Raw genomic sequence first — 57,336 nt, 5'->3', positions numbered from 1 at the left:
GATCCCTTGACCGCCACATCATCCCGATGTGGCGGTTTTTTTCGCGAGGATGCTCGGCGGGTCAGTGGCCGCGCATCTGCAGAATGGCGCTGACCACATCGCGCCGGGTCACGATCCCGACCAGCCGTTCGCCCTCGACGACCGGGTAGACCTTGGGCTTGGTGCCCAGCATCTCCTGGGCCAGGTCGGCGATGCTCTTGTTGGGCGTCACCGTCAGCACCTCGTGGCGCATGAGATCGCGTACCGGCGCGGGTTCATCGTCGAAGTAGGCACTGTCGAGCAGCTTGCCCATGACGTCCATTTCCGAGATGAAGCCGATCAGGTGGTCGCGCTCGTCGACCACGGGGGCGCCGGGGAGCCGGTGCAGGGCCAGGCCGGCGACCAGGGTGGCCACGGATGTGTTGCCGGTGACCCGGTAGCAGTCGCGGGACATGATGTCGCGCACGACGGTGGGTGCCTTGTTGCTCATGGCAAAGCCTCCTGCCGAGGGGGCCGTGGGCCCCATGGCTGTATCCGGCCGGCAGTGGCGCCGGCCGGTGGAACCCGTGGGCCGGACTCAGTCGCCCGGGCCGCATTCCATGCAGTGCTCGAGGATCGCCGGACCCAGCTGCAGGTCGGCGTTGAGGTTGCGCAGGCCCGTGCGCAGACCCTCCTCGACCACCGGGTGATAGAACGGCATGTCGAGCATCTGCGAGACCGTGAGCCGCTGCTGCAGCGACCAGGCCAGCAGGTGGGCGAGGTGTTCGGCACGCGGGCCGAAGATCTCGGCACCCAGGAACAGCCCGGAGCCATGCTCGGCATAGAGCCGCATCAGCCCCCGGTTGGCGCGCATGACCCGCGAGCGCCCCTGATTCTCGAAGGAAACCTCGCCGGTGGCCAGGCAGTCGCAGCCGCCGTGGCGCGTCTCGAGCTCGGCGTAGCTGGGGCCGACCGTGGCCATCTGCGGATCGCTGAACACGATGCTCAAGGGGGCTCGGCGGTGGCCGACGCGCACTTCGGGAAAGCGCCCGGCATTGTCGCCGGCGATGCGCCCCTCGTCCGAGGCTTCGTGGAGCAGGGGCAGTTCCTGGTCGGCGTCGCCGGCGATGAACACGGGCGCGGGCTCGCCGTCGCTGGTGCGGCACTGCATGGTGTAGTGGTTGAAGCGCGGGATGCCGCGCGAATCGAGCAGCAGGCCGGCATGCTCGAGCGCCAGGCGATCGGTGTTGGGGCGGCGTCCGGTGGCGGCCAGCAGGTAGTCGAAGCGTTCGATCAGGCGCTGACCGGTGTTGCGTTCGATGAAGGTCACCACGACCTGGTCACCGTCCCGGTCGACCCCCTCCACGGTGGCATCGGTGTCCACGTAGAGCGACTCGTTGAGGGTGCGCTCGGCATAGTCGCGAACCGCGGCATCCTGTAGGGGGCCGAGGGCGCCGCCGACCCCGAACAGGCGCATGCGCACGCCGAGCCGGTGCAGGGCCTGGCCGAGCTCCAGGCCGATCACTCCGGGGCCGAAGACCGCCACCGACTCGGGCAGCGTCTCCCACTCGAAGAGGTCGTCGCTGGTCACCAGCCGGTCGCCGGCGGCCTCGAAGAGGCCGGGATACTTCGGCCGGGAGCCGCTGGCGATGATGACTCGCCGCGCGATGACCCGGGTATGGTCGTCGACCTGCAGGGTGTCGGGAGCGACGAAGCGGGCATGGCCCCGCAGCCGGTCGGTGTCGGGAATGCCGTCGATCGATTCGATGACGAGGCCCACGAAGCGGTCGCGCTCGCGGCGGACCCGGTCCATCACCGCCCGGCCGTCGACCTGCACCTCGCCGGTCACGTTGATGCCGAAGGGGGCGGTGTGACGGGCCTGATGGGCCGCCTCGGCGGCGGCGATCAGCAGCTTGGAGGGCATGCAGCCGACCCGCGCACAGGTGGTCCCGTAGGGGCCGCCCTCGATCAGCAGCACGGAATCGGTGTGGGCTCGGGCGGCGCGATAGGCGCCGAGGCCGGCACTGCCGGCCCCGATGATGGCTACGTCGACGTGGCGTGTCTCCATGACGCGTTATTCCTCCCGTGTTCGATGACAAGATAGCGTGTCGTGGCCAGTGGTGCCGGTGTGCCGGGCAGACGAAGACGCCCCCTTGTCTGCGCGGTGTGCCGCCACCACTGTATATCCTGGGTGAAGTCAGTATGTCGGGAGAGCTGTCGCCAAGGAATTTGATTGGTTGAAAAGTTTTAATAGCTATTTTTGATGGTCGGGGCGGTGGCGTGCAAGGCCGCCCCGAACGAGGAGGTCACCATGGATGCTCGAGAGTATCTCGCCAGACAGGGCGTGAGCCTGGATCGCGAGGAGGATCGCCCCAACACCCTGGAGGAGCTGGCCTGGGAGCGGGCGCGTCAGGCCGGGGCCCAACGGCCGCGTACCGGTACGCCCCACGACTGGGAAGACTGGGAGCGTTACCATGATCAGCTGGCCGGCGGCGCTGACCAGCTGGCGCGCAAGATTGACCCGACGGCGCATGGGCATGGCGCTCGCGACGCCGCAACGCCCCGGGACGACGACGAGGGCACCGGCAACGGGGCCTGATCACCAAGGAAAGGAGAGAGGTAAACGCATGGACGTGATTCGCATCATTCTGGCCATCATTCTGCCGCCCGTCGGGGTATTCCTGCAGGTCGGCTTCGGTCTGCACTTCTGGCTGAACATTCTGCTGACGCTGCTGGGCTACATTCCCGGCATCGTGCATGCGGTCTGGATCATCGCCCGGCGCTGACGGCCGGACAATGCAAGACCCCCGGCGCCTTGCGGCGCCGGGGGCTGAATGGCTGATTCCGTCGATTCGCCCTCGCTCGCGTCAGTAGGGGGCAACACTCATGCTGGAACCACTACCGACCAGCTTGACCCGCTGGCCGACCTGCCAGTTGCGATCGGCCTTCTGCACCACCACCACCGTGTCGCCGCTGTCGCGCCGCACTTCCAGCTCGTAGGCGTTGACCTGATTGGCGCGATCCTCGATCTTCTTGCCGGCTACACTGCCGCCGATGGCCCCGGCCGCGGTGGCGATGTCACGTCCCGAGCCGCCGCCGATCTGGTGGCCGAGCAGGCCGCCGATCACCGCGCCACCGACCCCGCCGATGAGGCCGCTGCCCTGATCGTCCGCCTGGATACGCACGGGACGTACCGAGACGATGGTGCCGTAGGTGACGGTCTGGCCGGTCTTGGCCTGACTGCCTCGGTAGACATCGCCCGAATAGAGATCACTGTTGGCGCAGCCGCCCAGGGTCAGAAGGCCCAGCGCCAGTACAGGCAGGTAACGCGTCAGCTTCATTGCCAGTTCTCCCTCTCGCTTTGAAAACACTGTTTGATAACCCAGTCTAACCGGCATCCGCGGGTTTGACCATGGTGCCGGGTAAAGGTGCCGTGTTGCGATTAGTGTAGTGGAGCCCTCGGGCGAAAACGCAAGCGCGGGGAGGCCTGGGCCTCCCCGCGGGGCATTGCGGTGCGCGGCGGTGCGATCAGCCGAACTGGTTCATGGTATTGGCCTGGCCGCCGGCCTTCAGGGCCCCCTCGCCGGAGAAGTACTCCTTGTGATCGTCGCCGAGGTTGGAGCCGGCCATGTCCTGATGCTTGACGCAGGCCAGGCCCTGGCGGATCTCCTGGCGCTGCACGCCGGTCACGTAGGCCAGCATGCCCTCTTCGCCGAAATAGCCCCGCGCCAGGTTGTCGGTGGACAGTGCCGCGGTGTGGTAGGTGGGCAGGGTGATCAAGTGATGGAAGATGCCGGCTTCCCGTGACCCCTTGCGCTGGAAGTCGCGGGTCCACTCGTCGGCCAGCTCAGCCAGCGCCGTGGCGTCGTACTCGGCACTCATCAGCTGGCTGCGATCGTAGGCCGAGAGGTCCTTGCCTTCCTGCTCCCAGGCGTCGAACACCTGCTGGCGGAAGTTGAGCGTCCAGTTGAACGACGGCGAGTTGTTGTAGACCAGCTTGGCGTCCGGCACCACCTCGCGGATACGCTCGACCATGCCCGCGATCTGGCCCACATGGGGTTTTTCGGTCTCGATCCACAGCAGGTCGGCGCCGTTCTGCAGGGCGGTGATGCAGTCAAGAACCACCCGGTCCTCGCCGGTGTCGGGGCGGAAACGATACAGGCCGTTGGCCAGTCGCAGCGGCTTGCGCAGTTCACCGTCGATCTTGATCACGGTGTCGCCCTCGTCGATATCCTCGGCGCTGGCCACCGGTACGGTGTTGAGGAAGCTGTTGTACTGCCAGGCCAGATCGCCGGGTTCCTGGCTGACCGGTATCTTCTGGGTCAGGCCGGCGCCTAGGGAGTCGGTACGGGCGACGATCACGCCGTCCTCCACGCCCAGTTCGAGGAAGGCATAGCGCACCGCATTGAGCTTGGCGATGAAGTCCTCGTGGGGCACCGTGACCTTGCCGTCCTGGTGGCCGCACTGCTTGGCGTCGGAGACCTGGTTCTCGATCTGGATGCAGCAGGCGCCGGCCTCGATCATGCGCCTGGCCAACAGGTAGGTGGCCTCCTCGTTGCCGAACCCGGCGTCGATGTCGGCGATGATCGGCACCACGTGGGTCTCGAAGCTGTCGATGCGCTCCTGTGCGGCCTTGGCGGCGACCTCGTCGCCCTTGGCGCGGGCGGCATCGAGCTCGCGGAACAGGTGACCGAGTTCGCGGGCGTCCGCCTGGCGCAGGAAGGTATAGAGCTCCTCGATCAGTGCCGGGACGGCGGTCTTCTCGTGCATCGACTGGTCGGGCAGGGGGCCGAACTGGCTGCGCATGGCGGCGACCATCCAGCCGGAAAGGTAGAGATAGCGCTTGGCGGTGGTGCCGTGATGGCGCTTGACGGCGAGCATCTTCTGCTGGCCGATGAAGCCGTGCCAGCACCCCAGCGACTGGGTGTAGCGGCTGGGGTCGGCATCGTACTCGGCCATGTCGCGGCGCATGACGCCCGCCGTGTAGCGGGCAATGTCCAGCCCCGTGCGAAAGCGGTTCTGCAGCCGCATGCGGGTGGCGTACTCGGGGTTGATGTTGTCCCACTTGCCGCCCTGCTGGTCGCGCAGCTGGCTGAACGTGGTGAGCGTGTCCTGATAGCGGGTCATGGCGCATCCTCGTCGGTGGCGGCCTTGCGGCCTGTCGTCGTGAGCTGGAGTGGCGTCGGTGCCGGCATGCTGCAGCCGCGAAATTCGCGGTGGTTTTTCGGCGGTGACGCCTTGCCGTCTTCGGGTCTCTGGCGGCGACCCGTGACAAGATATCGGTGGCGATCGGTCACTACATGATGGTCGTAAAACGATCGTTTTAATCTTGTCTTGCAATGCAATATGGCCCACAACCACGGGGCTCAACAATCATCACTTGGGGGGAAGGCGGGTTGTAGTATGACTACAGAAGCCGGCAAATTACGTGATTTCTGTAGTCGATTTTCGCGGGTGGGGAAAACCGTCGGAAAATCAGTCGCTCAGCACCAGGCGCATATTGCGGTGCAAAATGCCGGCGTCGAGGAAAGTGCCGCCGTAGGCCTCGAAACCCAGGCGGCGATAGAAATCCAGCGCCTGAATCTGCGCGGCCAGTTCGACGTGGGTGTGGCCCTGGTCGCGGGCGGCGCGGATGGTCTCGCGCATCAGCGCCAGCCCGATGCCCTGCCCGCGGCCGGCGGGGAGCACGGCGACCCGCCCGACATGGCCGTCGGGCAGCAGACGGGCGGTGCCTACGGGCGTGGCGTCAAGCCAGGCGAGGAAGTGCAGGCAGTCCGGATCACGCCCGTCCCATTCCTCGTCCTCGGGGACCGCCTGCTCGTCGATAAACACCCGTCGACGAATGTCGCCGGCCAGCGGCCCCAGGCGTTGCCAGTCGCCGCGTTCGATATGCAGGCTCGCCTCGCTCATGTGTCCTCCACGTCGTCTTCCGGCTCGTCCGGCCAGCCCAGGCTGCCGCGGTCGAGCAGGCCGGTCACGATCCCGGTCGCCTCGGGGAAGGCCAGCAGCTCGGCATCGAGCGGAGCGTCGCCGGCGAGGTGGCGGGCCAGGCGAGCGTCGCAGCTGACGGCATCGCCGTCGACGAACAGGGTGGCGCGCCCCTCGCCGAGATCCCGGCAGGCGAAGCGCGAGCCCGGGGTGCGCTCGAGCGTGATCCCGGCGTGTAGTGCCGCGACAAGGGTGTCGCCGTCCGTCGGAGCCTCGGCGGCGAGCGGGTGGTCCGGGTACTTGGGCTGGGTCATCGCCCGGCCGAACCACTGAAGCAGCTGCGCCGGATCATCCAGGGTCTCGAGGATCAGGGTGCGCATGCGGGCCAGTGCCGCATCGTCGATCTCGCCGGGATGGGCCGCCGGCGTCAGGTCCGGGTCCGCGTAGCGCAGCGAGTCGGGCAGCTGCTCGCCGAGATAGTCGGCGAACGAGGTGATCGACTCGTCGGCCGACAGCGCCCGGAAGCCCACCGAGTAGGTCATGCAGTCCGCGGATTCGCTGACGCCGTGGTGGGCGATGCCGGGGGGCAGGTAGAGCATGTCGCCGGGTTCCAGGCGCCAGTCCTGCCCGGGTTCGACCGTGAAGCGCTCGAGGATCTTCAGGTCGATGCCCTCGAGGATCGGCGCGTCGTCGCCCGCCACGCCGCCGAGCTGCCAGCGGCGGATCCCGCTGCCCTGGAGCAGGAAGACGTCGTACTGATCGACATGCGGGCCCACGCTGCCGCCCGGCGGCGCGTAGCTGACCATGACGTCGTCGAGCCGCCAGCGCGGCAGGAAGTGGAACCGGGCGAGCAGGGCGTCGACCTCGGGCACGTAGTGATCCACCGCCTGGACCAGCAGCGTCCAGTCCCGCTCGGGCAGGCGGGCGAAGGTGGCGTCGTCGAAGGGGCCGTGGCTGACTTTCCAGGGGCGTGGCGAACCGTCGTCGGCCCGGCCGTGTTCCTCGACCAGGCGAGCCTCGACGCCCTCCTCGCAGGCCAGGCCGGCGAGTTCCTCGGGGGCGAGCGGCGAGATGAAGTCGGGCAGGGCGCCGCGGATCAGCAGGGGTTTCTTCTGCCAGTACTCGCGCAGGAAATCGCGGGCCGAGCGGCCGCCGAGCAGGGTAAGCGGGGTATCGGGGGACATGGGTACCACCTCTTGACGAAATGCTGAAGTCGCGGGACGGGTAGCGGTGGCTTCGAGTCGCGGCTTTTCCGGCAACCGGCCTGTACGAGGGCGCTGTGAACCCTTCCCTGGGCGCTACTTTTTCCATCCCTGGAAAAAGACCCTCTTCAGGCCTGTTCCCGGCGCCGCTTACCATACTGGCGCTCGGCGCTCGGCGCTCGGCGCTCGGCGCTCGGCGCTTACAGCTGGCGCGCCTGCTCCGCGGCGTTGCCCACATAGGTGGCCGGCGAGAGCGCCTTGAGCTCGGCCTTGACCGCCTCGGGCAGTTCCAGTGTGTCGATGAAGGCGGCGAAGCCGGCCTGGTCGATGCGCTTGCCGCGGGTCAGCTCCTTGAGCTTCTCGTAGGGCTTCTCGATGCCGTAGCGGCGCATCACCGTCTGGATCGGCTCGGCCAGCACTTCCCAGCTGTTGTCGAGGTCCTCGGCCAGGCGCGCCGGGTTGGCCTCGAGCTTGCCGACGCCCTTGAGCGTCGCCTGGTAGGCGATCAGCCCGTAGGCCAGGCCCACGCCCAGGTTGCGCAGCACCGTGGAATCGGTGAGGTCACGCTGCCAGCGCGAGATCGGCAGCTTCTGCGCCAGATGGGTGAGCAGGGCGTTGGCCAGCCCCAGGTTGCCCTCGGAGTTCTCGAAGTCGATCGGGTTGACCTTGTGCGGCATGGTCGAGGAGCCGATCTCGCCGGCGACGGTGCGCTGCTTGAAGTAGCCCAGCGAGATGTAGCCCCAGACGTCGCGGTCGAAGTCGATGAGGATGGTGTTGAAGCGGCAGACGGCGTCGAACAGCTCGGCGATGTAGTCGTGGGGTTCGATCTGGGTGGTATAGGGGTTGAAGGTCAGCCCCAGGCCCTCGACGAAGAGGCGCGCGTTTTCCGCCCAGTCGATCTCCGGGTAGGTGGCCAGATGGGCGTTGTAGTTGCCCACCGCGCCGTTGATCTTGCCGAGGATCTCGGCGGCCTCGATCTGGCGGAGCTGGCGCTTCAGGCGATAGGCGACGTTGGCCATCTCCTTGCCCAGGGTGGTGGGGCTGGCGGTCTGGCCATGGGTGCGCGAGAGCATCGGCTGGTCGGCGTGCTCGTGAGCCAGGCGCTCGACGGCGGCGGCCACCTCGCGCAGGGTCGGCAGCAGGGCGTCGAGCCCGTCGCGCAGCATCACCCCGTAGGAGAGGTTGTTGATGTCCTCGCTGGTGCAGGCGAAGTGGATGAACTCGGTGACCGCGTGCAGCTCGGGAACCCCGGCGACCTGCTCCTTGAGGAAGTATTCCACCGCCTTGACGTCATGGTTGGTGGTGCGCTCGATCTCCTTGATGCGCTCGGCATCGGCGACCGAGAACTCATCGACGAGCCGGCCGAGAAAGGCCGTGGCCTCGGCCGACAGGGGCGGGACCTCGGTGATCTGCGGGTGCGCGGCGAGGCGCTCCAGCCAGCGGACCTCGACGGTGACGCGGGCGCGGATCAGGCCGAATTCACTGAAGTGCTCGCGCAGCGGCTCGGCCTTGGAGGCGTAGCGGCCGTCGACGGGGGAAAGGGCGGTGAGCGGAGAGAGCTGCATGGTATCGTCCGGTATCTCGGGGCGCCGTGACGGCGGCGCCAAACGGTTGGCGAAAAGGCGTGTTCAGCGCCACTGCTCCAGGGCCTTGCGCATGGCGCCGCGCTGGAACAGCAGCTTCCAGCGGCGGCCGCCCTGCTGGTGCCAGAGCAGGGCGAAGCGGATGCCGGAGAGCAGGGCGGTGCGGACGCGCTCGGGCATCATGCGCTGCTGCAGCAGGCTGGGCTCGCCCTGGACCACGATGCGCTGGCGGAAGGTCGAGATGGTGTCCTGATAGAGCTCGCCGAGGCTGGCCACCACGTTCTCGTGGGTCTCGCCGAAGTGCTCGGCCTGCCCCTGGATGCGGCTCAGCCGCTCGCCCAGGGTGTCCATCATGGCGTCCTGCTGGCGCAGCTTCTGCATCAGCATCAGCAGCGTGAAGCCGTAGCGCAGCACGTTGGGGTCGGTGCGCTGGCGAGCGACGATGGCCTCGAGCACGTCCAGCCCCAGGCGCAGGTTGTTGGGGTGGCCGCCGTAGATGGCCTCGAAGGAGGCGGGGTTGGTATCCAGCGTGGCCCGCAGCTGGGTGTCCCAGGCCCGCGCGTCGCACTGCCCCTGACGGGCCAGCTGGTCGACCAGGGCGGCGGCCTGGAAGACCCCGGCCAGGGCCAGGGTCTGTCGTGACACGGGGTCGTCGGGGGCCGTGTGGATCGGGGTGGCGTTCATGCGGCCAGCGTCTCCCGTTGCCAGGTGTCGCGAATCACGCCGCCGCCGAGGCAGACGTCGTCGTCGTAGAGCACCAGCGACTGGCCCGGCGTCACCGCGCGCTGCGGCTCGTCGAAGTGAACCTCCACGCCGCCATCGTCGCGGGTGCGCATGCGGCAGGGCACGTCGGTCTGGCGGTAGCGGGTCTTGGCGGTGAGACGTGCCTCGGCGGCCGGTGGCTGCCCGGCGATCCAGTCCATCGCCTCGGTGACCAGCGCATCGCTGTACAGCAGCGGATGGTGCTTGCCCTGGACCACGATCAGCACGTTGCGCTCGAGGTCCTTGTCGGCGACGTACCAGGGCGCGTCCGGATAGTCGGCCAGCCCGCCGATGCCCAGCCCCTGGCGCTGGCCGAGGGTGTAGTACATCAGCCCCATGTGCTCGCCGATGTCGTCGCCCTCGGGGGTCTCGATGCGTCCCGGCTGGGCCGGCAGGTACTGCTGCAGGAAGTCGCGGAAGCGGCGCTCGCCGATGAAGCAGATGCCGGTGGAATCCTTCTTGCGCGCGGTGACCAGGTCATGGCGCTCGGCGAGCTCGCGCACCCGGGGCTTTTCCAGCTCGCCGACCGGGAACAGGGTGCGGGCGATCGCGGCCTCGGGCACGGCGTGCAGGAAATAGCTCTGGTCCTTGTTGGCATCGAGTCCCTTGAGCAGGCGCGCCCGACCGTCGCGCTCGCCGCGGCGCACGTAGTGGCCGGTGGCGATTGCCTCGGCACCCAGCATCTCGGCGTATTCGAGAAACACCTTGAACTTGATCTCGCGGTTGCACAGCACATCCGGGTTGGGGGTGCGCCCGGCGCGATACTCGGCGAGGAAGTGCTCGAAGACGTTGTCCCAGTACTCGGCGGCGAAATTGGCGGTGTGCAGGGGGATGCCCAGCTTGTCGCACACCGCCTGGGCGTCCGCCAGGTCTTCCTTCGCGGTGCAGTATTCGGTGCCGTCGTCCTCGTCCCAGTTCTTCATGAACAGGCCCTCGACCCGATAGCCCTGTTCGAGCAGCAACAGGGCCGAGACGGAGGAGTCGACACCGCCGGACATGCCGACGATGACCTTGCCGGTGGCTGAAGGCGCCGTAGCTTGGGGCATAACGTCCCTCGAGTGGAACAGGGGTGAATCGCAGTGGCGCGGATTATACCCGAAACCGGACGCGGGCTTCGAGCGTCAGCCTTCGTGGATGACCGACAGCGGGAAGCGCCGCCCCGCGCGATAGTCGCGGATCCGGGTGAGCACCAGCGGGCTGCGCAGGCGCCCCTCCTGCGCCAGGGACTCGATCTCCTCGGGACGCAGCCAGTGCGCGCCGAGGATGCCATCATCGAGCGGTGTCTCGTGCGCGGCCCGGGGCCGGGCGATGAAGCCGTGGCTGTGAAAGACCAGGCCGTCGGCGGCGGTGAAGATGTACAGCCCCAGATAAGCGGTGATGGCCACGTCCCAGGCGGTTTCCTCGCGGGTCTCGCGACGTGCGGCCTCGATCAGGCGCTCGCCCGGCTCCAGGTGGCCGGCGGGCTGGTTGAACTGGCTGGCCGGGCCGCCGCGGTCCTCCTCCACCAGCAGGAAGCGGTCGTCACGGGGGATCACCGTGGCGACGGTGACGCGCGGGGACCAGCGGCTCATGAGCGCGACCTCCGCCGGCGGGTGTCCGGGGCTCGCTTGCCCGGGGGGCGCGACCGTGGCGTCGCCGGGGCATGCAGGGTTTCCTTGCGCCACTGCCCCGGTGCCAGGCCGTCGAGCCGCCAGGGGCCGATCGCCACGCGGATCAGGCGCAGGGTGGGGTGGCCGACATGGGCCGTCATGCGCCGGACCTGGCGATTGCGGCCCTCGTCGATGGTCAGTTCGAGCCAGCGGGTGGGGATGCCGGCACGCTGGCGGATCGGCGGGTCGCGCGGCGCCACCTCCGGCGCGGCCAGCCGCTTCACCCGGGCGGGGCGGGTGGGTCCGTCATTGAGGGTCACGCCGCGGCGCAGGGCCTCGAGAGCGTCGTCGTCCGGCGTGCCCTCGACCTGGACCCAGTAGGTCTTGGGCTGCTTGTGGCGCGGGTGGCTGATGCGCTGGATCAGGGCACCGTCGTCGGTGAGCAGCAGCAGGCCCTCGGAATCGTAGTCGAGTCGGCCGGCGGCATAGATGCCGGGCACGTCGATGGCCTCGGCCAGGGTTGCTCGTCCGCGTTCGTCGGTGAACTGCGAGAGCATGCGGTAGGGCTTGTGCAGCAGATAGAGGGCGCTCATGGCGGGGGCGGCTCGTTGCTCGGAGAATTGTCGACATTGTTCATGCGGACCCGGGCCGGCACTGTTATACTGCGGCCCGACCGCAGGGATACCAGCGCCGAACCGCGAACCGGGGCATCTCCGGACGCCCGCTCGACGGGGTGGCCCGGGCGCCCACCCAGTCTACCGCAATCGGGCCGGCCGCTCGCCGGTGATGTCGGGGGCCGCGGGCCCGGTTGGCAGCGACGCCGCTTTCTTGCAATCGCAGCGACACAGAGAGGTTAACGCAACGATGTCCAAATCGCCGAAGATCATCTACACGCTCACCGACGAGGCCCCGGCACTGGCGACCCATTCCCTGTTGCCGATCATCGACGCCTTCACCGACCCGGCCGGCATCGACGTCGAGACGCGCGACATCTCTCTGGCGGGTCGCATCATTTCCCTGTTTCCCGACTACCTCAGCGAGGAACAGCGCATCGCCGATGACCTGGCCGAGCTGGGCGAGCTGACCAAGGCGCCGGAAGCCAACATCATCAAGCTGCCCAACATCAGCGCTTCCGTGCCCCAGCTCAAGGCGGCCATCAAGGAACTGCAGTCCCAGGGCTACAAGCTGCCCGACTACCCGGAAGACCCCCGTGACGATACCGAGCGCGACATCAAGGCGCGCTACGACCGCGTCAAGGGCAGTGCGGTCAATCCGGTGCTGCGCGAGGGCAACTCCGATCGTCGCGCGCCGCAGTCGGTCAAGAATTTCGCCCGCAAGTACCCGCATCGCCTGGGCGAGTGGAGCGCCGACTCCCGCTCCCACGTCTCCCACATGAGCGACGGTGATTTCTACGCCAGCGAGACGTCCGCGGTCATGGCGGCCGAGGGCAGCGTCAAGGTCACGCTTCACGGCGCCGACGGCAACGTCACGGTGCTCAAGGAGGCCGTGCCGGTACTGGCCGGCGAGGTGATCGATGCCGCGGTGATGAGCTCGCAGGCGCTGCGTCGCTTCGTCGCCGAGGCCATCGAGGATGCCAAGTCGCAGGACGTGCTGTTCTCGCTGCACCTCAAGGCGACCATGATGAAGGTTTCCGATCCGATCATGTTCGGCATCGTGGTCTCCGAGTTCTACAAGGAGGTGCTGGCCAAGTACGCCGACGATCTCAAGCAGGTCGGCTTCGACCCCAACAACGGCATCGGCGACCTCTACGCCACCATCCAGTCGCTGGCCGAGGACAAGCGCCAGGCCATCGAGTCCGACATCCAGGCGTTGTACGCCGAGCGCCCGTCACTGGCGATGGTCAACTCGCACAAGGGCATCACCAACCTGCACGTGCCCTCTGATGTGATCATCGATGCCTCGATGCCGGCGATGATCCGCGACTCGGGCAAGATGTGGGGCGCCGACGACGCCCTGCACGACACCAAGGCGGTGATTCCCGACCGCTGCTATGCCGGCATCTATCAGGTGGCGATCGAGGACTGCAAGGAGAATGGCGCCTTGGATCCGACCACCATGGGCAGCGTGCCCAACGTCGGCCTGATGGCCCAGAAGGCCGAGGAGTACGGTTCCCACGACAAGACCTTCCAGATTCCGGCCGCCGGCACCGTGCGCGTCACCGACGCCCAGGACAATGTGGTCTTCGAGCACAGGGTCGAGGAGGGCGACATCTGGCGCATGTGCCAGACCAAGGACGCCCCCATTCAGGACTGGGTCAAGCTGGCCGTGGCGCGTGCCCGCGACAGCCAGACGCCGGCGGTGTTCTGGCTCGATGCCAACCGGGGTCACGATGCCCAGCTGATCGAGAAGGTCGAGCGTTATCTGAAGGATCACGACACCGACGGCCTGGATATCCGCATCATGACCCCGGAAGACGCCATGCGCTTCTCGCTGGAGCGGATCCGTGCCGGCAAGGACACCATCTCCGTGACCGGCAACGTGCTGCGTGACTACCTGACCGACCTGTTCCCGATCATGGAGCTGGGTACCAGCGCCAAGATGCTCTCCATCGTGCCGCTGATGAACGGCGGTGGCCTGTTCGAGACCGGGGCGGGCGGCAGCGCGCCCAAGCACGTCCAGCAGTTCCTGGAAGAGAACCACCTGCGCTGGGATTCGCTGGGCGAGTTCCTGGCCCTGGCCGCCTCGCTCGAGCATCTGGGCAAGACCTTCGACAATGCCCGGGCGCGGGTGCTGGCCAAGGCGCTGGACCAGGCCAACGGCGAGTTCCTCGACAGCAACAAGTCGCCCTCGCGCAAGGTCGGCGAGATCGACAATCGCGGCAGCCACTTCTACCTGGCGCTCTACTGGGCCAAGGCCGTGGCCGCCCAGGATGACGACGCCGAGCTCAAGGCTCAGTTCGCCGAGCTGGCCCGTAAGCTCGAGGAAAACGAGGACGCCATCCTGGCCGAGCTCAACGGCGTGCAGGGTCAGCCGGTGGATATCCGCGGCTACTATCATCCCGACTACGCACTGACCAGCCAGGCCATGCGTCCCAGCAAGACGCTCAACGACGCCCTGGGTGTCGTCAAGGACTGAGTCTTCGCTGGCTGAGCATCCCGAATCCCCGCTCGCTCGGCGAGCGGGGTTTTTTTGTTGCCCCCCTTGCAAGGTGACGGTTGCGGACGCATCTTGCAGGGAACCCCGAAGCCGTGGCCGCGTCTCATGTTCATGGAGCACGCGCCCTGCTTTCGGCTTGTACAGATGGATTCTGGCTCTTATGTTCAATAGAGACGAGACAATGTCGATGACCGCGGTGGCGTCATGGCTCGCGACAGGAAAGGAGGGGCTTGTGCCGATCCCGGGAGCGGCGATTACCGCCGGGATGACGCGACCGCCGGGCCCCGAGGAGGAGGGCGAAGGCGAGCTCGCCACCCGCCCGGCGGAGCCGAAACTCGAGGAGCCGCCGCGCTACAAGGTGGTGCTCCACAACGACGATTACACGCCCATGGAATTCGTCGTCGAGGTGCTGCAGACCTTCTTCTACATGGACCACGAGAAAGCCGTGCAGATCATGATGGCGGTCCATACCCAGGGCAAGGCGACCTGCGGCATCTATACCCGCGACATCGCGGAGACCAAGAGCCACCAGGTCAACGAATACGCGCGAGAATGCCAGCATCCACTGCTGTGCGACATCGACAGGGCCGACTGACGCCTGGCAACGTGACAGTCAGGGGTTGCGAAAGACTCCAAAGTGCCCGATTGTGAAAGTGCCGACGATGCCCGAGGCGGCGAGAAGGGGACTGCCATGCTGAGCAAAGAACTTGAACTCACCCTGAACACGGCCTTCACGGTGGCGCGCTCCAAGCGGCATGAATTCATGACCGTCGAGCATCTGCTGCTGGCCCTGCTGGACAATGCGTCGGCCGCCGATGTGCTGCGTGCCTGCGGCGCCAGCCTCGACAAGCTGCGTTCCGACCTGCAGGACTTCATCAACTCCACGACGCCGCTGATTCCCGAGGATCAGGAGGATCGCGAGACCCAGCCGACCCTGGGGTTCCAGCGTGTGCTGCAGCGCGCCGTCTTCCACGTGCAGTCCTCCGGCAAGTCCGAGGTCACCGGCGCCAACGTGCTGGTGGCGATCTTCTCCGAGCAGGAAAGCCAGGCCGTCTATTTCCTGAAGCAGCAGAACGTGGCCCGCGTCGATGCGGTCAACTACATAGCCCATGGCATCTCCAAGGTGGCCGGCCACGGACAGAACCCGTCGCCGTCCCAGGAAGCCGAAGAGGGGGAAGAGGGTATGAGCGAAGGCAATGCCCACCCGTTGACCGGCTACGCGACCAACCTCAACGAGCAGGCGCGTCTCGGCAAGATCGACCCCCTGATCGGTCGCGATCACGAACTCGAGCGTACCGTGCAGATCCTGGCGCGGCGGCGCAAGAACAACCCGCTGCTGGTCGGAGAGGCCGGGGTCGGCAAGACGGCGATCGCCGAGGGGCTGGCCAAGCGCATCGTCGAGGAGGACGTGCCCGACGTCATCAGCGATGCCGTGGTCTATGCGCTGGACATGGGCGCGTTGCTGGCCGGCACCAAGTACCGTGGCGACTTCGAGAAGCGCCTCAAGGCGCTGCTCGCCGAGCTCAAGAAGCAGCCCAATGCCATCCTGTTCATCGACGAGATTCATACGGTGATCGGCGCCGGCGCGGCCTCCGGCGGCGTGATGGATGCCTCCAACCTGCTCAAGCCGCTGCTCTCCTCCGGCGAGCTGCGCTGCATCGGGTCGACCACCTTCCAGGAATTCCGCGGCATCTTCGAGAAGGATCGCGCCCTGGCGCGGCGGTTCCAGAAGGTCGATGTGCTCGAGCCCACGGTCGAGGACACCATCCGTATCCTCAAGGGGCTGCGCGGGCGCTTCGAGGAGCACCATCAGCTCAAGTACACCGACGGGGCGCTGGACAGCGCCGTGCGCCTGGCGGACCGCTACATCAACGACCGCCACCTGCCCGACAAGGCGATCGACGTGATCGACGAGGCCGGCGCACATCAGCGCCTGCTGCCGCCCGAGATGCGGGTCGCGACCATCGACACCGAGCAGGTCGAGGCGGTGGTGGCGTCGATCGCGCGGATTCCGCCGAAGAGCGTTTCCTCGTCGGATCGCAAGCTGCTCTCCAACCTGGACCGTGACCTGAAGATGCTGGTCTTCGGTCAGGACGAGGCCATCGACAGCCTGGCGGCGGCGATCAAGCTCTCGCGGGCGGGGCTCAAGTCTCCCGACAAGCCGGTGGGCAGCTTCCTGTTCGCCGGGCCGACCGGGGTCGGCAAGACCGAGGTGGCCCGCCAGCTTGCCCAGCTGATGGGTATCTCGCTGGTGCGCTTCGACATGTCGGAGTACATGGAACGGCACACCGTGTCGCGGCTGATCGGTGCCCCTCCCGGCTACGTCGGCTACGATCAGGGCGGCCTGCTGACCGAGGCGGTCACCAAGCAGCCGCACTGCGTGCTGCTGCTCGACGAGATCGAGAAGGCGCATCCCGAGGTCTTCAACCTGCTGCTGCAGGTGATGGACCATGGCCGCCTGACCGACAACAATGGCCGCGAGGCGGACTTCCGCCACGTGATCCTGATCATGACCTCGAATGCCGGTGCCGAGCAGATTGCCCGTCGCTCGATCGGCTTCCAGACCCAGGATCACTCCACGGACGGCATGGAGATGATTCGCAAGACCTTCACGCCGGAGTTCCGCAACCGCCTGGACGGCATCATCCAGTTCCACGGCCTGGCCCCGGATATCGTGCGCAACGTGGTCGACAAGTTCCTGGTCGAACTGCAGGCCCAGCTCGACGAGAAGCGTGTCCAGCTGGACGTGGACGATGCCGCCAAGGCCTGGCTGGCCGACAAGGGCTACGATCCCGAGATGGGGGCACGGCCGATGGCGCGCGTGATTCAGGAGAAGCTCAAGAAGCCGCTGGCGGAACTCATCCTGTTCGGCGAGCTGGCCGAGCACGGCGGTCTGGTGCACGTCACCGTGGAAGGCGACGAGCTGCATCTGGCCACGGAAGCCGAGGTCGCCTGACGGCGTCGGCTTCCGGCATCCGGACTAGGGGCCGGCCCTCGGCCCCGGGCCCGCCTTCACGATCCGCGCCTCGTCTTCGGACGGGGCGTTTTTCATGGCGAGTCAGGCGGGGTCATGCATCGGTGCCGGAGAGAATGGCGTACACCGGGTCGCCAGTGCCGGCTGGCCGCGGTCGAGTGGAGTCAGACCACAGAGGCCTGTGGCGCCACGCTGCCGCGGCGACAAGGGGGCGGTGGAGGCGCGTTCAGCGAGAACGGTAGACGATGCGGCCCTTGGAGAGGTCGTAGGGCGTCAGTTCGACCTTGACCTTGTCACCGGTCAGGATACGGATGTAGTTCTTGCGCATCTTGCCGGAAATGTGTGCGGTGACGACATGGCCGTTTTCCAGCTCGACGCGAAACATGGTGTTGGGCAGCGTGTCGACGACGACACCTTCCATTTCGATATGATCTTCTCGTGCCATATAGGCGAACCCTCGATGGTGGACTAGGTCATCACGATGACGTCGTTGGCATGCTGCGACGCCGTCATCGATCAAGATAGCCCGATATTTTGCCGCATGCCGCGCGTCAAGGCAAAGAATCAGCGCTGTCGCCGCGGAATCGCCCGGCGCCAGTGACGGCCATCAAGAAACTCGAGCGGCTGGAAGGCCTGCTTGTAGTTCATCTTCGATGACTCGCGGATCCAGTACCCCAGGTAGACGTGCGCCAGGCCCAGGCGGCGGGCCAGCTCGATCTGGTAAAGGACGGCATGAGTGCCCAGCGAGCGCCGGGCGTATTCGGCATCGGGGTCGAAGAAGGTGTAGATCGCCGACAGGCCGTGACCGAGGGTGTCGATGGCGGCGACACCGAGCAGCTGCCCGTTCAGGCGGAACTCCAGCAGCCGCGCATAGGGATGATCCAGGGTCAGGAAGGTCCGATACTGCTCGTGGCTCGGCGGATACATGTCGCCGTCAGCATGGCGGGTGCGAATGTAGCGCGCATACAGGGCATAGTGTTCGGGGTCGAAGACGGCGGGCCGGTCGTGCCACTCCAGATCGGCATTGCGCTGCTGGATCTTGCGCTGCGTGCGGCTGGGGGCGAAGTCGGCCACCGGGATGCGCACCGAAATGCAGGCACTGCAGCCTTCGCAGTGCGGGCGATAGAGGTGGCGCCCGCTGCGCCGGAAGCCGAGCAGCGCCAGCGAGTCGTAGACGCCCTGCCCGGGTGATTCCTGCGGGTCGAGAAACAGCGTCGTCGCCTCGCGACCGGGCAGGTAACTGCAGGCGTGGGGGACGGTCAGGAAGAAGCGCAGATCCCTGGCCGGCTGCCGCGGCGTACTACTGCTCACGATCTCGGCCTCCCGAATGGCAACAAGGTGGCGGGGCCAGTGCCCAGGATTCCGCCGGCAGGGCGGCGTATTGCTCAAGATAGTCGATGAATGCCTCGCGGGCGATTTCCCGGGCGCCCAGGCTGGCCAGGTGAGGGGTGGGCATCTGACAGTCGATCAGGCCGCCGCCCTGGGCCTGCAGCCGACGTGCCAGATGCACCAGGGCGACCTTGGAGGCATCGCTCTCGCGACTGAACATCGACTCGCCGAAGAACATGCGTCCCAGCGCCACGCCGTAGAGGCCGCCGACCAGCTGCCCGTCACGCCAGACTTCCACCGAGTGCGCGTGGCCCATCGCGTGCAGGCGTCGGTAGGCGGTCTGCATGGCGGCGGTGATCCAGGTGCCGTCGGCATCATCTCGTGGCGCGGCGCAGGCGGCGATGACGTCGGCGAAGCACTGGTCGCGGCTGACCGTGAAACCGCCGTTGCGCAGCCGCTTGGCGAGGCTGCGCCGCACCCGGATCTCCTCGGGAAACAGTACCAGACGGGGTGTCGGGCACCACCAGAGGATCGGCTGATCGTCGCTGAACCAGGGAAAGATGCCGCGCCGGTAGGCGGCCAGCAGCCACTCGGGGGTGAGGGCGCCGCCGGCGGCCAGCAGGCCCGGCGGCTCGTCGAGGGCGTCGGCGATGTCGGGAAACTGCACGGGGGATTCGGCTAGCCAGGGCAACATGGGATGGCAGGTCTCGTGATCCAGGGGGGTTGGCGACAAGTGTGCCGCCGCTAACCGCTGCGCTCAATGGCCGGCCGGCCCCCTGTGCCCGCCGGGCCTGGCTCGGTATGATGACGGGCATGGAACGGGGCGGCGCCCGCGGGGCTCGCCGTTGCCGAGGACGGAAAGGGAGAAGGCCTTTTGCGCAAGACATCGTCTGAAGGGCGTCGCCAGAGCGCCGCCCAGGCCCGGGAACGGGCGCGTCGGTTCGGCCTGCGGTTGCAGGGTGCGACGCGGGAGGGCGCGGTGATCGTGCTGCTCGCGACGTGCATCTTTCTGCTGCTGGCCCTGTTCAGCTATTCCCCCGTGGATCCCGGCTGGTCGCACAGCGGGCCGGAGCAGGCGGTGAGCAACTGGATGGGGGCCTTCGGTGCCTGGCTGTCCGACGTGCTCTATTCGCTGTTCGGGGCCAGCGCCCTGTGGTGGCCCGGGATGCTGGGCTTCGCCGCCTGGCGCCTGATGCGCCGTCGCGAGGTGCGCCTGGAGTGGGATGCCACGGCGCTGGCGGTGCGGGCCGGCGGGCTGGTGCTGCTGGTCATGGCCACCACCAGCCTCGGGGCGCTGCATTTCTACAACCCGCACAGCGACCTGCCCTATCAGGCCGGCGGCATCCTCGGCGAAGGGCTCTCCGGTGCCCTGACGCCCACGGTGGGGCGGCGCGGGGCCACGCTGGTCGCGCTGGTCGCCTTCCTGGCCGGCTTCCCGCTGTTCTCCGGGCTGTCGTGGCTGACGGTCATGGACGAACTGGGGCTGCGCTTTCATCGCGGCCTGCAGTGGCTGAGTGGCCAGTTCGGCCTGGCGCGCGAGGCGCTGCCCCGTCGCCGCGAGAGCGATGCGGCCGGCGAGGCAGAGGATGCCTCGATGTCCGGGCCGGAGGAGGACGCGGCGGCCGACGCCGAGCCCACTCGCCGGTGGTGGCAGCGGCGGCGCGAGGAGCCGGCGCTGGCCGGCGGACCGCGCCAGGAGCCCAACCTGGGCGACATCGGCGGAGCCCCGGCCGAGCCCGACGGGCCCCCGCAGACGGCCTCCCGCGAACGCGCCCGCGAAGACACCAGCACCGAGATTCCCTGGGATGTCCCCGAGCGCACGCCCTCGGCCAAACACGCGGGCGCGGCCTCTACGACCGACGCGCCGGCCTCATCGAGCGCCCTCGAGTCTTCCCGCGACGCCGGGGCGGCCTCCTCACCACGGCAAACGGCCGATGCGCAGGAGTCGAGGCCCGAGTCGTCGGCACGGCAGGCGGCTGATCTGCAAGAGTCGAGGCCCGAGCCCCCCGCACGCCAGATAGACGACGAGCCGGCGGCCCGCCCCGAGCCGTCGCTGGAGACGCGGCGCCGCGAGCCGTCGATCAACCTGGAGGCGGCGGCTGCCACCCCGGCGCGCCAGGACAATGCCCCGCCGGAACCGGTGCTGCCCGACGACGAGCCGATCATCCCCGCCAGCCTGTCGCGGCCGCTCCGGGATGAGCCACCGGCAACGTCGGCTCGCGACCGTACCGAAGCGGCGCCGAAGAACGAATCGACCGCCAGCGCGCACTCGCCGGTGCCGCCAGCCGAGACGCCGACGCGCGATGAACGCCCGGCGCCGGCCGAGCCCGAGCCTGCCACGCCGCCTGAGGCGCCGGCTGCTCGTGAGCCCGCCGTCCGCGCCGATCACAGGCCCGCCGCACACGCGGAGGCACATGACGACACCCCACCCGACCGACAGGCCGAGGCGTCGGTGCCGCCTCCCACGGCACGCGAACCCGAGAGGGAGGTGTCCGATGTCGGCGAGCCGCGCATCGCCGGCGCGGAGCAGGCCCGGGAAGCGGCCCGCGACCCGGGTGGCCCGGCGCTGTGGACGGTCGAGCATCTGCAGAACCAGCGCCCGGTGCTGGATGACCTGCCCGAGCCGGACGGCGACTTCCCGTCGCTGCGCCTGCTTACGCCGCCCGATCCGCACCAGCCCAACTACACCCCGGAGCAGCTGGCCGACATGGCCGAGCTGCTCGAGACGCGCCTGCGCGAGTACGGCGTCAAGGCCGAGGTGGTCGAGACCTGGCCGGGGCCGGTGATCACGCGCTTCGAGATCAAGCCGGCGGCCGGGGTGAAGGTCTCCAAGATCAGCAACCTGGCCAAGGACCTGGCGCGCTCGCTGATGGTCAAGAGCGTGCGCGTGGTCGAGGTGATCCCGGGGCGGCCCACCGTGGGCATCGAGATTCCCAACCCCAACCGGGCGATGATCCGGCTGCGCGAGGTGATCGACTCCGACGCCTACCAGCAGGCCGCCTCGCCGCTGACCCTGGCGCTGGGGCACGACATCGGCGGCGCCCCGGTGGTCGCCAACCTCGGCAAGATGCCGCACCTGCTGGTCGCCGGTACCACCGGCTCGGGCAAGTCCGTCGGCGTCAACGGCATGCTGATCTCGATGCTGCTCAAGGCGACCCCCGAGGACGTGCGGATGATCATGGTCGACCCCAAGATGCTGGAGCTGTCGGTCTACGACGGCATCCCGCACCTGCTGGCGCCGGTGGTCACCGATATGAAGGAGGCCGCCAACGGTCTGCGCTGGTGCGTGGCGGAGATGGAACGCCGCTACAAGCTGATGGCGGCGATGGGGGTGCGCAACATCGCCGGTTTCAACGCCAAGCTCGACGAGGCCGAGCGCGCCGGCGCCCAGGTCGCCGACCCGCTGTGGGAGCCGCAGCCCTGGCAGATGCACGAACAGCCGCCGGTACTCGAGAAGCTGCCCTACATCGTGGTGGTGATCGACGAGTTCGCCGACATGTTCATGATCGTCGGCAAGAAGGTCGAGGAGCTGATCGCGCGGCTGGCCCAGAAGGCGCGTGCGGCGGGCATCCACCTGATTCTCGCCACCCAGCGGCCGTCGGTGGATGTGGTCACCGGCCTGATCAAGGCCAACATACCCACGCGGATGGCCTTCCAGGTCTCGTCCAAGGTCGATTCGCGGACCATCCTCGATCAGGGCGGCGCGGAGGCCCTGCTCGGCCACGGCGACATGCTCTACCTGCCGGCCGGCGCCGGCATGCCGACCCGCGTCCATGGTGCCTTCGTCGACGACGACGAGGTGCACCGGGTGGTCGAGGACTGGAAGCGTCGCGGCGAGCCGGAGTACATCGAGGAGATCCTGTCCGGCGGCGTCTCCGCCGATGCCCTGACCGGCCTGGAGGCCGAGGGTGGCGGCGACGGCGACGATGCCGAGCAGGACGCGCTCTACGACGAGGCGGTGATGTTCGTCACCGAGTCGCGCCGGGCCTCGATCTCCGCCGTGCAGCGGCGTTTCAAGATCGGCTACAACCGCGCCGCGCGACTGGTCGAGGCCATGGAGGCCGCCGGCGTGGTGTCGTCGATGGGCACCAATGGCAGCCGCGAGGTACTGGCGCCGCCGCCGGTGGGGGATTGAACCCCGGCGGCCGCGCTGCGGTCCATGAGACACACGGGTGCGAGCCACCCGGGTCCATCATTACCAAGGAGATGGCATGAAAGGGTTCAAGACACTGATGACGGTCGGCCTGCTGCTGTTGCTGGCGCCGCTGGCGGCCAGCGCCGATTCGCGGGCGGCGGACCGGCTGGCGACGCTGCTCGAGCCGCTGGACAGCTACGTCGCCGACTTCGACCAGCAGATCCTCGACAGCAGCGGCAACCGCCTGCAGGAAGCCAAGGGGCGGATGTGGCTGTCGCGTCCCGGCAAGTTCCGCTGGGAGGTGGATGCCCCCTACGAGCAGCTGGTGATCTCCGCGGGCGAGGAGGTCACCCTCTATGACCCGGACCTGGAACAGGCCACGGTGCAGGCGCTGGACCAGCGGGTGACCCATACCCCGGCCCTGCTGCTCTCCGGCAGCGCCGACGAGCTGACCGGCAGCTACGACGTCACCCGTCGCCAGCAGGGCAGCAGCGAGACCTTCACCCTGGTACCCAAGGCCCCCGATACCCTCTTCGAGGAGCTGCAGATGACCTTCCGTGGCGAGGCGCTGGACCTGCTGCAGATGACCGACAGCACCGGGCAGCGTACCGCCATCGAGTTCGACAACGTGCGCATGAACGAGCCGCTGGACGACAGCCGCTTTACCTTCGCGATCCCCGCGGGCACCGACGTGATCCGCGATACGCAGTAATCCCGGGCTACGCCCGGAGCTGTAAGCTATAAGCTTTCCTGATTACGTACGACGCTCAGCTGTGCTACGAAAGCCATCGAAAAATCCTTAATTTTCAAAAATATATGATCATCACTGCATTGGAGGTGCCGGTCTGGGTCAAAATTCACGATGTGGGTTTTTCTCCGCATGAGCTTGAATCGTAGGCGTTTAGGTGGCAAATCCTCCAGCGTGGTTGAGTTTAATGCGTAATCAGGAAAATGTTGGCACGTCTATCGCGTTCCGGTGAGCTGACGCCGGTATGGGTCCCCACGCCGGAGCAGGAGGCGGTGCGCGACCTGACGCGGGCTCGCTGTGGAACTGCTCGTGAGTGGCATGCGCCTGGTAGCGCTGGATCACCGCCTGCGGTGCCTCGTCCAGGCTGGTCCACCAGCCTTCCAGTTCATAGTCCGGTTCGATCAGCAGCTGGCCATCGCGATCGGCGGTGCGCTCGACCAGGCGCATCACACGCTTGACGACGTATTCGACCTTGTCGTCATCGCGGATTGAGACGGTCTGCGTCCACAGCGCCTGGCGCTTACCCGGGCGCAGCTCCTCCCAGTAGTCCCCGGCCACGGCCAGCCAGGTGGCCAGGTCTTCCTTGGCCGAGCGGCGCGGGTTCCACTTGACGAGATAGTCCAGCACGCGCCCGTCCTCGGCGCAGGCCCGGCGTTGCTGTTCAAGCAGCGCCAGATGCGCCTGGCTGTCGAAGCCGCTGTCCTCACGCAGCAGGAGGGGCTGTTCGGTCAGGCCCTGGGCGCGGGGCAGCACCCGCTCCAGGAAGGCGTTGCTCTCCTTCATGGTGTGCTGCTTGCCGGGACGCAGTTCCAGGCCCAGACACCAGCCTTCATTGCCCAGATAAGCGGCGATCGGGGTGTAGCCATCGACCTTCTGGTAGGTCCGCGAGACGCCTTCCTTCTTGGAGTTGCTGTTGTCCATGACGAAGGTGTCGATGTCCAGGCAGACGTGTGTCGTCTCGGCGGTGATCGGTGCCTTGGCCAGCGACAGCAGCGTCGTGGACCAGGACGCGGTACTCTCCTGAAGCCCTTGGGTGGCGAGCTTCTCCAGGCGTTGGCGCAGCGTCGCCGTGCTGGGCACCTTGTGCAGGTTGAGCAAGTGCTTGAACGATTTGTCCTGACGGAAGTTCTCGATGGCATCGAAGTCACTCATGCCCAGACACAGCAGCCCCAGATAGGCCTTGACGATGTCACTGTTACGCACTCCTTGCGAGATGGGGAAGCGACTGTCGAGGCTGTCGATACCGGCCATCTCGACGCACTGGCCGATGATCGAGAGGCCGGCATGGCTGGTGAGGGTACGACCACTGGCGCGGAACTGGATGTTGGGCATGGTACGCTACGGGTGAAGGGCTGATTTGACGATATTACCATGCAGGTCAGCAGGTTAGGAGCGTTTTTTGGTGCCGGGTTCACGGATTCAGGATTATCTCCAACTATCGTAGTAAAGACAAACGCACAAAACAGTCTATATTGTTTGTTTAGATATTCGGACATGCAGGTCAGCGGGTTAGGAGCGTTTTTTGGTGCCGGGTTCACGGATTCAGGTAGGGTAGATGCTTTCGTTGGAGCATCTTGAGAGAAGACAAAGCATAGGAGCTCAATAATGAACAACAGTGAAGTAACCGAAACGCCCATAAAATGGGTGAAAAAATGGTCTAATGAAGAAATCAAAAATCTAGTGGATCAGGAGATAGGGCTGATTGATCCCCGTATTTATTCAGATCAGGACCTGTATGAAATTGAGCTTGAGAGAGTCTTTGCTCGTTCCTGGCTGCTTCTTGGGCACGAGGGGCATATTCCCAAGGCGGGCGACTATATCACAACCTATATGGCTGAAGATCCTGTCATCGTCGTTCGGCAGAAAGATGGGAGCATCAAGGTCTTCCTGAACCAGTGTCGGCATCGTGGTATGCGAATTGAGCGTTCGGATTTCGGAAACGCAAAATCATTCACCTGTACATATCACGGCTGGGCCTACGATACCGCCGGAAATCTAGTCAACGTCCCCTTCGAGAAAGAAGCCTTTTGTGACAAGAAAGAGGGTGACTGTGGGTTCGACAAGGCCGATTGGGGTCCGCTGCAAGCGCGTGTGGATACCTATAAAGGTTTGATTTTCGCCAACTGGGATGAAGAGGCCCCGGATCTGCTCACCTATTTGAGTGACGCAACGCCGTATATGGATGTGATGCTCGATCGGACCGAGGCGGGTACCGAGGTTATTAGTGGCATGCAAAAAACGGTAATTCCATGCAACTGGAAATTTGCCGCCGAGCAGTTCTGCAGTGATATGTACCACGCAGGCACGATGTCGCATCTGGCGGGCGTGCTGTCCAGCCTCCCGCCCGACGTGGATCTGTCTCAGGTGAAACTGCCGTCAACCGGGAATCAGTTTCGAGCCAAATGGGGCGGGCACGGAACCGGTTGGTTCAATGATGATTTCGCGCTCCTTCAAGCCATTATGGGGCCTAAGGTGGTTGATTACTGGACCAAAGGGCCTGCCGCTGAGCGCGCTCAGAGCCGTTTGGGGCAAAAGCTCCCCGCTGACCGAATGGTCGCACAGCACATGACAATTTTCCCGACGTGTTCGTTTCTCCCGGGAATCAATACAGTCCGTACCTGGCATCCGCGCGGACCCCATGAGGTCGAGGTATGGTCCTTCATTGTAGTGGATGCCGATGCACCGGAGGAAATTAAGGAAGAGTATCGCAGGAAGAACATTTTCACCTTCAACCAGGGTGGAACCTATGAGCAGGACGACGGCGAAAACTGGGTAGAGGTTCAACGAGGGTTGCGGGGTCATAAGGCGAGAAGTCAACCCCTCTGTGCTCAGATGGGTGCCGGTGTCCCGAATAAAAACAATCCAGAATTTCCTGGAAAGACCAGCTACGTCTATAGCGAGGAAGCCGCGCGCGGAATGTACCATCACTGGGCTCGCATGATGTCCGAGCCAAGCTGGGAAACGCTGCGGCCATGAGCGATTGAGAACATCGAAGAAAGTAATCGCATTCCCTGTGTCTACTGCGGCTGGGGAATGCGAAAGGTGGCTGAGCCGGCGAAACAAGATCAACTCAGTCTTGGTGGCTATTAATCTGGCCGAATTCCAAAGGCATTGGTCCTAGGTCTGGAGTTGGCTTTGCTTAAACGCTCAATCTTATGTCAGCACCTAATGTAGATAGAAGGAATAAAAAATGACATCTAGTGATCTTACTAAACCGATCGAATGGCCACTGAAGCCCATTGATCATGAGCTTCAACACGCCGTGGAACAATTCTATTACCGCGAGGCCCAGTTGCTTGATTATCAGAAATACGAGGACTGGCTGGCTTTGATGACCGAAGACGTTCGGTACTGGATGCCGATTCGAACCAGCCATATCTCCCGGGATAAGGCCCTGGAGTACATTCCCCCGGGAGGTAACGCCCACTTTGACGAAGACTATGAGAGCTTACGGGCAAGAATTCGTGGGAGACTGTCAGGCCTAAACTGGACCGAGGATCCGCCTTCCCGCAGCCGACACATTGTCAATAACGTGATCGTCCGTCAAACAGAGGATTCTGCCGTGTTGGAGGTTAGTTCCGCGTTCCTTTGTTACAGAAACCGGCTGGAGCGTATGACGGACATATATGTTGGTGAGCGCAGAGATATTTTGCACCGTGTGACCAATGGACTCGGGTTCAAGATTTCCCAGCGAACCATATTACTCGATCAGAGCACGATTACTGCTAATAATCTCAGCCAGTTTTTCTGATTGGTACAAAGCTCTTGTCGTTCACTTATAAAGCTCTCATATATGGAGAAAGCTTTATAAGTGAACCTGATCAATTCCTGCCTAAAAGTTGAGTAGCGAACCAAATCAAGTGTTAGGAGACAACGAAATAATGACATTCTCCGTAGTATGTAACGTATCTGACATTCCGGTTGGTGAGGCCCTGAAGGTTGAAGGTAGCGAGGGAGCTATCGCAATTTTCAACGTCGATGGTGAGCTGTTCGCGACACAGGATAGATGTACTCACGGAGATTGGTCCTTATCTGAAGGGGGTTACCTCGAAGGAGACATCGTCGAATGCTCTCTGCATATGGGTAAGTTCTGTGTACGCACGGGCAAGGTAAAAGCGGCACCTCCATGTGATCCGCTCAAAATGTTTCCGTTAAAAATCGAGGGCGATGATGTCCTCGTTGATTTTGACACCGGGTATTATGCGCCATGAGTAAATCAATTGTTATTATTGGCGCCGGGCTTGCCGGGGTAACTGCGGCTCGCTGTCTGCGAACTGAAGGGTATCAGGGGACGATTCACCTAATAGGAGAAGAACCCTGTGTTGCCTATGATCGACCGTGTTTGTCCAAGGAGCTTCTTGCGGGAAAGGTGGATGAGCCCGCGGCGATCCTGGAGCCTGACTGGTGTAAGTCAGCTAACATAACGCTTCATCTTGCAGAGCGGGTGACTGAAATTGATGTCACAAACCGGCAGGTTCGTTTGCAGTCCGGTGGCCACATTCCCTACGACTATGTGCTTCTGGCGACAGGGTCACGTGCAAGGCGCATCCAGGCAGAGGGCGGCAATCTGCCAGGTGTTCATACATTGCGAACACTTGAAGATACAAACCTGTTGAAGGATTCACTGGCATCGGCCAAGTCCCTGGTGATCGTTGGTGGCGGTCTGATCGGGTGTGAAGTGGCAACCACCGCTATTGGTCTTGATACCAGCGTCACCATTCTGGAATGTGGGGACGAACTCCTGTTACGTGTTCTGGGCCGTGATACCGGCGAGTGGTGTCGTAACGAATTGGAACGTATTGGCGTTCAGGTCGAACGAAGTGCGCATGCCTTGCGTTTCGAAGGCGACGAGCACGTGCGTGCGGTTGTGTGCACTGATGGTCGACGAATAGAAGCTGACACCGTCCTGGTAAGCATTGGGGCGGAGCCGGCCGATGATCTCGCTCGCGCAGCCGGTATTGAGTGCCAACCGGGTGGTGGTGTACTGGTCGATGCCACTGGAAAAAGTTCAGATCCCAGAGTATTCGCGGCAGGGGATGTGGCTGCCTGGCCACTGAGGTCGGGTGAGCGGCGCTCACTTGAGACATACCTGAACAGCCAAGCAGAGGCAGAAGCGGCCGCCGTTGCTATGTTGGGCAAGCCACAGCCTTCGCCGCAGACCCCAACCTCCTGGACTGAAATTGCAGGGCACAGAATCCAGATGGCAGGTGATATTAACGGCCCAGGCGAAATTGTTGAGCGCGATAACGGAGGGCAGCATGATTCCCGAGTACTGTTCAGGCTTCTGGATGGCCGCGTGGAAGCGGTCATAGCCATTGATGCACCACGCGATTTTTCAGTGGCAACCCGTCTGGTGACGCGAGGTGTTCCTGTTTCCATGCCAGAGTTGGCTGATCCTCAATTCAGTCTGAGGGACTTTTTGAAGGCTAAGGCATAGGGACATCTAGCGACATTAATTTTGAAGGTCTACACGATTTCCATTTGGGCAACTTATTTATGAAATTACAAGATGAAGTAGTCTTTATCACCGGGGGTGCATCTGGATTGGGCCGTGCCTTGGTAAATAGATTTGTCAAGGAAGGTGCCAAGGTCGCTGTTTTCGATAAGTCTCCGGATCGAGTTCGCCAGCTGGAGCAAGAACACGGTAAAGCAGTGGTATCGATTGCCGGTGACGTGCGCTCATTGGAAGATCTGAAGCGAGCGGTCACGCAATGTGTCGACACGTTTGGAAAAATCGATGTGTTGATACCCAATGCGGGAATATGGGATTACAACATGCCCCTTGTCGATTTGCCGGATGATAATGTCGACAAAGCGTTTGATGAGGTGTTTCAGATAAATGTAAAGGGCTATATTCTCGCTGCAAAGGCTTGCTTGCCGGCTCTCGTTGCCAGCCGTGGCAGCATTATATGTACGATTTCAAATGCCGGCTTTTATCCCAACGGCGGTGGACCTCTCTATACGGCAACAAAACATGCAGTCGTTGGCTTGGTGCGTGAACTTGCATACGAACTGGCTCCTTATGTACGTGTTAATGGTATTGGCGTTGGCGGAATGAATACAAGCCTGTCAGGGCCAGGTTCATTGGGAATGAGCGAGAAGTCCATATCTGAAATCTCGTTGGGCGAGATGCTGAAAAGCGTACTGCCAATCGGTCGTATGCCCGATGTTGACGAGTACACAGGGGCCTATGTGTTTTTCGCCACAAGAGGAGATTCCGCCCCGGCTACGGGTGCACTGTTAAACTACGACGGTGGCATGGGTGTCCGCGGACTCTTTTCTGTGGCCGGGGGTGAAGACCTCTTGGATAAGCTAAATATCGAATAAGGAGATATAAAATGGGTATTAAAAGCCTGGGCTACATGGGGTTCTCTGTAAGTGATGTACCGGCGTGGCGTTCCTATCTTACCAAGAAGGTGGGATTGATGGAGGTGGATGGCTCCGATGAGAAGGCTTTATATCGCATGGATTCAAGGAGCTGGCGATTCGCGGTTGAAAAAGGCGAGGCTGACGATCTTGAATTGGCGGGCTATGAAGTGGCCAATCAAAAGGCGTTGAAGTTAATGACGGAACGGCTACGTGAAGCCGGGGTCCAGGTCAAGACGGGCGACACTGAACTGGCAGAAAAACGTGGCGTGATGGAATTGATCTCATTTAAAGATCCATTTGGCCTGTCTCTGGAGCTTTACTATGGGGCCACAGAGTTATTTGAACAGCCTTTTATCTCTCCTACAGGTGTCAGTGGATTCGTTACCGGAGAGCAGGGGTTGGGACATTATTTCTATGCGGTTCCAGATATCGAGAAAGGCCTGTCGTTTTACACGGAACTGTTAGGCTTTCAGTTATCCGACGTAATCGACATCGCGATAGGCCCGGATATTACTGTGCGAGGTTATTTCCTTCATTGCAATGGTCGCCACCACACCCTGGCTATCGCCGAGGCTCCGTTACCCAAGAGGGTTCACCATTTCTTGCTGCAAGCCTTGACGCTTGATGATGTAGGTTATGCCTACGACCGACTCGATGGTTCGTCAGACAAATTAACCGACTCTAACCTTCAGGCAGAGGAAAGTGACAACAATACATCTAGCATGATCACTGCGACGATCGGACGTCACGTTAACGACCACATGGTCTCATTTTATGCTGAAACACCATCCGGGTTTGAACTTGAATTTGGCTGGGGTGCTCGTGACGTCGATGATTGTTCCTGGGTGGTGACAAGACACAACCGAACTGCCATGTGGGGGCATAAATCGGTACGAAGAAAATAACAGCTTCTACTAACGGGAATCAACAGAGGTGAAATAAAAATGAAGGAAAAAATAAAAATAACATCTGTTATAGCTGGCTTGATGATTCCCGCCGGAAATGCCTTGGCGGTCAGCGACGTATTCAGATTTGTTGGGCATGGTCCAATTTCCACGGCGATGGGCGGAGCTGCAACTGCTTATGATGTGGGCGCAGCAGGCATGATGACAAACCCCGCGACTCTCTCTTTGATGGAGCAGGGTTCTGAGATTCATGTGGGTTTCGATGTTGTAATTGCTGACATCTCGGTTAAAGACCTAGCCACTGGGGAGGTCTCCTCCTCCAGAGATCACTCAAAAAACCGAGGCCCATATGCTGCGCCGCAGCTGGCCTATACCTATCGCAATGGCTCCCTGGCGCTTGGTCTTGGTGCCTTTCCTCAAGGTGGGGTAGGGACAGAGTACGGTAATGACGGTTTTCTCTCCCGCGCCACCGGGGGGCTTGATACGGGGCTCGAGTCTTCCAGTCGGCTGCTTACCATGAATATCCCGTTTGCTGCCAGCTATGAGGTTAATGACCAGCTTATAGTAGGGGCCAGCGTGGATGCCCTGTGGCAAGGCCTGAACCTTGAAACGTTGTTGGGGGCGGACCAGGTAGGCTCGCTTATGGGGTCTGGTCGTGTGAGTGGGACTCTTGTACCTGTGCTCGGAGGTTTGCCTGACTTTCGTGGCGCGCATCTCAGCTTTTCAAGAAACCATCCGGTTGCAAGCGGTGTAGATGCCTGGGGGTTTGGGGGGCGAGTGGGTATGATCTACAAGTACAGCCCGGACACCCGAATAGGGGTTGCTTATTCCATGAAGAGCCATATCGAGGACATGAAAGGGGATGGCGTTCTGACTGCGGTCGATGCTGTTGCCGGACAAATCGCGCTACCTGGAACGGTTAAAATCCGCGATTTTCAAACACCCGCGCAATTGAATCTGGGGATAAGCCACCAGGTTGGTAGCCAGTGGTTGCTGGCGGCTGACCTCTCCCGGATCTTCTGGGAGGATGCAATGGAAGATATCGATGTTGCTTTTGAGGCGGATACTGGCCAAAATATCGATATTCTCCTGCCGCAGAATTATAAAGATCAAACAGCGCTTTCGCTAGGTGCTGCCTATATGACGGGAAAGTGGACGCTGCGAGGCGGTGCCAGATTTGCGACTCAGGCGCTACGCTCAGATACATTACTTGCGGTTATTCCTGCTATTCCTAATACTTTCGGGTCTCTGGGGTTTTCTTATCAATGGTCAAAGGCAAGTAAAGTGGACTTTGCCTGGACCCACTCCTTTGAAGAGACGATGGAGAACTCTAGGCTGCCTAACACTTCTGACCCAATAAAGGTTAAGCATTCCCAAGATAGTTTTGGTTTGGCTTACACTTATAGATTTTAAATTTCCCTCGGCTTGGATAAGAACAAGGAGGTTCTATCGATAGTGTATGTAATTTACTCGAGATACTCCCGATCGAGTTGCATATATCTTCTTTGGGATAGCGGTTGTAAGAATCTATGTGCGCCTTCTGAAACCTAGTGACCCAATATTTCGAAAAATGAGGAATGAGAGATGACGAACCCTGAAATCGGTAAGAGCGTTGTAGCGGCAGGTATCCAAACCAATTACCACGACGTTGGAGAAGGATACCCGGTAATACTGGTTCACGGCTCTGGACCGGGTGTGACTGCCTACGCTAATTGGCGCCCTAATATTCCATATCTAAGCCAGTTCTATCGTGTTATTGCGCCCGATATGGTTGGATTTGGCTATACCGAACAACCTGAGGGCTATGAGTTTTCCCTGGATAATTGGGTCCAGCACATCATCGGTGTTATGGACGCTTTGGATATTCAAAAGGCTCACATCGTAGGTAATTCTTTTGGGGGGGGGCTCGCGATTGCTACCGCTCTGAGGTATCCGGAGCGAGTGGGTCGTTTGGTCCTGATGGGCGCAGCTGGCACTAACTTCAAGCTCACAGAGGGCCTGGATGCAGTCTGGGGTTACCAACCGTCTATAGAGAATATGCGTAAGCTTCTCGATCTCTTCGCTTATGACCGTTCCCTGGTGAGCGATGAATTAGCAGAGGTGCGATATAAAGCAAGTATTCGCCCTGGAGTTCAGGAATCATTCGCAAGCATGTTCCCTGCCCCGCGCCAGCAGTGGGTAGACTCGTTAGCCAGCTCTGATGAAGAGCTTAAAAGTCTCTCCAATGAGACATTGATTATTCATGGAAGAGAGGATCGGGTTGTCCCGTTATCCAGCAGCTTGCACTTGGCTGAAGTTATAGATCGTGCGCAGTTACATGTTTTCGGTCGCTGTGGGCATTGGACACAAATTGAACATACAGATCGATTCAACCGTCTCGTAGTTGACTTCTTTAATGAGATCAACGAGTAGTGTGCTGAATTTTGTGGGTAGATAGAATCGGGTGCCTTTAATGCAAGCGTTAATAATAATTCGGATTCGTATTGATGCAGTTATTGAAGGCGCCGATTTAAAATCGAATTTCTTCAGGCGAGGAAATGGGGGGTGAGAAATAAATATGTGTTCTAGTGAGAGTGACGGTGACAGAATTGCAAAGGAACTTTTTTCTGCGTACCAGAGCTCTACGCCGATACAGAGTATTACGGATCGATATCCTGAGCTAACCGTCCAAGATGCATATCAAATACAGAAACTATTTCTTGCTAAGAGGTTGGCGCTAGGTGAGCAAGTTATTGGAAAAAAAATAGGCGTTACCAGTCAGGCTGTCATGGACATGCTGGGTGTGAACCAACCCGATTTTGGCCAGCTGACGGACCGCATGGTGATCAACCAGGGCGAGTCGATTGCCATGAAATCCCTGATCCAACCGAAAGCGGAAGGTGAAATCGCCTTTGTCCTGAAGCGGGATCTGAACGGCCCCGGTGTCACCGTCGCTGATGTGCTTAGGGCCACCGAAGGTGTGATGGCGTGTTTTGAGATTGTCGATTCACGAATTCGCGACTGGAAGATCCGGATTCAGGACACGGTCGCGGATAACGCGTCGTGTGGCGTGTTTGTACTCGGGGATCGCCTGGTGGACCCCCGTAATCTGGACCTGTTCACAACCGGTATGGTGCTGGAAAAAAACGGCCGGATCGTGGGTACGGGGGCAGGTGCAGCCTCCATGGGGTCCCCGGCGATTGCGGTTGCCTGGTTGGCCAACACCCTTGGCCAGCTGGGAATGTCGCTGAAGGCCGGTGAAGTCATTTTGTCCGGCGCATTGTCCGCCATGGTGCCGGTCAATGCGGGTGACAATTTGCGGATGACGCTGGCGGGTATTGGAAGCTGCTCCGTGCGGTTCGACTGATATAAGCAACAGGAAAGAGTCATGAGTAAGAAAATCAAAGCAGCCATCATCGGCTCGGGCAACATCGGCACCGACCTGATGATCAAGATCTTGCGCAATGGCAAGAATATTGAAATGGGCGTGATGGTCGGCATTGATCCGGAATCGGACGGGCTGGCCCGTGCGGCTCGCATGGGCGTCGCCACCACCGCCGAAGGCGTGGAAGGGCTGGTAAAGATGCCGGAGTTTGCCGACGTCGGCATCGTGTTCGATGCCACCTCTGCCGGCGCCCACCGGCACAACGAAGTGTTCCTGCGGGGCCACAAGGAAAACATCAAGATTGTCGACCTGACCCCGGCGGCCATCGGCCCCTACTGTGTGCCGGTGGTGAACCTGGAGCAGAACCTCCAGGAAGGCAACGTCAACATGGTCACCTGCGGTGGTCAGGCCACCATCCCGATGGTTGCTGCCGTGTCCCGGGTCGCCAAGGTGCACTACGCCGAGATCGTGGCGTCCATTTCATCGAAGTCCGCCGGCCCCGGCACCCGCGCCAACATCGACGAGTTCACCGAAACCACCTCGAAGGCCATCGAAGTGGTCGGCGGTGCCCAGAAGGGCAAGGCCATCATCATCCTGAACCCGGCCGAGCCGCCCCTGCTGATGCGCGACACCGTCTACGTGCTTTCCGACACCGCCGACCAGGCGGAAGTGGAAGCCTCGGTGGAAGAAATGGTCAAGGCCGTCAACAGCTACGTGCCCGGTTATCGCCTCAAGCAGAAAGTGCAGTTCGACGACATCCCCGAAGACCAGCCCATGAACGTCCCGGGCCTGGGCCGCTTCAGCGGTCTAAAGACCTCGATCTTCCTGGAAGTAGAGGGCGCCGCCCATTACCTGCCGGCCTATGCCGGCAATCTGGACATCATGACCTCCGCGGCTCTCGCCACCGCCGAGCGCATCGCCGAATCGCTGGTCAACTGAGGAGGAACGAACAATGACATTCAATCCCGGCAAGAAACTCTACATCTCCGACGTGACCCTGCGGGACGGCAGCCACGCCATCCGTCACCAGTACTCCATCAAGAACGTGCAGGACATTGCACGGGCCCTGGACAAGGCCAAGGTGGATTCCATCGAAGTGGCCCACGGTGACGGCCTGCAGGGCTCCAGCTTCAACTACGGCTTCGGCGCCCACACCGACCTGGAGTGGATCGAAGCGGTATCTGAAGTGATTGAACACGCCAAGATCGCCACCCTGCTGCTGCCCGGCATCGGCACCGTCCACGACCTGGACAACGCCTATAACGCGGGCGCCAGAATCGTACGGGTTGCCACCCATTGCACCGAAGCGGATGTCTCGAAGCAGCACATCGAACACGCAAGAAAGCTGGGCATGGACACCGTGGGCTTTCTGATGATGAGCCACATGCAGACCCCGCAGGGCCTGGCGGAGCAGGCCAAGCTGATGGAAGATTACGGTGCTACCTGCCTCTATGTCGTCGACTCCGGCGGCGCCATGAACATGAACGACATCCGTGACCGCTTCCGGGCGCTAAAAGACGTGCTCAAGCCGGAAACCGAAACCGGCATTCACGCCCACCACAACCTGGCGTTGGGTGTGGCCAACTCCATCGTGGCGGTGGAAGAGGGCTGTGACCGCGTTGACGCCTCCCTGGCCGGCATGGGCGCAGGCGCCGGCAACGCGCCGCTGGAAGTCTGTGTGGCTGCCTTCGACAAGATGGGCTGGGAGCACGGTACCGACCTGTACGCCCTGATGGATGCTGCTGACGACATCGTGCGCCCACTGCAGGACCGCCCGGTGCGCGTTGACCGCGAAACCCTGGCCCTGGGCTACGCCGGTGTGTACTCCAGCTTCCTGCGCCACTCCGAAGTGGCGGCGCAGAAGTACGGCCTGAAGCCCGTGGACATTCTGGTGGAGCTGGGCAAACGCCGCATGGTGGGGGGGCAGGAAGACATGATCGTGGATGTGGCGCTGGATCTGCTGGCCGCCCAAAAGAAGCAGAATGCATGAGCAAGACATTACCTGATTACGCATAAAGCTCAGCCATCCTCAGGAACCGGTACGGCATCGGCGGCGTTCGGGCGGTGGCCGTGAGAAAGCGCGGGATCATGGCCTTGAGGTCATAGCGCCGATTGAAGCGATACTCGAGCTCGGCGGCCAGGTAGCGCGGGGCGTGCTGCCCGCATATGGCATGATAGGTACCGGTGATCGCGTTCTTGAGGTTACCGAGCAGCGTGTTGACCCAGTTGAACTCCGGGTTCGCCACGCTGGCACGCCCACCGCCGGTGATATGGCGCACATGAGGGTAGGGAGGCGCATCGAAGGCCCGGAAGCTCCCGAGTCCGTCGCTGCTCACCTGACTGCCAGGCACAACGGCATGTCGGGCATGCGACGGATCCCGGTCAGGGTAAAACCACTCGCTCGGCGCAGCTGAACCCGCTGTGGGTGGCCCTCCTCATTGGTTTGCAAGGCGGCGATGAAGGGGAACTTGTGATCAGCGCCGCGCCCGCGCTTTTCCGGCCGCTCACCGCCCAGGTAGGCGTCATCGATCTCAATCCGCCCTGAGAGCCGCTCACCCTGGTTGCGCTCGTACATGACCTGCAGCAGCTTGTGCTTGAGCTTCCAGGCCGTGTTGTAGCTGACACCGAGCTCCCGGGACAGCTGCAGCGCCGAGATGCCGCTCTTGCGCTGGGTGAGCAGGTAGATCGCCAGGAACCAGGTGGTCAGCGGCAGATGCGTGCCATGGAAGATGGTACCGGCGGTCAGCGAGGTTTGATGATGGCAGCGATGGCATTGGTAGAGCCCACGCGAGAGTTGGCAGAAGGTCGTGTTGCCGCAGTCAGGACAGACGAAGCCCCTCGGCCAGCGATGCCGAAAGAGCGCCTCCCGGCATTGCCCTTCCGTGCCGTACTGACCCAGGAAGGCCGGCAGTGACAGGCCGGGCTGGAACTGGATGGGATTGCGAGCCATGGCATTATCTCCTTGACTGTCCGTATGATTCCAGGATAGACCTAAGCCGGGACAATGGCTGAATAACGTGTGTAATCAGGTAAGCTTTAAGCTGTAAGAGGATCGCCTCCGTGATCTTGCCACGGGGGCGATTCGTTTCAGGCTGTTGACGGCTTACGGCTTACGGCTTACGGCTTACGGCTTACGGCTTACGGCTTTGCGCCGTCGTCCGCCTCGGCATCGAGCTGCTCCCGCCAGGCCATCAGCTGGCCGTAGCGCTTCTCCTGGCCATATTCCGTGGGCGCATAGAAGCGCCGGTGAGGGACGGCAGCCGGCCAGCAGTCATGGCTGCTGCCGGCGGGGTAGCCGTGGGGCTCGTGGTGCGCGTAGCGGTAGCCCTGGCCGTGGCCCAGGGACTCCATCAGCTTCGTCGGAGCGTTGCGCAGGTAGGTCGGCACCTCCAGCTGTGGCTGCTGTGCCACGAAGGCCTTGGCGGCCTTCCAGGCCCGGTCGATGGCGTTGCTCTTGGGGGCCACCGCCAGGTGGATGGCGGCATGGGCGATGGCGCGCTGGCCCTCGTGGTCGCCCAGGCGCAGATAGGCGTCCCAGGCGGCCATCACCAAGGGCAGGGCGCGCGGGTCGGCGTTGCCCACGTCTTCCGAAGCGATGGCCGCGAGGCGGCGGATCACGTCCAGCGGGTCGCCGCCGCCCTGCACGAAGCGGGCGATATAGAGGAGGGCGGCGTCCGGTCGCGAGGAGCGCACCGACTTGTGGATCGCCGAGAGCAGGTCGTAGTAGTGGTCGCCCTGCTTGTCGAAGGCGCTGGCCTGATGGCCGATCACCGCTTCGAGGGCGTCGTGCTCCAGGCGTTCGTGCCCCGCCTCGTCGGTACGCGTGAAATCGCAGGCCGTCTCGAGCAGGCCCAGGGCGCGGCGGGCATCGCCGCCACTGGCCCGGGCGAGGGTTGCCAGCGTGGTCTCCTCGACCTGGATGCGGCGTGCGCCCAGGCCGCGGTGCTCGTCGTCGAGGGCGCGGCGCAGCACCGCGATCAGCTCGGCCTCGTCGAGTGCCTTGAGGACGTAGACCCGGGCTCGCGAGAGCAGGGCCGAGTTGACCTCGAACGAGGGGTTCTCGGTGGTGGCGCCGATCAGCGTCAGCAGGCCCGATTCGACATGGGGCAGCAGGGCGTCCTGCTGGCTCTTGTTGAGGCGGTGGATCTCGTCGAGAAACAGCACCGTGGGCCGTTGGCGGGCCCGGGCGTCGCGAGCGCGCTCGACGGCGGCGCGAATCTCCTTGACGCCGGCCATCACCGCCGAGAGGTGCTCGAGGCTGGCCCCCGAGGCCGCGGCGAGAATCTCGGCCAGGGTGGTCTTGCCGACGCCCGGCGGCCCCCACAGGATCATCGAGCGTAGCCGGCCGGTCTCGGCCATGCGGCGCAGGGGCTGGTCGGGGCCGACCAGCGCGGCCTGGCCGAGGTAGTCGTCGAGATCCCGCGGACGCATGCGAAAGGCGAGCGGGGCGTTGTCGTCGGCCGCAGCCGAGTCGGAAAACAGGTCCATGGCGGTATGTCGTTTCGTGATGTCGCTGCCGTTGGCGGGATTCAACGGGCGCCGGAGCGCCTGTGCCCCTAGTGTGATACACGTCGCAGGGCGAAAACAGTCGCACCCGCTGTCGAATGACTGATGCTCAAAAAAAGTGCCGGAGGCACGAGTCACCTACACTGGGTGAATGATTCAGGGCTCCCGATCCGGGGTTTCCCGTGTCGCTCAATGTCTAGCAGAGGAGGCTCTCGCCATGCCCATGCTCAATCAACTGCGCCAGGACCATGCCAACATGGCGCGCCTGTTGCACGTACTCTCGCTCAAGCACAAGACGCTGGATGCGGGCGAGCGGCCCAATTTCCAACTGGTCCGCGAGGTGGTCGATTTCATTCTCGACTACATGAGCGGCTTCACGGTGCCGCTGGAGCGGATCTGTGGCGAGCGTCTGATGACGCGCGTGCCGGAGGTCGATGACCTGATCACGCGCCTGACCACGGACTACGAGGCGCTGCATCGACGCCTGATGCGCCTGTCGGAGGACCTGGACATGATCCTGATGGATGCCGTCGTGCCGATGGATCGCTTCGCCGACGACCTCGGCGCCTATCTGGAGGCGCATCGCGCCTACCTGCGTGCCGAGCGCGAGGAGCTGTTTCCGTTGATTCGCGAGCATTTCGACGAGAAGGACCTCGAGGAGCTCGCCCGGGCGCTCCCGGAGGGGGCCGAGCGCGAGCTGGCGCGACTCCAGGACGCCTACCCGGAACTGTATGCCGAATTCAGCGAGGCACCGTCGCCGCTGAGCTGAGTTCGTGTCGCCGGACGGCGGCGCCCGTTGGGTGGGCCTCGCGGTTGGGGTAGACTGAGCGCCCCTTGGCGTGGTGTTGCGAGGCCTTGATGAACTCCCTTCCGGCGAACTGGACCCTGCGTGTGGCGATCGATCGCGTGCAGCGAGACCGGCCGCACTCCCTCGGGGCCGGCGATGAGGCCGGCCGAGGCGTTCGACAGGCAAGCGGGAAGAGGCGTGTGCCGCCGGGTCGCGAGGAGGGGGCGTGCCGGGTCCCATCCTGATCTTCGACTCCGGCGTCGGCGGGCTCTCGGTGGCGGCGGCGATTCGCGAGCGCCTGCCCGACGCCGCCCTCGCCTATGTCTGCGACAACGCCATGCTGCCCTATGGCACCAAGCCCGATGACTGGCTGGTGACCCGCATCGCCGCCGTGTGCGAGCAGGCGGTGCGCCTCAGTTCGGCAAGCGCCCTGGTGGTGGCCTGCAACACGGCCAGCACCCTGGCGCTCGAGGTGCTGCGCTCACGCCTGACGATCCCGGTGGTCGGCACCGTGCCGGCCATCAAGCCCGCCGCGGCGGCCAGTCGTTCCGGAGTCATCGCCCTGCTGGCGACCTCGGCGACCGTCAATCGTCCCTATACCCGGCGCCTGATCGACACCTTCGCCGCGCATTGCCGCGTGCTGCGCCTCGCGGCCGACCCGCTGGTCGGCGAGGCCGAGCGCTGCCTGGCCGGCGGGGTGGCGAACGATGCCGTCATCGAGGCCTGCCTGGCCCCGTTGTGGCAGGAGACGGCGCTGGACAGCGTGGTGCTCGGCTGCACGCACTTTCCGCTGCTGCGCTCGCGCCTTCTGGCCGCGTCCCCGCGGCCGGTCGCCTGGATCGATTCGGGCGCGGCGATCGCCCGGCGCGTGGCGGATGTGGTCACCGCCATAGCGCCGCGCCGGGCGCCCCAGCGTGCCTGGGCCACGGCGCCGCAGGCCGCGCTGGCGGCGACCCTGAATGCCCGCGGCTTTCCGTGCCTCGCGGCGCTGTCGCTGCCCTCCGGGGCCGCCGCGCCGGCGCATCCCGTGCGCTAGCTGCTTCCACCCCTTCATTGTCCTGATTTTGTCCCGCAAGGAGATTCCGTGGCCGTACCCGTCGTCGCCCCCGAGCGTTATCCCGAACAGCTCGACGCCAAGCGTCAGCGCATCGAGTCGCTGTTCGCCGCCTTCTCGCCGCCGCCGCTGGAGGTCTTCGCCTCGCCGGCCAGTCACTATCGCATGCGCTGCGAATTCCGCCTCTGGCACGAGGGCGACGACCTGTTCTATGCCATGTTCGAGGTGGACCCGGAGGATCCGGGGAAAAAGCAGGTGATCCGTCTCGACCAGTACCCGGTGGCGAGCCATCTGATCAATGATCTGATGGTGCGGCTGCGCGAGGCGGTGATCGACGATCCGGTGCTGCGTCACCGGCTCTTTCAGGTCGAGTTCCTGACCACGCTGAGCGGCGAGGCGCTGGTGACGCTGATCTATCACCGCCAGCTCGATGCCGCCTGGGAAGCCCGCGCGCGCGAGCTGCAGGCCGAGCTGGGCGTGTCGATCATCGGACGGGCGCGCAAGCAGCGCCTGGTGCTCGACCGCGATCACGTCTGGGAGCGCCTGACGGTGGACGGGCGCGAGCGGGTCTATCAGCAGGTGGAAAACAGCTTCACCCAGCCCAATGCCGAGATCAATCGGGCCATGCTGGGCTGGGCCCGCGACGTGACCCGAAACAGCCACGACGCGGACCTGGTGGAACTCTACTGCGGCAACGGCAACTTCACGGTGGCCCTGGCCGAGAACTTCCGCCGCGTGCTGGCCACCGAGATCTCGCGGACCTCGGTGGCCTCGGCCAACGTCAACCTGGCCGCCAACGGCATCGACAACGCGGTGGTGGCACGCATGTCCGCCGAGGAGTTCGCCCAGGCGCTGGCCGGCGAGAAGCAGGGACGGCGGGTCAGCGAGATGGCGCTCGACGGCTACGACTTCTCGACGGTGCTCGTCGACCCGCCACGGGCCGGGCTGGACGCTGCCAGCTGCGAGCGGCTGCGGGCCTATCCGCGCATCGTGTACATCTCCTGCAACCCGACGACGCTGGCCGAGAACCTGGCCCAGCTCGAGGATACGCACCGCATCCGGCGCTTCGCGCTGTTCGATCAGTTTCCCTGGACCGACCACTGCGAATGCGGCGTGCTGCTCGAACGGCGGCACTGAACGACCGACTCGGCGACAAGTCAAGCGCCGGCCGATGCCTAACCGACATGCTCCATGAGTAACCCGGCATGACGATGGGGAACGCCCAGTGAGCTAGAGTATTCTCACGGGCAGCGTGAATTCCACGCGATGAACATCCCCCCGGCCGCCAGGGCGGCCGGACGCAGCCGAGGTGATTGATGCAACACGTCGCTATCGATGGCAAACAGGAGTTTCTGGCGGCGCTTCGCGAACAGCTCGCCAAGCGCCTGCCGCAGGAAAAGGTCAAGGCGGTGGCCGCCTTCGCCGAGGATTTCTACGCCAGCGCCCCGCTGGAGGACCTGGTCGAGCGGCACCTCGACGATACCTATGGCGCCACGCTGACCACCTGGCACTTCATCCAGCACTTCGATCCGCGCTCCCCCAAGGTGCATGTCTACAACCCCGATTTCGAGGAGCACGGCTGGCAGTCGTCGCACACCCTGATCGAGGTGCTGCATCAGGACATGCCGTTTCTGGTCGACTCGGTGCGCATCGAGCTCAACCGGCGCGGCATCACCGTGCATGCCATCCACAACGCCGTGCTGGCCGTGGAGCGCGATTCCCACCACGACCTCAAGCGCATCACCGGCACGCGCGCCAAGGATGCGCCGGAATCCCGCGAGTCGATCATGGTCATCGAGATCGATCGCCATTCCGATCCCGAGGTGCTCGCCAGCCTGGAAGACAGCCTGCATGACGTGCTGGGCGACGTGCGCACCGCCGTGGAGGACTTCGAGCCGATGTGCGAGAAGGTCCACGCGGCGCTCGAGGAACTCAAGGCGGCGCGGCCGAGCCAGGTCGATGCGGCCGATCATCGCGAGGCGATCGCCTTCCTGGAGTGGCTGCTCGAGGACAACTTCACCTTCCTGGGCTACGACGAATACGAGATCGTCGAGACCAAGAAGGGGCAGGACGAGCTGCGCCAGGTCAAGAACAGCGAACTGGGGGTCTTCAAGCTCGACAATCCGCGCTATCGCGAGCGAATCCGCAGCGATCAGGGCGTCGAGGGCGATCACTACGTGCTGATTCCCGAACTGCTGTCGTTCGCCAAGAGCGCCTACCATTCGCGGATCCACCGGCCGGCGTATCCCGACTACATCTCCATCGATCGCTACGACGAGTCGGGCAACGTCATCGGCGAGCGGCGCTTCATCGGGCTGTATGCCGCCGTGGTCTACAACGATTCACCGCGACACATCCCCGTGCTGCGCCGCAAGATCGATGCGGTGATGGACGCCTCCGGGGTCAACCCCAAGGGGCACAACGGCAAGCACCTGCTGCAGATTCTCGAGGTCTATCCGCGCGACGACCTCTTCCAGATCAGCACCGACGAGCTGACCCGCACGGCACTGGGGATCCTCAATATCCGCGAGCGCCGCCGTGTCCGCCTGTTCATCCGCGAGGACCGCTTCGGGCGCTTCTACTCGTGCCTGGTATTCGTGCCCCGCGATGTCTTCTCCACCGATCTTCGCGTGCGCATCCAGGAGCTGCTGTGCGAGGAGCTCGACGCCAGCTTCGGCGACTTCAACACCTACCTGTCGGAGTCGGTGCTGGCACGCATCCAGTTCATCCTGCGCTTCAATGGCGAGTCCGCGGTGGACTACGATCTGCGCAAGCTCGAGCACAAGATCGCGCAGCTGGCGCGCAGCTGGAGCGACGATCTCCACAACGCCCTGATCGAGGGGGTGGGCGAGGAACGTGCCAATCACCTGATGAATCGCTATCGCGATGCCTTCCCCACCAGTTATCGCGATGACTTCACGGCACGCACGGCGGTCTACGATATCCAGCATCTCGACGAGGTCGAGGAGGGCGAGCCGATCTCGGTGAGCCTCTACCGGCTGGTCGAGGAGGACGAGGAGGGCGTCAATCTCAAGCTCTTCCACGGCGACGCGCCGATTCCGCTCTCGGATGTCCTGCCGGTCATGGAGAACCTGGGGCTGCGGGTGCTGGGCGAGCGCCCCTACGGGGTGCACTGCGAGGATCGCGCCTTCTGGATCCACGACTTCACCCTGGAGCACCACGGCCGTGAAGTGGTCAACCTGCAGGACATGCGGGAGACCTTCATCGACGCGCTGCGACGGATCTGGACCGGCGAGGCGGAAAACGACCCGTTCAACCGCCTGGTGATCGGTGCCGGGCTGAACTGGCGCGAGGTGGCGCTGCTGCGGGCCTACGCGCGCTATCTCAAGCAGATTCGTTTCGGCCTGTCGCAGCTCTACATTGCCACCACCCTGGCCAGCTACCCGGCCATCACCCGGGAGCTGGTGCAGCTGTTCGCGCTGCGCTTCGCCCCGCGCCGGCAGGGCAAGGACCTCGACGCCACCATCGACAAGAGCATCGAGCGCCTTAACGGCCTGCTCGACCAGGTGGGCAGCCTCAACGATGACTTGCTGCTGCGCCGCTACATCGAGCTGATCCAGGCGACCCTGCGCACCAACTACTATCAGCGCGACGCCGAGGACGGCTTCAAGGACTACATCTCCTTCAAGCTCGATCCCACGCGGGTGCCGCTGATGCCCAAGCCGCGCCCCCGCTACGAGATCTTCGTCTACTCGCCGCGGGTCGAGGGGGTGCACCTGCGCGGCGGCAAGGTGGCGCGCGGCGGCCTGCGCTGGTCGGATCGCCACGAGGACTTCCGTACCGAGATTCTCGGCCTGGTCAAGGCCCAGCAGGTCAAGAACGCGGTCATCGTGCCGGTGGGCGCCAAGGGGGGCTTCGTCTGCAAGCGCATGCCCGAGAACGCCGACCGGGACGCCGTGCAGAAGGAAGGCATCGCCTGCTACCAGATCTTCATCCGCGCCCTGCTGGATCTGACCGACAACCTCGAGGGCGGCGAGGTGGTACCGCCGAAGGACGTGGTGCGCCACGACGAGGACGATCCCTACCTGGTGGTGGCGGCCGACAAGGGCACGGCGACCTTTTCCGATATCGCCAACGAGATCTCGCTGGAGTACGGCCACTGGCTGGGCGATGCCTTCGCCTCGGGCGGGGCCCACGGCTACGACCACAAGAAGATGGCGATCACCGCCCGCGGGGCCTGGGAGTCGGTCAAGCGCCACTTCCGCGAAATGGGCCTGGATACCCAGAAGGACCCGTTCTCGGTGGTCGGTGTCGGTGACATGGCCGGCGACGTGTTCGGCAACGGGATGCTGCTGTCCGACAGGATTCGCCTGTTGGGCGCCTTCAACCACCTGCATATCTTCGTCGATCCCGATCCCGATCCGACGGCCTCGTTCGCCGAGCGCAAGCGGCTCTTCGAGCAGCCGCGCTCGAGCTGGGAGGACTACGACAGTTCGGTGATCTCCGAGGGGGGCGGTGTCTTCAAGCGCAGCGCCAAGTCGATTCCCATCAGCGATGCGATGAAGCAGGCCTTCGGCATCGAGGCGGACAAGCTCTCGCCCAACGAACTGATCCAGGCGATGCTGCGTGCCCGCGTGGATCTGATCTGGAACGGCGGGATCGGCACCTACGTCAAGTCCAGTGCGGAAACCCACGCCGATGTGGGCGACAAGGCCAACGACGCCCTGCGCATCGACGGCAACGAACTGCACTGCCGGGTCGTCGGCGAGGGCGGCAACCTGGGGCTGACCCAGCGCGGGCGCATGGAGGCGGCGCGGCGCGGGGTCAGGGTCAACACCGACTTCATCGACAACGCCGGCGGGGTCAACTGCTCCGACCACGAGGTCAACATCAAGATCCTGCTCGATGACATCGTGTCCAGCGGCGACATGACCGACAAGCAGCGCAATCAGCTGCTGGCCGACATGACCGAGGAGGTCGCCGGCCTGGTGCTGCGCGACAACTATCGTCAGACCCAGGCGCTGTCGCTCAGCGAGCAGCTGTCCCACGAGGGCCTGGGGCCGTACCGGCGCTTCATCAACGAGCTCGAGGCCGGCGGCCAGCTGGATCGCGAGCTGGAGTTCCTGCCCGACGACGAGTCCCTGCTCGAGCGTTCCAACAACAACGAGGGGCTGACCCTGCCCGAGCTGTCGGTGCTGATCTCCTATGCCAAGAGCACGCTCAAGGGGGACCTGATCGCCTCCGAGGTGCCGGACGATCCCTATATCCAGGCCCACCTGGAGCGTGCCTTCCCGCGGGTGCTGGTCGAGCGCTTCGGTACCGAGATGTATCGCCACCGCCTCAAGCGGGAGATCGTCGCCACCCAGATCGCCAACGACCTGGTCGATCACATGGGCATCGTCTTCGTGCGCCGGCTGATCGACACCACCGGCGCCAGCCGCGCCGAGATCGCCCGGGCCTACGTGATCGCTCGTGACAGCTTCAACCTGGAGGGCCTGTGGCAGCAGATCGAGGCGCTCGACAACCGCGTCGACAGCCGCGTGCAGTACCAGATGATGCTCGACCTGATGCGGCTGATGCGGCGTGCCACCCGCTGGTTCCTGCGCCAGCGCAACTCGCTGTCGGTCAGCGAGAGCATCGAGCACTTCGCGCCGCGCCTGACCCAGCTGCAGGAGAGCATCGGCAAGCGCCTGCGGGGTCAGGAGCGCGAGACCTGGGAGGCCCGTCGCGACGAACTGACGGAGGCGAAGGTGCCCAAGTCGCTGGCCAGCATCGTGGCGGCGACCGGCAACCTCTACGCCGGCCTGGGGATCATCGAGGCGGCCAAGCAGACCGGCGAGAAGATCCAGCGGGTCGCCGAGCTCTACTACGAGATCGGGCATCGCCTGGAGTTGCCGTGGATGAGCGAACAGATCGACAACCTGCAGGTCCGTGACAGCTGGCAGGCGCAGGCCCGCGAGACGTTCCGCGATGACCTCGATCGCCAGCAGCTTGCTCTCACGGTGAGTGTGGTCAAGATGGAGGATGGGCCGCGGGACGTCGAGCCGCGGGTCGAGCAGTGGCTGACGCGGCACAGCGATCTACACCATCGCTGGCAAGGGCTGATTCACGAGGTCAGTGGCGGCACGCAGGGTGGCTATCCGCTGTTTGCCGTGGCGATTCGTGAGTTGGTCGATCTCGCCGAAAGCAACGGTGACTGAGCACCCCTGTTGACACGTCTTGTCCCTTGACGAAACCCCGCCTGGCGGGGTTTCGTCGTTGACGCGGCTGGCCAACAGACGTGGCGAGGGTCTTCGCTCGCGGTGAGGCGAAGATCATAAACCTCAACAACGGATCTGGTATGCTGTGCCCACCGGATCCATTGCCAATCAGAGAGACCCCATGAAGCATCGCGTTTTAACCGTCGCCATCACCTTGGGACTCGCCGCCGGGGCTTCCGAGGCGCTGGCACAGAGCGCCGCCTTGCAGAAGGCCCAGGAAGCTGCCGATCAGTTCGACATCAGTCAGTACCTGACGGCGCGTACCGACGCGCGTAGCCAGAGCTTCGGTTTTGGGGGCACGCACACCCATGAATTCACGGTCGAGAAGTCGGGGCGCTACGTCTTTACCAGCAGCACCCTAGCCGGTGAGTCGGATGACTATCGCATCAAGGCGGCGCTACTCGACAACAAGAATCGTGTCATCGCGCGTGGCGAGGGGCTGGGCCAGAACGGAGGACTCCGTCTGGAGCAGCAACTCGAGCCGGGCGACTACGTTCTCCGCGTCTCCGCGGACAAGTTCGGCTCCGAGGCCTCTGGCGGGAACAGCTTTATCGTCTCGGTGGCGGGACTGAACGCCCAAGGCAAGCGCCTTAGCAGCGACGAGAGCGGTATCGATACCGGGTCGGGCATTCATTTCGGCAGCGCCGAAGGCGAGCAGAAGACGGCCTTCGTCGACAACAAGGACGCGGTGGCGACCATTGCGGTGCCTGCGGCGGCCGCCTCCGCATCGGGCCAGTCGACGACCGATGCTAAGACTTCCTCTGCTCGCACGAGCGACGAAACGTCGTCAGCGGGATCCAAGACGCGTCCCAAGGCGTTTGAAGAGATCGTGGCAGACATCCGCATTCGCCAGGAAGGCGAGGTCCTGACCTTCGATGTGGCGCAGGCGGGGACCATCTCGGTGACCAGTTCGACCTTCCCCGGCACAGGTGGCAGCTACACGCTTCAGGCCAGGATCCTCGACGAGGATGGCCGTGTCGTGGCCAGCGACAAGGGGGCAGGCGAGCAGGGGGACTTTTCCATCGAGACGCCGCTACAGCCGGGGCGCTATCGGGTCTGGGTCAGCGGCCGCAAGTTCGGCACGGCGATGGAGGGGGCGAACCGCTACACCCTGCGTGTGCGCCAGCTCGATACACGACCCTGACGCCATGACACGGGGCCGCTTGCCTGCGCGGCGCGAGGGTCCGCTCCTCCCGCGCGGCAGGCGGCATCAGGCGATTTACGGTATACTCCCGGCGCTTTTCATCACCACCGTTCGCCGAGGAGTCCGATGTACGCGCTTGCCCGCTCGATCCTGTTCCGTCTCGACCCGGAAACCGCGCACAGTGTCTCGCTCGGGGCGCTGGATGTCGCGCATCGCTGCCGGTTGACGGGGCTGTTGCGTGGTGAGCCCCGGGTCGACGAGCCGGTCGAGGTGATGGGGCTGCGTTTCGCCAACCGCGTGGGGCTTGCCGCCGGGCTCGACAAGAACGCCGACCACCTCGATGCGCTGGGCGCGCTGGGCTTCGGTTTCGTCGAGGTCGGCACCGTGACGCCGCGACCGCAGCCGGGGAACCCGCGGCCGCGTCTGTTCCGTCTGCCGAAGGCGGGCGCGATCATCAATCGCATGGGCTTCAACAATGCCGGTGTCGACCACCTGATCGCCAATGTCCGCAGGAGCCGTTACGACGGCGTGATCGGTATCAATATCGGCAAGAACCTCTCCACGCCGGTGGAACAGGCCGTCGATGATTACCTGACCTGCCTCGAGCGGGTACACCCCTTCGCGGACTACGTGACCGTCAACATTTCCTCGCCCAACACGCCGGGGCTGCGCGACCTGCAGTTCGGTGAGCATCTCGATGCCCTGCTGGGCAGGCTGCGCGAGGCCGCCACGCGCCGGGACCAGACGGCGGGGCGGCGGGTGCCGCTGGCCGTGAAGATCGCGCCGGACATGGACGACACCGCCATCGGCCTGGTGGCCGAGGCGCTGGGACGCAACGGCATCGATGCCGTGGTGGCCACCAACACCACCCTGGCGAGAGAGGCCGTGCAGGGGCTGGCCCATGCCGACGAGGCCGGCGGGCTCTCCGGCGCGCCGGTGCGCGAGATGTCGGATCATGTGGTGCGGGCCCTGCGCCAGCATCTGCCGGCCATGCCGATCATCGGGGTCGGCGGCATCGACAGCGGGGCGGCCGCCCGAGACAAGTGCAAGGCCGGGGCGGATCTGGTTCAGCTCTATTCGGGCTTCATCTACCGGGGGCCGGCGCTGATCGGCGAGTGCGCCCGGGCGTTGCGCGACGTTCCGTCGCGGGCGACCGGGGCTGTCGAAATGCCGGCGGGCTCGTGACATACAGGTTCGTCACACACAAAAAGGCCCGCATGTCTTGCGGGCCTCGGCAGGTAACCGACTGTCTCGGGTGCGCTACTGCATGACCATGGGGTTCTTGTGGATGCCGGCGACACCCGTCATGCCGTCCCATTGATCACCGCGACCCTCACGCCAACCGCTCATCCAGTATTCGCGTAGATTGATGTCCTGGCTGGGGCAATCATCCCGGGAGCGCCCGGAGAGGCCGGCCTTGTAGCCATGGACATAGGCACGCTGAAAGCGATCACGTTTCTGTCGTTTCATCGGGTAACCTCTTGCATGAGAACCGGATTGTTATTGCGAGTCACTACGCCGGCAGTGGGCCCCGGGCCGACACTGCCGCTGCTCTGGAGACCGCGGACAGAACGCATGCGTTGTCTTAGTAGCTACTAACCTTCTTTCTAGTTGAACAGTGACAAGACTGTCGAGTCGCGTTTTGTCACTGAAATGTTATCGCATTGAAATACAAGGACCCTTTGCACCCATGAGCGATGATCGAGCGGCGTCGTCCCACTCTCGGGGCACCGAACAGGCCGGTTTTGCCAGCTGCCCCTGGGGCATCGAATCCCTGCTGGCGGAGGAATTGAGCGGGCTGGGCGCCACCGTCGCCCGGCAGACCGTGGCCGGCGTCCATTTCACGGCCGACCTGGCCACACTCTATCGCGCCTGTCTGTGGTCGCGGCTGGCCAACCGGGTCGTGCTGCTGCTGGCGCAGGCCACCGAGATCGAGACGCCCGAGGCGCTGCGGGCCTGCATCGCCGAGGTAGACTGGGCGGCACACCTGCCCCCCGGGACGTCGCTGGTGGTGGACTTCCAGGGCCAGTCGCGTGCCATCCGCCATACCCGCTTCGGCGCCCAGACCGTCAAGGACGGCATCGTCGATGCGCTGCAGGCGGCGGGGCGCGAGCGTCCCCGCGTCGAGCATCGCGATCCCGACCTGCGCATCCATGCCCACCTGCATCGCGGTCGCCTGACGGCGGGCATCGACCTGTCGGGGGGCAGCCTGCACCAGCGCGGCTACCGCCGGGATCCGGGGCATGCGCCGCTCAAGGAAAACCTCGCCGCCGCGCTGTTGATCCGCGCCGGCTGGCCGGCCCGTGCCCGCCGCGGCGAGTCGCTGGTCGATCCGATGTGCGGGGCCGGCACGTTGCTGATCGAGGCGGCCATGATCGCCGTCGACCGGGCGCCGGGGCTGGGGCGCTCGCGTTTCGGCTTCGAGCGCTGGGCCGGGCACGATGCCGCGCTGTGGCGCGAGCTCCGACGTGAAGCCGAGGTACGCGACCGGCTGGGCCGCCGGCGCGTCACGGCGAAACTGTTCGGCAGCGACCGCAGTCCGCCCGCGCTGGCCGCCGCCAGGGCCAATGCCATGCGTGCCGGCATTCCGGCACTCATCGAGTTCAGCGGGGCGGATGCCCGGCACTGGCAGCGCCCGGCGGCCGCCGAGGGGTCGGGCCTGGTGCTCACCAACCCGCCCTACGGCGAGCGCCTCGGCGAACTGCCGGAGCTGGTCACACTCTATGCCGGGCTGGGCGAGCGGGTCCGCGAGCAGTGCCCGGGCTGGACGCTGGCGCTGTTCACCGGCAATCCCGACCTCGGCCATCGCGTCGGGCTGCGCGCCGAGAAGCAGTATGCCTTCAAGAACGGGCCGCTGGACTGCAAGCTGCTGCTGATGCCGGTGCCCGAGCACGTCGAGGAGGCCGCACCGCCGGCCCGCTCGGCGGGGGCGACGATGTTCGCCAATCGCCTGACCAAGAACCGCAAGCGCCTGGCCAGGTGGCTCAAGCGCAGCGGCGAGTCCTGCTATCGCCTCTACGATGCCGACATGCCGGAGTACGCCCTGGCGGTGGATGTCTACGGCGACCGCGTGCACGTCCAGGAATATGCCCCGCCGCGCTCGGTGGACACCGCCCAGGCCCAGCGGCGACTGATGGAGGCGCTGACCGTGATTCCCGAGGTGCTCGAGGTGTCGCCCGGGGCGGTGTACGTCAAGCAGCGCAGCCGCCAGAGCGGCAAGGCCCAGTACGAGAAGCGCGACACCAGCGGCGAGCGCTTCCAGGTCAGCGAGGGGCCGGCGCGGCTGTGGGTCAACCTGCGTGACTACCTGGACACCGGGCTGTTCCTCGACCACCGGCCGGTGCGCCGGCGGCTGCGCGAGATGGCCGCGGGCCAGCGCTTCCTCAACCTGTTCTGCTACACCGGGGCGGCCACGGTGCAGGCCGCGCTCGGCGGCGCCAGCGAGACCCTGAGCGTGGATCTGTCCAACACCTACCTGGACTGGGCGCGCGACAACCTGGCGCTCAACCGGCTCGATCCGGCCCGGCATCGGGTGGTGCGTGACGACTGCCTGCACTGGCTGGAGACGGCACAGGGGATGTTCGACCTGATCTTCCTCGATCCGCCGACCTTCTCCAACTCCAAGCGCATGGAGGGCACGCTGGACATCCAGCGCGATCATGGGCGGCTGGTCGATCTGGCCATGGCGCGGCTGGCGCCGGGCGGCACGCTGGTGTTCTCGAACAACCAGCGCCGCTTCCGGATCGACGAGGGGCTCGTCGAGCGCTACGCGGTCAGCGATATCACCCGGGACACCTTCGACCCGGACTTCCAGCGGCGCGGCGACCTGCACCACTGCTTCCTGATCCGTCACAAGACGGATGCCTGACGGGCGTTCGTCGGGGGATAGGGGCGAGCGCTGCGACGGGGAGGCCGCCGCTCACTCCAGCAGCGACAGCTGGCGCACGGCGTCGCGGCCCTCGGGGCTGTCGGCGCTGGTCTTCAGCACCTGGTGGAAGCCGCGCGAGCGCTGGATGTGATCGACGTCCTCGAGCCACATCATGGCCTGGTCGTAGCCGTCGGCCAGCTGGTGCCTGAGGCCGCCGAACTGGGTGCCGATCTGGCCCCAGGCGCGGCTGAATATCCAGTCGCCGAACATGTCCTGATGGACATGCACCAGCACGTAGTCATGATGGCTTTCCCAGCGGACGATCACGTTGGCTCCTGCGTCGATGGCGGCTTGTCGCGCTCGGCCGCGCGGCCTAAGATGGCGGGCGGCCCGGGGAGCCATTGTAGCCGCCCGGTGGACGCGAACAAGGAGTCTTCCCCATGCGTATACTCGCCGACCAGAACATTCCGCTCGTCGAGGCCTTCTTCGGCGAGCTGGGCGAGATCACGCGACTCCCGGGGCGGCGGATCGATGCTGCGGCGGTGCGCGATCACGACATCCTGCTGGTGCGCTCCATCACCCGGGTCGACGCCGGCCTGCTGGATGGCTCGCGGGTGAAGTTCGTGGGCACCTGCACGATCGGGACCGACCACGTGGATCAGGCGTACCTGAAGGCGCACGACATCGGCTTCGCCAGTGCGCCCGGCTGCAACGCCGAGTCGGTGGTGGATTACGTGCTCTCGAGCCTGCTGCTGCTGGCCGAGGAGGCCGGCGAAGCGCTCGACGAGCGCACCGTGGGCATCGTCGGGGCCGGCAATGTCGGCAGCCGCCTGGCCAAGCGCCTGAGCGGCATGGACGTTCCTCATCTGATCTGTGATCCGCCGCGAGCCCGTGACGAGGGGCGGGACGATTTCGTCGACCTCGATACCTTGATCGAGCGCTGCGACGTGATCTGCCTGCACACCCCGCTGGTCGACACCGGCGATCATCCCACCCGTCATCTGATGGACGCCCGGCGCATCCGGGCGCTGCGCCCCGGCAGCGTGCTGCTCAACGCCGGGCGAGGCGCCTGTCTGGACAACGCGGCCCTGCACGAGCGGCTGGCGGCCGGCGGTGACCTGCGCTGCGTGCTGGATGTCTGGGAGGACGAGCCGGGCATCGACGAGGCGCTGTTTCCGCTGGTGGACATCGCCACGCCGCACATCGCCGGCCACAGCCTGGACGGCAAGATGCGCGGGACCGAACTGGTCTACCAGGCGGTGATGCACCACTACGGGCTGCCGGTGCGCTGCAAGCTCGGGCAGCTCAAGCCGGACCCGTGGCTGCGCAAGCTGGTGCTGACCGAGTGGGCGCCGCCGCGGGAGGCCCTGGCCCTGTGCGTGCGTGCCTGCTACGACGTGCGTCGGGACATGGTGGGCTTCGAGCGCTACCGTCGCCGCTTCGGCATGGCCGAGGGGTTCGACCGCTATCGGGCCGAGTATCCGGTGCGCCGCGAGTTCTCCACCCTGCGGGTCGATCTCAAGAAGAACAACAACGACCTGCGCGAGGCGATCGCCGGTTTCGGCTTCAAGGTCAAGCTGGCCGGCAAGTGATGCCCGCCGGCGCATGAAGGCGTCGCTGGAGTCTGCCCGGACCCGCCACGAAAAGGCCCGCCGACGCGGCGGGCCTGATCCTTCCGATATTCCAGCGCCTACTGCCGGTAGGCGGATTCCTTGAGGGCGCGAATGCGGTCATCCAGTGGCGGATGGCTGGCGAACAGCCGCTCCATCAGCTTGCGGGTCTGGCCGGTGGTGATGGCGAAGGCGGTCAGGGTGTCCGGCATCTGGTCCGGCATCTGGGTCTCGGCCTTGAGTCGTGCCAGGGCGTTGATCATCGCGCCGCTGCCGGCCAGCCGGGCTCCCGCGGCGTCGGCGCGGTATTCGCGGAAGCGCGAGAACCAGGCGACGATCACCGAGGCCACCAGCCCGAAGACGATCTCGGCGACGATCACCACCGCGAAATAGCCGAAGAAGCCCAGTCCCTCGTTGTCGTCACGGCGCAGGAAGCTGTCGATCAACTGGGCGACCACACGGGCGAAGAACATCACGAAGGTGTTGAGCACCCCCTGGATCAGCGCCAGGGTGACCATGTCGCCGTTGGCGACGTGGCCGATCTCGTGGCCCAGCACGGCGCGGACTTCTTCCGGGCGCATGCGGTTGAGCAACCCGCTGGAGACGGCGACCAGCGCGTCGTCCTTGTTCCAGCCGGTGGCGAAGGCGTTGGACTGCTGGGCGGGGAAGATGGCGACGTCGGGCATCTTGATGCCCGCATCCCGGGCCAGTTCGGCGACCGTGTCGAGCAGCCACTTCTCGTTGGCGTCCCGGGGCTGGTCGATGATCTGGGCGCCGGTGCTCATCTTGGCCATCGGCTTGGAGAGAAACAGCGAGATCAGCGAGCCGGCCATGCCGAACACGAAACAGAAGATCAGCAGGCTGTTCATGTTCAGCCCGTTGGCCTGCAGGTAGGGCTCCACGCCCAGCAGGCGCAGGGTGATACTGGCGACCAGCACCACGGCCAGGTTGGTCGCCAGGAACAACAGGATACGCATCATGAGTGTGACCTCGGTCGTCGGAAAGCCGGAAAATTCAGTGTGTTGTCTGGCTCTTAGATACGCGCCGGGGGGCCGGGTTTCAAGCCCTGGCCGAGGAAATTTGTCGACGCGGCGAGCACCATGGTGGCGCTCGCCGGGGCCTCACTGGCGGTAGCGGCCGAGGAAGCGGGCGAAGCGGTCGAGTGCGTCGTCGAGCTGGTCGGCCCAGGGCAGGGTGACGATGCGCACGTGGTCGGGGTCCGGCCAGTTGAAGGCGGTGCCCTGGACCAGCAGGATCTTCTCCTGCAGCAGCAGGTCGAGCACCAGCTGCTGGTCGTCCTGGATGTTGAACACCTCGGGGTCGAGCCGCGGGAAGGCGTAGAGCGCTCCCCTGGGCTTGGTGCAGGACACCCCGGGAATGGCGTTGAGCTTCTCGTAGGTGATGTCGCGCTGGGCCCGCAGGCGGCCGCCGGGCAGCACCAGGTCGTTGATCGACTGGTAGCCGCCGAGCGCGGTCTGGATGGCGTGCTGGGCCGGGACGTTGGCGCACAGGCGCATCGAGGCCAGCATGTTCAGGCCCTGGATGAAGTCCTCGGCGCGCTGCTTGCCCACCTTGCCGGAGAGGATCATCCAGCCGCTGCGAAAGCCCGCGCAGCGATAGCTCTTCGACAGGCCGTTCATGGTCACCACCAGCTGGTCGTCACCGGCCAGCGCGCCGGTGGAGACATGCTCGACGTCGTCGTAGAGGATCTTGTCGTAGATCTCGTCGGAGAACACCACCAGGTCGTGAGCGCGGGCAATGGCCAGCAGTTCCTTGACCACCTCGGGCGGGTAGACGGCCCCGGTGGGGTTGTTGGGGTTGATCAGCACGATCGCCCGGGTGTGGCTGGTGACCTTGTCGCGGATGTCGGCCAGGTCCGGTGCCCAGTCGGCCTGCTCGTCGCAACGGTAGTGCACCGGCCGGCCGCCGGAGAGATTGGCCGCCGCCGTCCACAGCGGGTAGTCGGGTGCGGGAATCAGCACCTCGTCGCCGTCGTTGAGCAGGGCCTGCATGGCCATCACGATCAGTTCGGAGACCCCGTTGCCGATGAAGATGTCCTCGACGCCGACGCCGGGGATGCCCTTGCGCTGACACTCCTGCATGATCGCCTTGCGCGCCGAATACAGTCCCTTGGAGTCGCAGTAGCCCTGGGCGGTGGGCAGGTTGCGCATCACGTCCTGGAGGATCTCCTCGGGGGCCTCGAAGCCGAACGGGGCGGGGTTGCCGATGTTGAGCTTGAGGATGCGCTGGCCTTCGTCCTCGAGCCGCTTGGCATGGTCGAGAACCGGGCCGCGGATGTCGTAGCAGACGTTGTCGAGCTTGTGGGACTTGCGAATCGGGCGGGGCGTGGTGTCCATGAGACGCGATGATTCCTTGGCATTGCGGGCTTGGGCGCCGTGAACCGGTGCGGCTGCGCCGGGGCGGGCGGCGTGGAACAGCATACCCCGGCGTCGCGGACGTGCAAATGGCCGGGGAAGGCGGCTCAGGCCTCGGCGGTGGCATCCACCGGCGGCGGAATGTCGGCGGGAGTTTCCAGGGTCACGCGGCCCAGCTTGCCGTCGCGCAACTCGTGCAGCAGCACCTCGGCACCCCGGTGCAGGTCGACCACGCCGCCGGGACGCAGGCCCCCTCGCTTGCGGGCGATCTCGGCAACGATCGCCTGGCCGTCGAAGCCGGCACGGGCCAGCAGGTCGGGCTGTGGCTCGCCATCGGCCTGGACCGCCTCGGCGCCCTCGGCCGGCGTGTAGGCGGGCAGGGTCTTCAGCTTGAAGCGCTGCGACAGGGCCTCCGGGTAGCGCCGGGCGAGTTCCGCCGCGGCGACGATGGCCACGTCGGTGTACTCGATCGCCGTGTCGCGGATCGCGCCGCTGGCGGCGAGCCGGTAGGCGCTGGCCTGATCCTCGATCTTCGGCCACAGCACGCCCGGCGTATCGGTCAGCGCGATGCGCCCGTCGATGCGGATCTTCTGCTGGCGCTTGGTCACCGCCGGTTCGTTGCCGGTTTTGGCCAGCTTGCGGCCGGCCAGGCCGTTGATCAGCGTCGACTTGCCGACGTTGGGGATGCCCATGACCATCACCCGCACGTCACGGTCGGCACGCACCTGGCCGGCCAGCTCGTGACACAGGGCGGGGATGCGCTTGAGCTCGCGGGCCTGGGTGGTGGTGACCGCCAGGGCGCGTGTGTCGGCCTGGGCATCGAAGTGCGCGACCCACTCGCGGGTGCGCTCGGGATCGGCCAGGTCGGCGCGCGAGAGGATCTTCAGCACCGGCTTGTGTTCGGTGAGCTCGGCCAGCATGGGATTGGCGCTGGAGTAGGGCAGCCGCGCATCCAGAACCTCGATCACCACGTCGATCTCCGGCAGGGCTTCCTTGATCTGGCGCCGTGCCTTGTTCATGTGTCCCGGATACCAGCCGAGCATCGTTCCCCCTGGAAGGTGTGCATAGAAAACGGGCGCCAATCTTAGCAGATCGGCGCCCGGTGCGGGGTTGGTTGCGGTTCATTCGCCGGGGTGGAAGGTCAGCGCCACCGAGTTGATGCAGTAACGCAGCCCGGTGGTTTCCGGCGGACCGTCGGGAAAGACGTGGCCCAGGTGGGCATCGCAGTGGGCGCAGACGATCTCGGTCCGGCGCATGCCGTGGGAGTCGTCGAAATGCTCCTCGACCGAGCCCTTGCCCAGCGGACGATCGAAGCTCGGCCAGCCGCAGCCGGCGTCGAACTTGTGCTCGTTCTCGAACAGGGCGGCGCCGCAGCACACGCAGTGATAGATGCCCTGCTCGTCACTGACCCGGTAGTCGCCGCTGAACGGCGGCTCGGTGCCCTTCTCGCGAGCGACCCGGTACTGCTCGGGCGTCAGCTGGTCGCGCCATTCGGCATCGCTTTTCTGCAGCTTGTTGCGCATCGGCATGCTCCTCTTGCGGTCGGGCGTTACTGCGTCATGAGACTACGAAATGGCGGCTCGGGCCAACCCGGTGAATATCGTGTGCCTGTACCTGCAGGATAGACGCTGCCGTCCGCCCGTGGCGTCAGGGGGGCAACAGGAATCAGCGGAGAGTTGACAGCGGCAGGCGGTCTATTTACTATACGCGCCACCTCGACGAGGCAAGGCACTGCGTCCCATTCGTCTAGTGGTCCAGGACACCGCCCTTTCACGGCGGTAACAGGGGTTCGAACCCCCTATGGGACG

Annotated in this window: 47 protein-coding genes, 1 tRNA gene and 2 pseudogenes; 27 read left to right on the top strand and 23 right to left on the bottom strand. The window is 64.4% G+C overall.

Annotated elements, in window-relative coordinates; genetic code table 11:
• Window positions 1-61: 61 nt before the first annotated feature.
• Window positions 62-469, bottom strand: coding sequence for a CBS domain-containing protein (locus tag G7A98_RS00250; protein WP_163647488.1), 408 nt, complete (start codon window positions 467-469; stop codon window positions 62-64).
• Between the two features lie 87 nt (window positions 470-556).
• A complete protein-coding gene (locus G7A98_RS00245; RefSeq protein WP_163647487.1) occupies window positions 557-2,026 on the bottom strand; it encodes a dihydrolipoyl dehydrogenase in 1,470 nt (489 codons plus the stop codon).
• 243 nt (window positions 2,027-2,269) lie between these two features.
• Here G7A98_RS00245 and G7A98_RS00240 point away from each other — a divergent pair, with 243 nt between their 5' ends.
• Together G7A98_RS00240 and G7A98_RS00235 are read left to right on the top strand one after the other, a co-directional pair.
• On the top strand, window positions 2,270-2,557 hold the full coding sequence (locus tag G7A98_RS00240; protein ID WP_163647486.1) for a hypothetical protein: 288 nt from the start codon (window positions 2,270-2,272) through the stop codon (window positions 2,555-2,557).
• 28 nt (window positions 2,558-2,585) lie between these two features.
• On the top strand, window positions 2,586-2,744 hold the full coding sequence (locus G7A98_RS00235; RefSeq protein ID WP_163647485.1) for a YqaE/Pmp3 family membrane protein: 159 nt from the start codon (window positions 2,586-2,588) through the stop codon (window positions 2,742-2,744).
• Between the two features lie 81 nt (window positions 2,745-2,825).
• Here the strand turns inward: G7A98_RS00235 and G7A98_RS00230 are convergent, their stop codons facing one another.
• The 9 genes from G7A98_RS00230 to G7A98_RS00190 form a co-directional block, all read right to left on the bottom strand.
• The gene (locus tag G7A98_RS00230; protein WP_163647799.1) at window positions 2,826-3,293 is read right to left on the bottom strand and encodes a glycine zipper 2TM domain-containing protein; all 468 of its coding nucleotides are present in this window, start codon (window positions 3,291-3,293) and stop codon (window positions 2,826-2,828) included.
• A 193-nt stretch (window positions 3,294-3,486) separates the two neighbouring features.
• Window positions 3,487-5,085 (bottom strand): isocitrate lyase, encoded by a 1,599-nt coding sequence (locus G7A98_RS00225; protein WP_163647484.1) that lies wholly within the window; start codon window positions 5,083-5,085, stop codon window positions 3,487-3,489.
• Between the two features lie 348 nt (window positions 5,086-5,433).
• The gene (locus G7A98_RS00220; protein ID WP_163647483.1) at window positions 5,434-5,868 is read right to left on the bottom strand and encodes a GNAT family N-acetyltransferase; all 435 of its coding nucleotides are present in this window, start codon (window positions 5,866-5,868) and stop codon (window positions 5,434-5,436) included.
• Window positions 5,865-7,070, bottom strand: coding sequence for a cupin domain-containing protein (locus G7A98_RS00215; protein ID WP_163647482.1), 1,206 nt, complete (start codon window positions 7,068-7,070; stop codon window positions 5,865-5,867). The genes G7A98_RS00220 and G7A98_RS00215 overlap by 4 nt, the downstream gene beginning before the upstream one ends.
• A 218-nt stretch (window positions 7,071-7,288) precedes the next feature.
• Window positions 7,289-8,653: an adenylosuccinate lyase gene (gene purB, locus G7A98_RS00210; RefSeq protein WP_163647481.1), complete on the bottom strand. Its 1,365-nt coding sequence runs from the start codon at window positions 8,651-8,653 to the stop codon at window positions 7,289-7,291.
• Between the two features lie 63 nt (window positions 8,654-8,716).
• Complete coding sequence (hflD, locus tag G7A98_RS00205) at window positions 8,717-9,355, bottom strand: high frequency lysogenization protein HflD (RefSeq protein WP_163647480.1); 639 nt, start codon at window positions 9,353-9,355, stop codon at window positions 8,717-8,719.
• Window positions 9,352-10,479, bottom strand: coding sequence for a tRNA 2-thiouridine(34) synthase MnmA (gene mnmA, locus G7A98_RS00200; RefSeq protein WP_163647479.1), 1,128 nt, complete (start codon window positions 10,477-10,479; stop codon window positions 9,352-9,354). Before mnmA ends, hflD begins: the two co-directional genes overlap by 4 nt.
• 75 nt (window positions 10,480-10,554) lie before the next feature.
• Window positions 10,555-11,004, bottom strand: a complete 450-nt coding sequence (locus tag G7A98_RS00195) for an NUDIX hydrolase (RefSeq protein ID WP_163647478.1) — start codon at window positions 11,002-11,004, stop codon at window positions 10,555-10,557.
• Window positions 11,001-11,615, bottom strand: a complete 615-nt coding sequence (locus G7A98_RS00190) for a pseudouridine synthase (protein WP_163647477.1) — start codon at window positions 11,613-11,615, stop codon at window positions 11,001-11,003. Before G7A98_RS00190 ends, G7A98_RS00195 begins: the two co-directional genes overlap by 4 nt.
• Before the next feature lie 271 nt (window positions 11,616-11,886).
• Between G7A98_RS00190 and G7A98_RS00185 the strand changes: the two genes are divergently transcribed.
• The 3 genes from G7A98_RS00185 (at window position 11,887) to clpA (ending at window position 17,095) form a co-directional block, all read left to right on the top strand.
• A complete protein-coding gene (locus G7A98_RS00185) occupies window positions 11,887-14,118 on the top strand; it encodes an NADP-dependent isocitrate dehydrogenase (protein ID WP_163647476.1) in 2,232 nt (743 codons plus the stop codon).
• A gap of 286 nt (window positions 14,119-14,404) precedes the next feature.
• Entirely contained in the window at window positions 14,405-14,734 is a 330-nt protein-coding gene (gene clpS / locus G7A98_RS00180) for an ATP-dependent Clp protease adapter ClpS (RefSeq protein WP_224421403.1), read from the top strand.
• A 96-nt stretch (window positions 14,735-14,830) separates the two neighbouring features.
• Window positions 14,831-17,095 (top strand): ATP-dependent Clp protease ATP-binding subunit ClpA, encoded by a 2,265-nt coding sequence (gene clpA / locus G7A98_RS00175; protein ID WP_163647475.1) that lies wholly within the window; start codon window positions 14,831-14,833, stop codon window positions 17,093-17,095.
• Between the two features lie 244 nt (window positions 17,096-17,339).
• Here the strand turns inward: clpA and infA are convergent, their stop codons facing one another.
• From infA to aat, 3 genes are all read right to left on the bottom strand, one after another.
• Window positions 17,340-17,558: a translation initiation factor IF-1 gene (gene infA, locus G7A98_RS00170; protein ID WP_013332816.1), complete on the bottom strand. Its 219-nt coding sequence runs from the start codon at window positions 17,556-17,558 to the stop codon at window positions 17,340-17,342.
• A gap of 119 nt (window positions 17,559-17,677) precedes the next feature.
• On the bottom strand, window positions 17,678-18,424 hold the full coding sequence (locus G7A98_RS00165; RefSeq protein WP_163647474.1) for an arginyltransferase: 747 nt from the start codon (window positions 18,422-18,424) through the stop codon (window positions 17,678-17,680).
• The gene (gene aat, locus G7A98_RS00160; protein WP_163647473.1) at window positions 18,414-19,136 is read right to left on the bottom strand and encodes a leucyl/phenylalanyl-tRNA--protein transferase; all 723 of its coding nucleotides are present in this window, start codon (window positions 19,134-19,136) and stop codon (window positions 18,414-18,416) included. The genes G7A98_RS00165 and aat overlap by 11 nt, the downstream gene beginning before the upstream one ends.
• Before the next feature lie 180 nt (window positions 19,137-19,316).
• Here aat and G7A98_RS00155 point away from each other — a divergent pair, with 180 nt between their 5' ends.
• The gene (locus G7A98_RS00155; protein ID WP_240464633.1) at window positions 19,317-22,577 is read left to right on the top strand and encodes a DNA translocase FtsK 4TM domain-containing protein; all 3,261 of its coding nucleotides are present in this window, start codon (window positions 19,317-19,319) and stop codon (window positions 22,575-22,577) included.
• A gap of 76 nt (window positions 22,578-22,653) precedes the next feature.
• A complete protein-coding gene (gene lolA, locus G7A98_RS00150) occupies window positions 22,654-23,289 on the top strand; it encodes an outer membrane lipoprotein chaperone LolA (protein WP_163647472.1) in 636 nt (211 codons plus the stop codon).
• 387 nt (window positions 23,290-23,676) lie between these two features.
• On the opposite strand, the pseudogene G7A98_RS00145 reads toward lolA, so the two are convergent.
• Window positions 23,677-24,657: pseudogene (locus tag G7A98_RS00145) on the bottom strand (IS1380 family transposase); the annotation flags it as partial.
• Window positions 24,658-24,930: 273 nt separating this feature from the next.
• Between G7A98_RS00145 and G7A98_RS00140 the strand changes: the two are divergent.
• From G7A98_RS00140 to dmpG, 11 genes are all read left to right on the top strand, one after another.
• Window positions 24,931-26,301, top strand: coding sequence for an SRPBCC family protein (locus G7A98_RS00140; protein ID WP_163647471.1), 1,371 nt, complete (start codon window positions 24,931-24,933; stop codon window positions 26,299-26,301).
• Window positions 26,302-26,515: 214 nt separating this feature from the next.
• Entirely contained in the window at window positions 26,516-27,076 is a 561-nt protein-coding gene (locus G7A98_RS00135) for a 3-phenylpropionate/cinnamic acid dioxygenase subunit beta (RefSeq protein ID WP_163647470.1), read from the top strand.
• Between the two features lie 130 nt (window positions 27,077-27,206).
• Window positions 27,207-27,536 carry a bifunctional 3-phenylpropionate/cinnamic acid dioxygenase ferredoxin subunit gene (locus G7A98_RS00130; RefSeq protein ID WP_163647469.1) on the top strand — a complete coding sequence of 110 codons (330 nt, stop codon included), beginning with the start codon at window positions 27,207-27,209 and terminating at the stop codon, window positions 27,534-27,536.
• Window positions 27,533-28,762, top strand: coding sequence for an FAD-dependent oxidoreductase (locus tag G7A98_RS00125; RefSeq protein ID WP_163647468.1), 1,230 nt, complete (start codon window positions 27,533-27,535; stop codon window positions 28,760-28,762). The genes G7A98_RS00130 and G7A98_RS00125 overlap by 4 nt, the downstream gene beginning before the upstream one ends.
• A 59-nt stretch (window positions 28,763-28,821) precedes the next feature.
• A complete protein-coding gene (gene bphB / locus G7A98_RS00120; RefSeq protein ID WP_163647467.1) occupies window positions 28,822-29,652 on the top strand; it encodes a cis-2,3-dihydrobiphenyl-2,3-diol dehydrogenase in 831 nt (276 codons plus the stop codon).
• Window positions 29,653-29,663: 11 nt separating this feature from the next.
• Window positions 29,664-30,599: a biphenyl-2,3-diol 1,2-dioxygenase gene (gene bphC / locus G7A98_RS00115; protein ID WP_163647466.1), complete on the top strand. Its 936-nt coding sequence runs from the start codon at window positions 29,664-29,666 to the stop codon at window positions 30,597-30,599.
• A 39-nt stretch (window positions 30,600-30,638) separates the two neighbouring features.
• Window positions 30,639-32,012 (top strand): outer membrane protein transport protein, encoded by a 1,374-nt coding sequence (locus tag G7A98_RS00110; RefSeq protein ID WP_163647465.1) that lies wholly within the window; start codon window positions 30,639-30,641, stop codon window positions 32,010-32,012.
• Between the two features lie 171 nt (window positions 32,013-32,183).
• Window positions 32,184-33,011: an alpha/beta fold hydrolase gene (locus G7A98_RS00105; RefSeq protein ID WP_163647464.1), complete on the top strand. Its 828-nt coding sequence runs from the start codon at window positions 32,184-32,186 to the stop codon at window positions 33,009-33,011.
• Window positions 33,012-33,156: 145 nt separating this feature from the next.
• Complete coding sequence (gene dmpE / locus G7A98_RS00100; RefSeq protein ID WP_163647463.1) at window positions 33,157-33,945, top strand: 2-oxopent-4-enoate hydratase; 789 nt, start codon at window positions 33,157-33,159, stop codon at window positions 33,943-33,945.
• Window positions 33,946-33,966: 21 nt separating this feature from the next.
• A complete protein-coding gene (locus G7A98_RS00095) occupies window positions 33,967-34,902 on the top strand; it encodes an acetaldehyde dehydrogenase (acetylating) (RefSeq protein ID WP_163647462.1) in 936 nt (311 codons plus the stop codon).
• A gap of 13 nt (window positions 34,903-34,915) precedes the next feature.
• Entirely contained in the window at window positions 34,916-35,953 is a 1,038-nt protein-coding gene (gene dmpG / locus G7A98_RS00090; protein WP_163647461.1) for a 4-hydroxy-2-oxovalerate aldolase, read from the top strand.
• 16 nt (window positions 35,954-35,969) lie between these two features.
• On the opposite strand, the pseudogene G7A98_RS00085 reads toward dmpG, so the two are convergent.
• Together G7A98_RS00085 and G7A98_RS00080 are read right to left on the bottom strand one after the other, a co-directional pair.
• A pseudogene (locus G7A98_RS00085) lies at window positions 35,970-36,913 on the bottom strand (IS1595 family transposase).
• A 188-nt stretch (window positions 36,914-37,101) separates the two neighbouring features.
• Complete coding sequence (locus G7A98_RS00080; protein WP_163647460.1) at window positions 37,102-38,451, bottom strand: replication-associated recombination protein A; 1,350 nt, start codon at window positions 38,449-38,451, stop codon at window positions 37,102-37,104.
• A 241-nt stretch (window positions 38,452-38,692) separates the two neighbouring features.
• Here G7A98_RS00080 and G7A98_RS00075 point away from each other — a divergent pair, with 241 nt between their 5' ends.
• From G7A98_RS00075 to G7A98_RS00050, 6 genes are all read left to right on the top strand, one after another.
• On the top strand, window positions 38,693-39,238 hold the full coding sequence (locus G7A98_RS00075) for a hemerythrin domain-containing protein (RefSeq protein ID WP_163647796.1): 546 nt from the start codon (window positions 38,693-38,695) through the stop codon (window positions 39,236-39,238).
• A gap of 244 nt (window positions 39,239-39,482) precedes the next feature.
• On the top strand, window positions 39,483-40,292 hold the full coding sequence (gene murI / locus G7A98_RS00070) for a glutamate racemase (RefSeq protein WP_163647459.1): 810 nt from the start codon (window positions 39,483-39,485) through the stop codon (window positions 40,290-40,292).
• A 48-nt stretch (window positions 40,293-40,340) separates the two neighbouring features.
• Window positions 40,341-41,447 carry a tRNA (uridine(54)-C5)-methyltransferase TrmA gene (trmA, locus tag G7A98_RS00065; RefSeq protein ID WP_163647458.1) on the top strand — a complete coding sequence of 369 codons (1,107 nt, stop codon included), beginning with the start codon at window positions 40,341-40,343 and terminating at the stop codon, window positions 41,445-41,447.
• 179 nt (window positions 41,448-41,626) lie between these two features.
• Entirely contained in the window at window positions 41,627-46,471 is a 4,845-nt protein-coding gene (locus tag G7A98_RS00060; RefSeq protein WP_163647457.1) for an NAD-glutamate dehydrogenase, read from the top strand.
• 181 nt (window positions 46,472-46,652) lie between these two features.
• On the top strand, window positions 46,653-47,675 hold the full coding sequence (locus G7A98_RS00055; protein ID WP_163647456.1) for a hypothetical protein: 1,023 nt from the start codon (window positions 46,653-46,655) through the stop codon (window positions 47,673-47,675).
• Window positions 47,676-47,801: 126 nt separating this feature from the next.
• Window positions 47,802-48,860 (top strand): quinone-dependent dihydroorotate dehydrogenase, encoded by a 1,059-nt coding sequence (locus G7A98_RS00050; protein ID WP_163647455.1) that lies wholly within the window; start codon window positions 47,802-47,804, stop codon window positions 48,858-48,860.
• Between the two features lie 75 nt (window positions 48,861-48,935).
• Here the strand turns inward: G7A98_RS00050 and rmf are convergent, their stop codons facing one another.
• Window positions 48,936-49,145 (bottom strand): ribosome modulation factor, encoded by a 210-nt coding sequence (gene rmf / locus G7A98_RS00045; protein ID WP_163647454.1) that lies wholly within the window; start codon window positions 49,143-49,145, stop codon window positions 48,936-48,938.
• A gap of 220 nt (window positions 49,146-49,365) precedes the next feature.
• Between rmf and rlmKL the strand changes: the two genes are divergently transcribed.
• Window positions 49,366-51,543, top strand: a complete 2,178-nt coding sequence (gene rlmKL, locus G7A98_RS00040; protein WP_163647453.1) for a bifunctional 23S rRNA (guanine(2069)-N(7))-methyltransferase RlmK/23S rRNA (guanine(2445)-N(2))-methyltransferase RlmL — start codon at window positions 49,366-49,368, stop codon at window positions 51,541-51,543.
• Window positions 51,544-51,594: 51 nt separating this feature from the next.
• On the opposite strand, the gene G7A98_RS00035 is transcribed toward rlmKL, so the two are convergent.
• Window positions 51,595-51,870, bottom strand: coding sequence for a hypothetical protein (locus G7A98_RS00035; protein WP_163647452.1), 276 nt, complete (start codon window positions 51,868-51,870; stop codon window positions 51,595-51,597).
• 113 nt (window positions 51,871-51,983) lie between these two features.
• Between G7A98_RS00035 and pdxB the strand changes: the two genes are divergently transcribed.
• Window positions 51,984-53,135, top strand: a complete 1,152-nt coding sequence (pdxB, locus tag G7A98_RS00030) for a 4-phosphoerythronate dehydrogenase PdxB (RefSeq protein ID WP_163647451.1) — start codon at window positions 51,984-51,986, stop codon at window positions 53,133-53,135.
• Between the two features lie 98 nt (window positions 53,136-53,233).
• Here the strand turns inward: pdxB and htpX are convergent, their stop codons facing one another.
• The 4 genes from htpX to msrB form a co-directional block, all read right to left on the bottom strand.
• The gene (gene htpX, locus G7A98_RS00025) at window positions 53,234-54,133 is read right to left on the bottom strand and encodes a protease HtpX (protein WP_163647450.1); all 900 of its coding nucleotides are present in this window, start codon (window positions 54,131-54,133) and stop codon (window positions 53,234-53,236) included.
• A 141-nt stretch (window positions 54,134-54,274) separates the two neighbouring features.
• Window positions 54,275-55,510 carry a pyridoxal phosphate-dependent aminotransferase gene (locus G7A98_RS00020; protein WP_163647449.1) on the bottom strand — a complete coding sequence of 412 codons (1,236 nt, stop codon included), beginning with the start codon at window positions 55,508-55,510 and terminating at the stop codon, window positions 54,275-54,277.
• Between the two features lie 125 nt (window positions 55,511-55,635).
• Complete coding sequence (gene ylqF / locus G7A98_RS00015; RefSeq protein WP_163647448.1) at window positions 55,636-56,571, bottom strand: ribosome biogenesis GTPase YlqF; 936 nt, start codon at window positions 56,569-56,571, stop codon at window positions 55,636-55,638.
• A 78-nt stretch (window positions 56,572-56,649) separates the two neighbouring features.
• Complete coding sequence (gene msrB / locus G7A98_RS00010; RefSeq protein WP_163647447.1) at window positions 56,650-57,051, bottom strand: peptide-methionine (R)-S-oxide reductase MsrB; 402 nt, start codon at window positions 57,049-57,051, stop codon at window positions 56,650-56,652.
• Between the two features lie 212 nt (window positions 57,052-57,263).
• Here msrB and G7A98_RS00005 point away from each other — a divergent pair.
• Window positions 57,264-57,336 (top strand) — tRNA-Glu (locus tag G7A98_RS00005).

The organism is Modicisalibacter sp. 'Wilcox', from assembly GCF_010993675.1.
GTDB lineage: Bacteria > Pseudomonadota > Gammaproteobacteria > Pseudomonadales > Halomonadaceae > Modicisalibacter > Modicisalibacter tunisiensis.
Note: the sequence above shows the minus strand (reverse complement) of the source record. Positions and strands in the feature narration are given on the sequence as shown.

Bases quoted from the DNA above. Each gene is read 5' to 3' on its own strand.
- G7A98_RS00105 (WP_163647464.1), top strand. From the start codon at position 32,184: ATGACGAACCCTGAAATCGGTAAGAGCGTTGTAGCGGCAGGTATCCAA.
- G7A98_RS00095 (WP_163647462.1), top strand. From the start codon at position 33,967: ATGAGTAAGAAAATCAAAGCAGCCATCATCGGCTCGGGCAACATCGGC.
- lolA (WP_163647472.1), top strand. From the start codon at position 22,654: ATGAAAGGGTTCAAGACACTGATGACGGTCGGCCTGCTGCTGTTGCTG.
- G7A98_RS00225 (WP_163647484.1), bottom strand. From the start codon at position 5,085: ATGACCCGCTATCAGGACACGCTCACCACGTTCAGCCAGCTGCGCGAC.
- pdxB (WP_163647451.1), top strand. From the start codon at position 51,984: ATGCGTATACTCGCCGACCAGAACATTCCGCTCGTCGAGGCCTTCTTC.
- clpS (WP_224421403.1), top strand. From the start codon at position 14,405: ATGACGCGACCGCCGGGCCCCGAGGAGGAGGGCGAAGGCGAGCTCGCC.
- G7A98_RS00110 (WP_163647465.1), top strand. From the start codon at position 30,639: ATGAAGGAAAAAATAAAAATAACATCTGTTATAGCTGGCTTGATGATT.
- G7A98_RS00140 (WP_163647471.1), top strand. From the start codon at position 24,931: ATGAACAACAGTGAAGTAACCGAAACGCCCATAAAATGGGTGAAAAAA.
- G7A98_RS00195 (WP_163647478.1), bottom strand. From the start codon at position 11,004: ATGAGCCGCTGGTCCCCGCGCGTCACCGTCGCCACGGTGATCCCCCGT.
- G7A98_RS00235 (WP_163647485.1), top strand. From the start codon at position 2,586: ATGGACGTGATTCGCATCATTCTGGCCATCATTCTGCCGCCCGTCGGG.
- rmf (WP_163647454.1), bottom strand. From the start codon at position 49,145: ATGAAACGACAGAAACGTGATCGCTTTCAGCGTGCCTATGTCCATGGC.
- G7A98_RS00060 (WP_163647457.1), top strand. From the start codon at position 41,627: ATGCAACACGTCGCTATCGATGGCAAACAGGAGTTTCTGGCGGCGCTT.
- G7A98_RS00055 (WP_163647456.1), top strand. From the start codon at position 46,653: ATGAAGCATCGCGTTTTAACCGTCGCCATCACCTTGGGACTCGCCGCC.
- G7A98_RS00050 (WP_163647455.1), top strand. From the start codon at position 47,802: ATGTACGCGCTTGCCCGCTCGATCCTGTTCCGTCTCGACCCGGAAACC.
- dmpG (WP_163647461.1), top strand. From the start codon at position 34,916: ATGACATTCAATCCCGGCAAGAAACTCTACATCTCCGACGTGACCCTG.
- mnmA (WP_163647479.1), bottom strand. From the start codon at position 10,479: ATGCCCCAAGCTACGGCGCCTTCAGCCACCGGCAAGGTCATCGTCGGC.
- msrB (WP_163647447.1), bottom strand. From the start codon at position 57,051: ATGCGCAACAAGCTGCAGAAAAGCGATGCCGAATGGCGCGACCAGCTG.
- purB (WP_163647481.1), bottom strand. From the start codon at position 8,653: ATGCAGCTCTCTCCGCTCACCGCCCTTTCCCCCGTCGACGGCCGCTAC.
- G7A98_RS00215 (WP_163647482.1), bottom strand. From the start codon at position 7,070: ATGTCCCCCGATACCCCGCTTACCCTGCTCGGCGGCCGCTCGGCCCGC.
- G7A98_RS00130 (WP_163647469.1), top strand. From the start codon at position 27,207: ATGACATTCTCCGTAGTATGTAACGTATCTGACATTCCGGTTGGTGAG.
- G7A98_RS00075 (WP_163647796.1), top strand. From the start codon at position 38,693: ATGCTCAATCAACTGCGCCAGGACCATGCCAACATGGCGCGCCTGTTG.
- dmpE (WP_163647463.1), top strand. From the start codon at position 33,157: ATGTGTTCTAGTGAGAGTGACGGTGACAGAATTGCAAAGGAACTTTTT.
- G7A98_RS00250 (WP_163647488.1), bottom strand. From the start codon at position 469: ATGAGCAACAAGGCACCCACCGTCGTGCGCGACATCATGTCCCGCGAC.
- G7A98_RS00125 (WP_163647468.1), top strand. From the start codon at position 27,533: ATGAGTAAATCAATTGTTATTATTGGCGCCGGGCTTGCCGGGGTAACT.
- G7A98_RS00220 (WP_163647483.1), bottom strand. From the start codon at position 5,868: ATGAGCGAGGCGAGCCTGCATATCGAACGCGGCGACTGGCAACGCCTG.
- infA (WP_013332816.1), bottom strand. From the start codon at position 17,558: ATGGCACGAGAAGATCATATCGAAATGGAAGGTGTCGTCGTCGACACG.
- G7A98_RS00185 (WP_163647476.1), top strand. From the start codon at position 11,887: ATGTCCAAATCGCCGAAGATCATCTACACGCTCACCGACGAGGCCCCG.
- G7A98_RS00190 (WP_163647477.1), bottom strand. From the start codon at position 11,615: ATGAGCGCCCTCTATCTGCTGCACAAGCCCTACCGCATGCTCTCGCAG.
- G7A98_RS00080 (WP_163647460.1), bottom strand. From the start codon at position 38,451: ATGGACCTGTTTTCCGACTCGGCTGCGGCCGACGACAACGCCCCGCTC.
- bphC (WP_163647466.1), top strand. From the start codon at position 29,664: ATGGGTATTAAAAGCCTGGGCTACATGGGGTTCTCTGTAAGTGATGTA.
- hflD (WP_163647480.1), bottom strand. From the start codon at position 9,355: ATGAACGCCACCCCGATCCACACGGCCCCCGACGACCCCGTGTCACGA.
- G7A98_RS00135 (WP_163647470.1), top strand. From the start codon at position 26,516: ATGACATCTAGTGATCTTACTAAACCGATCGAATGGCCACTGAAGCCC.
- htpX (WP_163647450.1), bottom strand. From the start codon at position 54,133: ATGATGCGTATCCTGTTGTTCCTGGCGACCAACCTGGCCGTGGTGCTG.
- clpA (WP_163647475.1), top strand. From the start codon at position 14,831: ATGCTGAGCAAAGAACTTGAACTCACCCTGAACACGGCCTTCACGGTG.
- bphB (WP_163647467.1), top strand. From the start codon at position 28,822: ATGAAATTACAAGATGAAGTAGTCTTTATCACCGGGGGTGCATCTGGA.
- rlmKL (WP_163647453.1), top strand. From the start codon at position 49,366: ATGAGCGATGATCGAGCGGCGTCGTCCCACTCTCGGGGCACCGAACAG.
- G7A98_RS00240 (WP_163647486.1), top strand. From the start codon at position 2,270: ATGGATGCTCGAGAGTATCTCGCCAGACAGGGCGTGAGCCTGGATCGC.
- aat (WP_163647473.1), bottom strand. From the start codon at position 19,136: ATGTTGCCCTGGCTAGCCGAATCCCCCGTGCAGTTTCCCGACATCGCC.
- G7A98_RS00245 (WP_163647487.1), bottom strand. From the start codon at position 2,026: ATGGAGACACGCCACGTCGACGTAGCCATCATCGGGGCCGGCAGTGCC.
- ylqF (WP_163647448.1), bottom strand. From the start codon at position 56,571: ATGCTCGGCTGGTATCCGGGACACATGAACAAGGCACGGCGCCAGATC.
- G7A98_RS00020 (WP_163647449.1), bottom strand. From the start codon at position 55,510: ATGGACACCACGCCCCGCCCGATTCGCAAGTCCCACAAGCTCGACAAC.